The 57671-nt window shown below is 56.0% G+C and carries 47 protein-coding genes and 1 pseudogene (2 of these 48 only partly in view); 13 read left to right on the plus strand and 35 right to left on the minus strand.

What is annotated here, in order from left to right; all coding sequences use genetic code 11:
• The 23 genes from ACPUC7_RS14010 to ACPUC7_RS14120 form a co-directional block, all read right to left on the minus strand.
• Positions 1-713, minus strand: partial view of a serine/threonine protein kinase gene (locus ACPUC7_RS14010; RefSeq protein WP_494923369.1) — the 5' portion only. 682 nt of this gene lie to the left of the window's left edge; only the first 713 of its 1395 coding nucleotides appear in the window; the start codon lies at positions 711-713; its stop codon lies beyond the left edge, outside the window.
• Positions 706-3324: a type VI secretion system ATPase TssH gene (gene tssH, locus ACPUC7_RS14015; RefSeq protein ID WP_494923370.1), complete on the minus strand. Its 2619-nt coding sequence runs from the start codon at positions 3322-3324 to the stop codon at positions 706-708. The genes ACPUC7_RS14010 and tssH overlap by 8 nt, the downstream gene beginning before the upstream one ends.
• A 68-nt stretch (positions 3325-3392) precedes the next feature.
• Positions 3393-4424 carry a type VI secretion system baseplate subunit TssG gene (tssG, locus tag ACPUC7_RS14020; protein WP_494923371.1) on the minus strand — a complete coding sequence of 344 codons (1032 nt, stop codon included), beginning with the start codon at positions 4422-4424 and terminating at the stop codon, positions 3393-3395.
• Complete coding sequence (gene tssF, locus ACPUC7_RS14025) at positions 4421-6292, minus strand: type VI secretion system baseplate subunit TssF (protein WP_494923372.1); 1872 nt, start codon at positions 6290-6292, stop codon at positions 4421-4423. The genes tssG and tssF overlap by 4 nt, the downstream gene beginning before the upstream one ends.
• A 1-nt stretch (position 6293) precedes the next feature.
• Positions 6294-6842, minus strand: coding sequence for a type VI secretion system baseplate subunit TssE (gene tssE / locus ACPUC7_RS14030; RefSeq protein ID WP_494923373.1), 549 nt, complete (start codon positions 6840-6842; stop codon positions 6294-6296).
• Between the two features lie 62 nt (positions 6843-6904).
• Positions 6905-7795 carry a hypothetical protein gene (locus tag ACPUC7_RS14035; RefSeq protein WP_494923374.1) on the minus strand — a complete coding sequence of 297 codons (891 nt, stop codon included), beginning with the start codon at positions 7793-7795 and terminating at the stop codon, positions 6905-6907.
• A 5-nt stretch (positions 7796-7800) separates the two neighbouring features.
• Positions 7801-8574 carry a PP2C family protein-serine/threonine phosphatase gene (locus tag ACPUC7_RS14040; protein WP_494923424.1) on the minus strand — a complete coding sequence of 258 codons (774 nt, stop codon included), beginning with the start codon at positions 8572-8574 and terminating at the stop codon, positions 7801-7803.
• Positions 8574-10184, minus strand: a complete 1611-nt coding sequence (gene tagH / locus ACPUC7_RS14045; protein ID WP_494923375.1) for a type VI secretion system-associated FHA domain protein TagH — start codon at positions 10182-10184, stop codon at positions 8574-8576. Before tagH ends, ACPUC7_RS14040 begins: the two co-directional genes overlap by 1 nt.
• Before the next feature lie 90 nt (positions 10185-10274).
• Positions 10275-10757: an Hcp family type VI secretion system effector gene (locus ACPUC7_RS14050; RefSeq protein ID WP_343552766.1), complete on the minus strand. Its 483-nt coding sequence runs from the start codon at positions 10755-10757 to the stop codon at positions 10275-10277.
• A gap of 59 nt (positions 10758-10816) precedes the next feature.
• On the minus strand, positions 10817-12316 hold the full coding sequence (tssC, locus tag ACPUC7_RS14055) for a type VI secretion system contractile sheath large subunit (protein WP_494923425.1): 1500 nt from the start codon (positions 12314-12316) through the stop codon (positions 10817-10819).
• Positions 12309-12860 (minus strand): type VI secretion system contractile sheath small subunit, encoded by a 552-nt coding sequence (gene tssB, locus ACPUC7_RS14060; protein WP_494923376.1) that lies wholly within the window; start codon positions 12858-12860, stop codon positions 12309-12311. The genes tssC and tssB overlap by 8 nt, the downstream gene beginning before the upstream one ends.
• Before the next feature lie 38 nt (positions 12861-12898).
• Positions 12899-13906, minus strand: coding sequence for a type VI secretion system protein TssA (gene tssA, locus ACPUC7_RS14065; protein ID WP_494923377.1), 1008 nt, complete (start codon positions 13904-13906; stop codon positions 12899-12901).
• Positions 13907-13916: 10 nt separating this feature from the next.
• Positions 13917-14588: a type VI secretion system-associated protein TagF gene (tagF, locus tag ACPUC7_RS14070; RefSeq protein ID WP_494923378.1), complete on the minus strand. Its 672-nt coding sequence runs from the start codon at positions 14586-14588 to the stop codon at positions 13917-13919.
• Positions 14585-18157: a type VI secretion system membrane subunit TssM gene (gene tssM / locus ACPUC7_RS14075; protein ID WP_494923379.1), complete on the minus strand. Its 3573-nt coding sequence runs from the start codon at positions 18155-18157 to the stop codon at positions 14585-14587. Before tssM ends, tagF begins: the two co-directional genes overlap by 4 nt.
• Before the next feature lie 22 nt (positions 18158-18179).
• Complete coding sequence (locus ACPUC7_RS14080; RefSeq protein WP_494923426.1) at positions 18180-19403, minus strand: DotU family type VI secretion system protein; 1224 nt, start codon at positions 19401-19403, stop codon at positions 18180-18182.
• A 21-nt stretch (positions 19404-19424) separates the two neighbouring features.
• A complete protein-coding gene (gene tssK, locus ACPUC7_RS14085; RefSeq protein WP_494923380.1) occupies positions 19425-20768 on the minus strand; it encodes a type VI secretion system baseplate subunit TssK in 1344 nt (447 codons plus the stop codon).
• Between the two features lie 18 nt (positions 20769-20786).
• Positions 20787-21272 (minus strand): type VI secretion system lipoprotein TssJ, encoded by a 486-nt coding sequence (tssJ, locus tag ACPUC7_RS14090; RefSeq protein WP_494923427.1) that lies wholly within the window; start codon positions 21270-21272, stop codon positions 20787-20789.
• The gene (locus ACPUC7_RS14095) at positions 21272-21769 is read right to left on the minus strand and encodes an SH3 domain-containing protein (protein ID WP_494923381.1); all 498 of its coding nucleotides are present in this window, start codon (positions 21767-21769) and stop codon (positions 21272-21274) included. The genes tssJ and ACPUC7_RS14095 overlap by 1 nt, the downstream gene beginning before the upstream one ends.
• A gap of 23 nt (positions 21770-21792) precedes the next feature.
• Entirely contained in the window at positions 21793-22173 is a 381-nt protein-coding gene (locus ACPUC7_RS14100; RefSeq protein WP_494923382.1) for a DUF4150 domain-containing protein, read from the minus strand.
• A gap of 11 nt (positions 22174-22184) precedes the next feature.
• Positions 22185-22793: a DUF3540 domain-containing protein gene (locus ACPUC7_RS14105; RefSeq protein ID WP_494923383.1), complete on the minus strand. Its 609-nt coding sequence runs from the start codon at positions 22791-22793 to the stop codon at positions 22185-22187.
• Positions 22780-23865: a pentapeptide repeat-containing protein gene (locus ACPUC7_RS14110; protein ID WP_494923384.1), complete on the minus strand. Its 1086-nt coding sequence runs from the start codon at positions 23863-23865 to the stop codon at positions 22780-22782. The genes ACPUC7_RS14105 and ACPUC7_RS14110 overlap by 14 nt, the downstream gene beginning before the upstream one ends.
• On the minus strand, positions 23862-26201 hold the full coding sequence (locus ACPUC7_RS14115; protein WP_494923385.1) for a DUF2169 family type VI secretion system accessory protein: 2340 nt from the start codon (positions 26199-26201) through the stop codon (positions 23862-23864). The genes ACPUC7_RS14110 and ACPUC7_RS14115 overlap by 4 nt, the downstream gene beginning before the upstream one ends.
• Positions 26201-28510, minus strand: coding sequence for a type VI secretion system Vgr family protein (locus tag ACPUC7_RS14120; RefSeq protein ID WP_494923386.1), 2310 nt, complete (start codon positions 28508-28510; stop codon positions 26201-26203). The genes ACPUC7_RS14115 and ACPUC7_RS14120 overlap by 1 nt, the downstream gene beginning before the upstream one ends.
• A gap of 767 nt (positions 28511-29277) precedes the next feature.
• Between ACPUC7_RS14120 and ACPUC7_RS14125 the strand changes: the two genes are divergently transcribed.
• Together ACPUC7_RS14125 and ACPUC7_RS14130 are read left to right on the plus strand one after the other, a co-directional pair.
• Entirely contained in the window at positions 29278-29964 is a 687-nt protein-coding gene (locus ACPUC7_RS14125; protein WP_494923387.1) for a pirin family protein, read from the plus strand.
• A 78-nt stretch (positions 29965-30042) separates the two neighbouring features.
• Positions 30043-30759 carry a GntR family transcriptional regulator gene (locus ACPUC7_RS14130; RefSeq protein WP_494923388.1) on the plus strand — a complete coding sequence of 239 codons (717 nt, stop codon included), beginning with the start codon at positions 30043-30045 and terminating at the stop codon, positions 30757-30759.
• 1 nt (position 30760) lies between these two features.
• Here ACPUC7_RS14130 and ACPUC7_RS14135 read toward each other — a convergent pair whose 3' ends face one another.
• Positions 30761-31960 carry an enolase C-terminal domain-like protein gene (locus tag ACPUC7_RS14135; protein WP_494923389.1) on the minus strand — a complete coding sequence of 400 codons (1200 nt, stop codon included), beginning with the start codon at positions 31958-31960 and terminating at the stop codon, positions 30761-30763.
• 303 nt (positions 31961-32263) lie between these two features.
• Here ACPUC7_RS14135 and ACPUC7_RS14140 point away from each other — a divergent pair, with 303 nt between their 5' ends.
• Entirely contained in the window at positions 32264-33631 is a 1368-nt protein-coding gene (locus tag ACPUC7_RS14140; RefSeq protein ID WP_494923390.1) for a PTS transporter subunit EIIC, read from the plus strand.
• A gap of 40 nt (positions 33632-33671) precedes the next feature.
• Here the strand turns inward: ACPUC7_RS14140 and lplA are convergent, their stop codons facing one another.
• The 3 genes from lplA to ACPUC7_RS14155 form a co-directional block, all read right to left on the minus strand.
• On the minus strand, positions 33672-34688 hold the full coding sequence (gene lplA / locus ACPUC7_RS14145) for a lipoate--protein ligase (RefSeq protein ID WP_494923391.1): 1017 nt from the start codon (positions 34686-34688) through the stop codon (positions 33672-33674).
• 165 nt (positions 34689-34853) lie between these two features.
• Positions 34854-36845: a transketolase gene (gene tkt / locus ACPUC7_RS14150; RefSeq protein WP_494923392.1), complete on the minus strand. Its 1992-nt coding sequence runs from the start codon at positions 36843-36845 to the stop codon at positions 34854-34856.
• 30 nt (positions 36846-36875) lie between these two features.
• The gene (locus ACPUC7_RS14155; protein ID WP_494923393.1) at positions 36876-37334 is read right to left on the minus strand and encodes an RpiB/LacA/LacB family sugar-phosphate isomerase; all 459 of its coding nucleotides are present in this window, start codon (positions 37332-37334) and stop codon (positions 36876-36878) included.
• Positions 37335-37780: 446 nt separating this feature from the next.
• Between ACPUC7_RS14155 and ACPUC7_RS14160 the strand changes: the two genes are divergently transcribed.
• The 6 genes from ACPUC7_RS14160 to ACPUC7_RS14185 all read left to right on the plus strand — a co-directional run bounded on the left by ACPUC7_RS14160 (position 37781) and on the right by ACPUC7_RS14185 (position 44439).
• Positions 37781-39115 carry an MFS transporter gene (locus ACPUC7_RS14160; RefSeq protein ID WP_494923394.1) on the plus strand — a complete coding sequence of 445 codons (1335 nt, stop codon included), beginning with the start codon at positions 37781-37783 and terminating at the stop codon, positions 39113-39115.
• A 1-nt stretch (position 39116) separates the two neighbouring features.
• Positions 39117-40862, plus strand: a complete 1746-nt coding sequence (locus tag ACPUC7_RS14165) for a dihydroxyacetone kinase family protein (protein ID WP_494923395.1) — start codon at positions 39117-39119, stop codon at positions 40860-40862.
• Between the two features lie 3 nt (positions 40863-40865).
• Entirely contained in the window at positions 40866-41642 is a 777-nt protein-coding gene (locus ACPUC7_RS14170; protein WP_494923396.1) for a triose-phosphate isomerase family protein, read from the plus strand.
• Positions 41639-42448 carry a sugar phosphate isomerase/epimerase family protein gene (locus ACPUC7_RS14175; protein WP_494923397.1) on the plus strand — a complete coding sequence of 270 codons (810 nt, stop codon included), beginning with the start codon at positions 41639-41641 and terminating at the stop codon, positions 42446-42448. The genes ACPUC7_RS14170 and ACPUC7_RS14175 overlap by 4 nt, the downstream gene beginning before the upstream one ends.
• Before the next feature lie 4 nt (positions 42449-42452).
• On the plus strand, positions 42453-43310 hold the full coding sequence (locus ACPUC7_RS14180) for a phosphogluconate dehydrogenase C-terminal domain-containing protein (protein ID WP_343554205.1): 858 nt from the start codon (positions 42453-42455) through the stop codon (positions 43308-43310).
• 163 nt (positions 43311-43473) lie between these two features.
• Entirely contained in the window at positions 43474-44439 is a 966-nt protein-coding gene (locus ACPUC7_RS14185) for a sugar-binding transcriptional regulator (protein WP_343554206.1), read from the plus strand.
• Positions 44440-44491: 52 nt separating this feature from the next.
• On the opposite strand, the gene thiM is transcribed toward ACPUC7_RS14185, so the two are convergent.
• Positions 44492-45277 carry a hydroxyethylthiazole kinase gene (thiM, locus tag ACPUC7_RS14190; RefSeq protein WP_494923398.1) on the minus strand — a complete coding sequence of 262 codons (786 nt, stop codon included), beginning with the start codon at positions 45275-45277 and terminating at the stop codon, positions 44492-44494.
• A gap of 130 nt (positions 45278-45407) precedes the next feature.
• Between thiM and ACPUC7_RS14195 the strand changes: the two genes are divergently transcribed.
• Positions 45408-47015 (plus strand): dipeptide ABC transporter ATP-binding protein, encoded by a 1608-nt coding sequence (locus tag ACPUC7_RS14195; RefSeq protein ID WP_494923399.1) that lies wholly within the window; start codon positions 45408-45410, stop codon positions 47013-47015.
• Here ACPUC7_RS14195 and ACPUC7_RS14200 read toward each other — a convergent pair.
• From ACPUC7_RS14200 to ACPUC7_RS14230, 7 genes and pseudogenes are all read right to left on the minus strand, one after another.
• On the minus strand, positions 47001-47819 hold the full coding sequence (locus ACPUC7_RS14200) for a sulfurtransferase (protein ID WP_494923400.1): 819 nt from the start codon (positions 47817-47819) through the stop codon (positions 47001-47003). The two genes, ACPUC7_RS14195 and ACPUC7_RS14200, sit on opposite strands and share 15 nt — an antisense overlap.
• The gene (locus tag ACPUC7_RS14205; protein ID WP_494923401.1) at positions 47809-48792 is read right to left on the minus strand and encodes an ornithine cyclodeaminase; all 984 of its coding nucleotides are present in this window, start codon (positions 48790-48792) and stop codon (positions 47809-47811) included. Before ACPUC7_RS14205 ends, ACPUC7_RS14200 begins: the two co-directional genes overlap by 11 nt.
• On the minus strand, positions 48792-49790 hold the full coding sequence (locus tag ACPUC7_RS14210) for a 1-aminocyclopropane-1-carboxylate deaminase/D-cysteine desulfhydrase (RefSeq protein ID WP_494923402.1): 999 nt from the start codon (positions 49788-49790) through the stop codon (positions 48792-48794). Before ACPUC7_RS14210 ends, ACPUC7_RS14205 begins: the two co-directional genes overlap by 1 nt.
• Positions 49777-51322, minus strand: a pseudogene (locus tag ACPUC7_RS14215) (M20 family metallopeptidase); the annotation flags it as partial. The gene ACPUC7_RS14210 and the pseudogene ACPUC7_RS14215, both read right to left, overlap by 14 nt.
• Before the next feature lie 5 nt (positions 51323-51327).
• Positions 51328-52242 (minus strand): ABC transporter permease, encoded by a 915-nt coding sequence (locus ACPUC7_RS14220; RefSeq protein WP_343554213.1) that lies wholly within the window; start codon positions 52240-52242, stop codon positions 51328-51330.
• 1 nt (position 52243) lies between these two features.
• The gene (locus tag ACPUC7_RS14225) at positions 52244-53104 is read right to left on the minus strand and encodes an ABC transporter permease (protein ID WP_343554214.1); all 861 of its coding nucleotides are present in this window, start codon (positions 53102-53104) and stop codon (positions 52244-52246) included.
• A complete protein-coding gene (locus ACPUC7_RS14230; RefSeq protein ID WP_494923403.1) occupies positions 53101-54591 on the minus strand; it encodes an ABC transporter substrate-binding protein in 1491 nt (496 codons plus the stop codon). The genes ACPUC7_RS14225 and ACPUC7_RS14230 overlap by 4 nt, the downstream gene beginning before the upstream one ends.
• Positions 54592-54759: 168 nt before the next feature.
• Between ACPUC7_RS14230 and ACPUC7_RS14235 the strand changes: the two genes are divergently transcribed.
• The 3 genes from ACPUC7_RS14235 to ACPUC7_RS14245 all read left to right on the plus strand — a co-directional run.
• A complete protein-coding gene (locus ACPUC7_RS14235; protein WP_494923404.1) occupies positions 54760-55422 on the plus strand; it encodes a GntR family transcriptional regulator in 663 nt (220 codons plus the stop codon).
• Between the two features lie 164 nt (positions 55423-55586).
• The gene (locus ACPUC7_RS14240) at positions 55587-56687 is read left to right on the plus strand and encodes an ABC transporter ATP-binding protein (RefSeq protein ID WP_494923405.1); all 1101 of its coding nucleotides are present in this window, start codon (positions 55587-55589) and stop codon (positions 56685-56687) included.
• Positions 56688-56714: 27 nt separating this feature from the next.
• Positions 56715-57671: the 5' portion of an ABC transporter substrate-binding protein gene (locus tag ACPUC7_RS14245; RefSeq protein ID WP_494923406.1), read on the plus strand. It continues 321 nt past the right edge of the window; the window shows 957 of its 1278 coding nt (coding positions 1-957); it begins with the start codon at positions 56715-56717; its stop codon lies beyond the right edge, outside the window.

A 57671-nucleotide genomic window follows, 5' to 3' on the forward strand; every position in this document is an offset into this window, starting at 1 on the left:
CCGCAGATCAAGGTGTGCAGCACCGCGCCGAGCGCATAAATATCCGTCCACGGCCCTTGATCGCCATCGCGGCCTTCGCTGTACTGCTCAATCGGCGCGTAGCCGGGTTTGAGCATGATTTCGGTTTTATCGGTGAGATGACCAATGGTTTTGCAGGCCGAACCAAAATCCAACAACACTGGCGCATCATCCTGTTGCAGCAAAATGTTGTCGGGGGCGATATCGCGATGCAAATACTGATGATCGTGCAGCGTTTTCAGCGCACTGAGCAGCGGCGGCAACATGGCACGCAGCGCGCTTTCACCGCACGGCGTGAAATCACGCAGATAGCGATTTTTCAGCGTCTCGCCATGATAAAACTGCGTCACCATATACGCCGTATCATTGGCCTGCCAAAAGCGCAGCACGTGCAGCAGATGGGGATGATTAAAGCGCGCCAGCGTTTTCGCTTCCTGAATAAAGCTATTTAATCCAGCCTGATACAAACGCATAAAGCGCTCGCTGCGCAGCAGCAGATGCTGTTGTTCATCACGCAGCGCAATCGAGGCGGGCATAAACTCTTTAATCGCCACGGTGCGTTCCAGCTCGTTATCCCAGGCGCGATAAACAATGCCAAAGCCGCCTTCGCCAATCACCTGCTGGATTTCATACTCGTTAAAGCAGTAGCCAATCGGCAGCGCCTGCGAGGTGGTTTTCTGCGTGACCTCACTCATGATTGGCCTCCGCCAACGGGCTGAAGTGCAGTTGGAAGCTTTGCTGGTAATCGACCCGCAATTGACGCGGCGCGTCATGCAAAGTTTCACTCAACAACTGACAGCTGAGTTGCGGCAGCAGCGTCTGCGACAGCACCGCATCGACCATACGACCGCCGGATTCGCCTTCGGTGCAGCGGCGCATAATTTGCTCGGCCACTGCGGGTGCAAATTCGGCATGAATGGCATGACGTTCCAGCAAGCGCTGGCGGATTTTATCCAGGCGCAAATCGATGATGCGAATCAGCATCGCATCGCTGAGCGACACATACGGAATCACTGCCAGACGGCCCAGCAGCGCGGCGGGGAATACCTCGCGCAGCGGCTGACGCAGCAGGGCGCTCAGCGCCTGGTGATCAGGACGATCCGCCGCCGTGCCGCAAACCTGCGCAATCTCATCGCTGCCGATATTCGAGGTGAGAATGATCACCGTGTTGCGGAAGTCGATGCGGCGGCCTTCACCATCCTCCATCCAGCCTTTGTCGAACACCTGGAAGAAGATTTCATGCACGTCAGGATGGGCTTTTTCAATTTCATCCAGCAGCACCACGCTATACGGACGACGGCGCACCGCTTCGGTCAGCACGCCACCTTCGCCGTAGCCAACGTAGCCCGGCGGCGCACCTTTCAGCGTCGAAACGCTGTGCGCTTCCTGAAATTCGCTCATGTTAATGGTGATCAGATTTTGCTCGCCGCCGTACAGCGTCTCGGCCAGTGCCAGCGCGGTTTCGGTTTTACCGGTGCCGGACGGGCCGCACAGCATAAACACGCCAACCGGTTTGCTGGGATCGTCGAGTCCGGCGCGTGAAGTTTGGATGCGCTGCGCGATGGCATCGAGTGCCGGTTGCTGGCCGATGACCCGCTGCGCCAGCGTGCTGGCCAGATTGAGCACCGCATCGCGCTCACTTTGTAACATGCGACCGAGTGGAATGCCGGTCCAGTCGGCGACCACGCTGGCGATCACGTTGCTATCGACTGCCGGGAACGTCAGCGGTTTGTCGCCTTGCAGTTCGTCCAGTTGCTGTTGCAGCGCCAGATAACGTTCGGTGTGTTGCGTGCTGTGATCGACCAGCAAGGTGGCGCGCAAGGTGGTCAGTTGCTGCGTCAAAACCAGCGCTTGCTGCCAGCGCGCGTTGAGTTGATGTTCTTCCTGCTGGCGCTCGGCCAATGCCAGTTTGGCACTGGCAATCCGCGTTGCTGCGTTGGCCATACCCAAATGCAATTCGCGCTCGGCGATATCGATTTCCAGCTGTAACGCCGCCAGTTGCTGACGGCAATAGGCCAGCTCCGGCGGCTGATGGTGCAGACTCACCGCCACGCGCGCACAGGCGGTATCCAGCAGCGCAATGGCTTTGTCCGGCAACTGACGTGCCGGAATATAGCGTTGCGACAAACGTACTGCGCTGGTTAACGCCTCATCCAGCAGCAGAACATTGTGATGGCGCGACAGCGGCTGCGATAAATGGCGCAGCATCAAAATCGCCGTGGCTTCATCGGGTTCTGCCACTTGCACGGGTTGGAAACGGCGAGTCAGCGCCGGATCTTTCTCGATGTATTTCTTGTATTCCGCCCAGGTGGTAGCGCCAACGGTGCGTAACTGTCCGCGCGCCAGCGCCGGTTTCAGCAGATTGGCGGCATCGCCGGTGCCTTGCTGGCCGCCCGCGCCAACCAGCGTATGGATTTCATCAATAAACAAAATGATTGGCTGGGCGCTGGATTGCACCTGATTGATCACCGCTTGCAGGCGCGCTTCAAATTCACCTTTCATCGCCGCACCGGCTTGTAACAACCCAATATCCAGCAGCCACAGTTGCACGCCTTGTAACGGCGGTGGCACGTTGCCGCTGGCAATGCATTGCGCCAGGCCTTCTGCCAGCGCTGTTTTGCCGACGCCCGCTTCACCGGTCAGCAGCGGATTGTTTTGCCGCCGACGCAGCAGAATATCGACCATTTGACGGATTTCGTCATCGCGTCCGACCACCGGGTCGCTTTTACCGGCGCGCGCTTCGGCGGTGAGATCGCGACCATATTTCGCCAACACCGACTCTTCGCTGGCAGCCGGTGCCGGGGCGGTTTCATGGGTTGCCGTCGCCTGTTCATCGCTGCCCTGGATAAAGTTTGGCAATTCATCCAGCAGGCGGTCGGCGCTGATGCGGCCAAATTCGCCAGAGATCGCCAGCAGCACATGACGCAACGCCACGGTTTTTAGCAGCGCCAGCAGCAGATGTGCGCCGCGAATCTGGTTTTCACCGACGCTGAGCGAGCAGTAAATCCATGCGCGTTCGACCGCGTTATCGATATGTTCCGCCAGATCGGCGACGGCGCTGGCACCGCGCGGCAGGCGATCCAGCGCCGCCAGCAAATCCTGATTGAGTTGCGCTTCATCCAGTTCGCAGCGGCGCACGATCAGTTGCAAATCACCATTCGGTTGCTGCCACAGCTGGTGCAGCCAATGCACTAATTCAACGTAGGGATTGCCACGCAATTTACAGAAAGTGGTGGCGCTTTCCAGCGTGGTAAACAGTGAGCGATTCATTTTGCTAAACAACACGTTGCGACGAATATCTGACATGGTTTTCCCTTGAGGATGTTTAATCGCTTTTTGGTCACCCTAAATGGCGACCCTACGAGAACCTGACGTTAAGGCTGATAAATCAAATCATCACGATGTTGCGGTTGTGGCTGCTGGCCCAACCAACTGCTCAATCCCAGCGGCTGATCGCTGCCGAGTGCCACGCCGTGCACATCGCGTTGATCCAGCACCAGTTGCACTTCCCATTGATACGCAATGCCAAGGTAATGCCGCACCCAATCCACCACTTGCTGCGCATTGCGGCGGCGAGGCAGCAGCGGTTGATAATCGTTGAGGCGTAGCGGGCCGAGGCGCAGCCGGAATTTGTGCTGAATATCGCGGATCGCACCCCCCAAAAAGGCGGTTTCACCGAGGCGCGGCGCGTGTTTTCCGGCACGTAACTGCGCCTGTTCGCGCGGACCGATGCGCATCCATTGTGGGATATTGCTGATCAGTTCTACCGGCACCTGCAAATACCAACTCAGGCTGCGCGTCAGTCCTTCCGCATCGTGCGTTTGACGGGTGAAGTGTCCGGCCAATGCATAGCGCGCATGTTCATTGAGGCTGCCGCGCTGCTGCTCCAGCGCCGGTTGGCCGACGCCAGTTAGGCAGGAAAGGTAATGGTTGAAGCGTTGGCGATCGGGGCGATCCAGTGAAATCGCCGGTTGTGCATCGGCCCACGCGCGGTAAAACAGCAAAATCAGCCGGTGATGAAACAGGTTACAAAACGCCACCATGCTGCGATCGCCGTGATGCGTAACGCGTTCGTGCGCGTACTCGGTCAAATGCAGCGGCAGCGGACCGTTGGGGCCGAACAGACCAAAACTCCAGATATCCACTTCATTGAGTTGATCGTTGGCGCGCTGACGAATCCCTGCCACGGTGGCGGGTGCAAACGCCAGCGACGGCGATTGTCCTAGCCGCAACGGTTCTTCACGCGGCAGCGGCGCACGGCCCAGTTGCCAGGCGTGCCCGGCTTGCGCATCGAGACGGCGCAGCAGTTGAAACAGGTCGTGTTTGAACGGTGCGGCACGCCGTTGCGGCCAAAAGTCCGCTGGCAAGCGACAGTGAATGCGCCAGCGGCGATTGAGCGCCGTCACAGCAGTGGCCTCTTGCCCATTTGCGGCGGCCAATAACCAATCTCGCCGCGCTGTTCGCTGTTAATCGTCAGTTCGGTAAAGGTATTGATCGCCACCATGCGGCTGAACAAAATCGCTAACACGCTGCCCAGCAGCCACGGGCTGGCACCGCCAAACGCCTGCTCATCCAGCGTTAAGGTGATGGCAATCCCGCGCGCGAAGACAATCGGACCTGGCTCTGGCACGCGGCGAAATACCGGGCGCATTTCGCAGTGGCGCACGCCTTCAATCTGACGCGCGGTGGCGGCTTCAGCGGTATTGGCATACAACGCCAACAGTTGCCGCAGCGATGCCGCGCCCTGATCGCCCTCGCTCTCCATCAAGCTGAGATAGTTGAGTTGCAGTTGGCTCACTAAGCGCCACGCCATCGCTCCCGCCGCCAGCGCCGGACGCGGTGCGGTGGGGCCTTTGCGCAGGTGAATGCCGAGCACCGGCGCGGAAGTGGGTAAGGTGAAAGATTCCATACCGTGCTGCATCAACATCAGCGGCAGATCGCGATTAGTACACAGCACATCGGCCATCACATACTTCACCGCCTCTGACCATGGTGATTGCTGTTCATCGACCAGCGTGACGAACAATTCGGAACCAGCATAACCGGTGCGCGTGCCATACACCTTGGCTTGATCGGACAGCGCGCGCGGCTCACGACGCTGGGAAAAATAGGCTCCGTAGTTGCCGTTGTCGCGGCCAAAGCTGTGCCAGAACGGGCGGAAAATTTGCTCTTCGCTCAGCGTTTGCCCGCTGCCATACAGGCGGTTAATGCTGAACACTTCGTAATCCAGAGGATGGGTATTATCCACCACCAGATGATAATCGTTGCGCGCTTCGGTTAACTGGATACGCTCCGCCACGCGCGGAAACAGGTTGATGGCGGGCGTGCAGTGCAGCGCCAAATGCGACACATCCACCCGATTTTCCAGATCGTCATCGGCTTTATCCAGCAACAGCACAATCTCCATCTCAGTCGCGCCGCGCAGCTGTTTAACCAGCGGTTGCAGACCAGAGGTGCGCATAAACAGAAAGCGGGCCGGAAAGGCGAAATACTCCTGCAATAGCCGATAACCGCTAAAACCGCGCAGGTCATCCGGCAGCAGCGCTTCCTCGGCGGCAAAGCCTTGCGCTTGCAAGGCTTCGGCTTCCAGCAACTGATGGTGCTGGTTATCTGTGCTGCGATACAACACGCCGACACAGTGCGCCATCAGCAGTTCCATCAGACGACTGGCCGGCAGATCGCCCGCGCTTAAGTGGAAACGCAGATCATCCATCGCCAGCTGATGCAGCGGAATATTGCCGGTGGTTTTCAGCCGAATACGCAGTGCGCGCATTGCGCCACGCTGAGCCAGATTGGCAGCGGAAAGCGGCAGGTTGGCCGGTAAGCCGCCGAGAGTCACTTCACTCAGTTGCAGCGGCAGTAAATTGACATCATGCGCGGTACGGTATTTGCAGCTAATGCCTTTACTTTTCAGCGCCTGATTCTCAATCAGCGATCCACGCGGCACGCTAAAACCGCTGCTGATCTTGCCTTTCATATGATCGGGCTGAAACTCGACAATCGCCATCGACGGCGTTGGCGCGAGGTAATTGGGGTAGATCATCTCCAGCAGCTGTTCGGTGAAACGCGGGAATTCGGCATCCATCTTCAGCTGCACGCGCGAGGTGAGGAAGGCAAATCCCTCCATCAAGCGTTCGGTATAAGGATCGGCGACTTCGATGCCTTGCATACCCAAACGGCCCGCCACTTTGGGATAACGATCGGCAAATTCCGCGCCCATTTCACGCAGATAATTCAGTTCACGATTGTAGTAGTCGAGCAGTTGCGGATTCATATTAGTTCGACTCCTTCAGATCAAAACGGCTGTGCTCAAGATCGAGTTCGGTACGAAACACAAAAGCCAGCGGCCACGGGATGCACCACAAATTGCCGCTGATTTCGATGGAAAGGGTGTTGTGATGGTTGTGCGCGTTAACATCGCTCAAGCAGCGAATCTGCAAATCCTGTGGGATGATACGCGGTTCAAACTGCAACATGGCGCGCTGCAACGAACCACGCACATCGTCCCACTCAATCTCCGACATGCGCTTACCGGCCAGCGGCGTGAGGCCAAAATTGATCACCGATAAGCGCGCGTCAGGACGCGGTTTGAGGTTGTGCTGGCTTTCGTTGTTGATGCAGTTGAACAGCCACTGCAAATCACGCAGCACCTGAGTGCGCAGTTGTTGATGGCTGAGCGCCTGACGACCAGTTTCGATTTTTTGTTGATCGGGCTGATCGTCGGTCAGGCGATCGAGCAGGCTGGGGCGCATCTCATCCTGCGGCATCACGCGCTGGTGGTTGCGCGCCTGCCAACCGTTGAAGCTGTCGGGATGGTTTTTCATCGCTGCTCCTAAGCAAGGTCACCATAAATGGCGACCCTACGAATACACGGTAAGGTCGCCATTTATGGTGACCTGGGATCACGCTGCTGCGGATTCAACTCGGCGATCGCATGCCAATGCAACTGACTGGCGCTGTCGCCGATTTGCCACGCATGCAACGCATCCGCCATCTGTAGCGCACGCGCGTTGTCGTCGTTTTTGTCGCTGTCGGTTTTAAGCAACACATCGCCGTCAAAACGCCATGCCAAATGCTGCTTATCCCACGGCAGTAACAGCCAACTGCGCGCATCACTGTCGCTTGCCAGAATCAGCCGTTGATTATTGGCGGCAATCACCTGCGCATCGCGCGCGCCAACGGGTAAATTGATCAGCGGATAACCGTGGACAAACCACAGCACGGTGGGAGCGTTGTTGGCTTGATGCAGCGTCGCGTCGCCTGTTACCCAGCCTTCGCTGTCGCAGTCTGGCGACGACGTGGCGAGGGCAAACCGCGCATCATTATCCGTGCCGGTTGGCCAGTAGGTGCGCAGCGCGCAGTTGGGCATGATGTTGAAACGTTGCCACGGCGTGGTGTCTGCCAGTTCGATTTTGGGCTTCACCGGCGGCGCGGGAATGCGCCAGTTTTCAGCGGCCTGCGCACTCCCTTCGCGCAACGCTTTACCGCTGTGATCGATCAGCGTCCAGTGCAACGTCGTCAGCGGGCGACACTGGCGTTTTAACAGCGCGCCAACCTGTGGCAAGAAGCTCTCCAGCGCGTCGTCTTTCAGTTCGCCCTGCGGTTCGATATGCAGCGCCACGCTGTCGTCGCACCAGCTTTTTACGCGTCCATCCACCACGTTATCCAGCCAGGCGCTGAGGCGCAGCGTGGGCGACCAAACGATACGCACGCTTTTCGCTTCGCTGTAGATCGGCAACAGCAGCAGCGACAGTAACAATGCCAGTGGGGTTCTCATGGCGATTACCTCTGCGACAGCAAAATTCGCTGCGTGTCGCTGAGCGAACTCAGCAAGGTGGACTCTTGCGGATCGCCCATCCACACCGCCATGGCGCTAAAGTTATCGCCGTTATCCTCGGGCATCATGCGTTGCAGCAGCGCCAGCCACTCTTGCGGATTGCTGACCATGCGCAGGGTTTGCTCCAGATTGTTGACGTCCATCTCATGCCAGAAACCGTCGGTGCAGAGTAAAAACACATCGCCGTCTTCCAGCGCCAGCACATCGCTGTAGCTGGCTTCACGATCCTCTTCCATCCCCAGCGCGAAATAGAGCAGGTTGTGATTGATGGCATCGGTTTGATGCCCAGCGTCCTGCATGCGCTGCGCCAGGCTGTGATCGCGCGTCATCTCCAGCAAATAGCCGCGACGAAAGTGGTACAGACGGCTGTCGCCGGCATGCGCCCAATAGGCCAGTTGGTAATCGCGATCGATAAATAAACTCACCAAGGTGGTGCCCATGTTTTTCAGCGCTTGGTCCTGATGCTGCTGCTGTTTTATCGCCTGATTGGCGGCGGCGATGTAGCCGCGAATACGCTGTGCATCCAGATGATGTGCGCCATCGAAATGGGTGACGATGGTGTCGCACGCCAGACGGGCTGCAGTGTCGCCACCTTGCTCGCCAGCGATGCCGTCACACATCACGAAACAGGCGGCGCGCGCGCCCAGCGCATTGGCGAGGCGATCCTGATTACTGCTGCGTTTGCCCTGATGGCTAATGGATGCGAACGTAATATTCATCATGATTCCGTTTTTTGCGTTTGCAGGTCTTTGTAATGGTTCACTTCCACGTCGTAGGCGTGCAGGAACGCCTCACCAAACAGCGTGTGAAAATCGTCGTCAATTTCACTGGCAATCGCCTGATAACGCTTCACGAAATAGTCCCAATGCGCCGCTTTGCGCGTGGCCGAGAACAGATGACGGCCGCTGTCGCCTTCCTGCTGCGCTTGGGCATGTAAGGTGTCGGGATTAAACGACTGCAACATGGCGGTGATGATGGCGCGGATTCCGGCGATCATGCCGAGCTGATGCGCCTGCAAATCCACCAAGGCATCACGCACTGCTTTTTCCGGCTCCATAAAGCCCGGCATCTGGCTGCCCAGCATCTGCACCAGCACACTTTTGCCCGACGGCAACAGCTTGAACGGATTGTTGGCCTGCTCGAGGATCATGGTCATTTCCGCATTCACCCCGCGTTTCAGCATGGTGCGCGACGACAACAGCGCCACCGTGCCTTGCGAGAACATGCTGAGTAACTGACCGAGCAAGTGCATTTGCGACTGATCGAGATGCGGTTTCACATCGATATCCGCCAGATCGGCACCGTCGAGAAACGCTTGCAGCAACTCGGCATCCACGCCTGGCGTGTTGGCAGCACGGCGCTGTGCGGCGGATTTATAGCTCACCGGATCGATGCTCATGCGTCCGCTGGCGCGATGCTGATTGGCCGGTTCCGGGCGGCTCGGCTGCACGCGCGGCGTTGGCAGCGGCGTTTCTGGCGGCGGAGGCGGAGTGACTTGCGGCGCGGGCTGTGGCACCGCGGCTTCGGGTTGGAACACATCCGGCGGCGTCAACGGTTGAGCGCTGGACGAGAGCAGGCCAAACGGATCGTCTTGTTGCTCCTGCGGCGTGCCATTGGTGGCAAACAGCGCCAGCGGATCGAGCTCGGTGGCCGGTGCCGCCTGCACCGCGTGCGGCTGTTCACGCAGCGTGGTTGGCGTGGTGTCCTGCAAAATGGTCGGCTGTTGGAACAGATCTTTGTCGTCAAACAAGCGTGTAGGATCGCTCTCGCGTTGACTTAACTGCTCCAGCGGCGCGTGTTGTTCCAGCGCCAGTGGATCAATTGGATTCAACGGTTTCTCATCGGGCAGCGTCAGCGGATGTTGCGCATCGGGCTGAGTGGGAGCCACTTGCGGCGCGACGAAATCACGCGACAGGCTTTCCCAGATTTCGCCGGGAATCGCTGAACCCGCCGGTTTTGGCGCGGCCTGGCTCTGCACCACCGGCTGGCGCGGCGTTTCAAGTGGCTGTTGCCCATCAATCTCGCTGACCACCAGCGTGTAATCGCCGATGCCGAGCAGATCGCCATTCTGCAACTCGACCTGGCGACCGTGTTCCAGCGGAATGCCATTGAATTCGACGTTGATTACGTTACCGCGATTGGTAATGCGGCAGTCGCCTTCCGCCGAGGTGTGCACCAGCAGTTGCAGACGCGAAATGGTGCGGCTGTCGTCGGGCAAAATGAAGTTGTTGTCTTCGCTACGGCCAATCGTGCCGCCGGGCGGATAGAAATCGACGCGCGTCAGCGGCGGCTGTACGCCGTTTTTACTTTCAACCAGAGTGAATCGCATAAGCTTTACCTGCCAGGATTGCGCGTTGCTGCGGAAACAGAGGCGGCCAGGCGGCCGCCCCAAGGAAACTGGCTTGTCTTCGCTGTGGGATCAGGAAGCCGTGTTGGTTTTGATGTTCCAGCCAAAGGTGCTGTCGGCACCGGCAGCACCGTCGTCGGACTGCTGGGTGTAGATCTCTTCCACCTGCGCCGCCTGGAACGAATACTCGATGCCCACGGTGTCATCATCGCGTGAACCAGTGAACTGCACGCTGGTCACCAGCACTTCGGTCAGATTGATTTTGTTATAGATAATCTGCGATCCACCGGCTTTGCAGACGTGGAATTCCAGCGTCGGAATGTGTTTACCGTTGGAGCAGAACAACATCAGCGTTGGGGTGGCTTTGTCGATGCGGGCATGGACGTGTAAGTCCTGATAATTGACTTTACCAGCACCGCCGCCGCCGCCCACGCTCATGTTGTTCGGCTGATTAGCGCCCCAGTTAAAGGAGAGAATGTCGATCCAGCCGGTATGCGCCGAATCTTTGGATTCACCTTCAACACCTTCAGGCTTCAAATACATTGCAATAGTCATGCGGGTAACGCTCCTTTCATCATTTAAAAAATGGGCGCAAATCAACGCCCAGAGGTGACTTACCCTTGCTGCTGTTTCAGCGAAGGCAATTTCGAGACCAGACGCAGCGACACCGTCAGGCCTTCAAGCTGGTAGTGCGGACGCAGGAAGAATTTGGCGGCGTAATAGCCCGGATTGTCTTCCTGTTCTTCCACCGTGACGCGCGCATCGGCCAGCGGTTTGCGCGCTTTGGTCTCTTGTGTGGAGTTAACCGGATCGCCATCGACGTAGCGGATGATCCACGAGTTGAGCCAGCGCTCCATGTCGGCGCGCTCCTGGAAGGAGCCGATTTTGTCGCGCACGATGCACTTCAGGTAATGGGCAAAACGGCAGCAGGCGAACAGATAGGGCAGACGCGCCGCCAGCTGCGCGTTGGCGGCCGCATCGGCATCGTAATAATCTTCGGGTTTTTGCAGCGATTGCGCGCCGATGAAGGCGGCAAAGTCGGAGTTCTTGCGGTGCACCAGCGGAATAAAGCCGTTTTTCGCCAGCTCGGCTTCACGACGATCGCTGATGGCGATCTCGGTTGGGCATTTCATATCAACGCCGCCGTCATCGGTCGGGAACACGTGGCACGGCAGATTCTCTACCGAACCGCCAGATTCCACGCCGCGAATCGAGGTGCTCCAGCCAAACTGCTTAAAGGAGCGGTTGATGTTGGCGGCCATCGCGTAGGCGGCGTTGGCCCAGGTGTAATTCTTGTGGGTTGCGCCTTCGGTGTCTTCGGTGAAATCGAAACTATCGACGGGATTAGTGCGCACGCCATACGGCAAGCGGGCGAGGAAACGCGGCATCACCAAACCGAGATAGCGGGTATCTTCGCTTTCACGCAGCGTGCGCCAGGCGGCGTATTCGGTGTTGGTGAAGATTTTGGTGATATCGCGCGGATTAGCCAGTTCCTGCCACGATTCCATTTGCAACGCGCTCGGTGCTGCACCGGTGATCATCGGACAGTGCGCGGCGGCACCGATTTTTGCCAGCTCGCCCAGTAGCTCGACATCCGGCGGGCTGTGATCAAAATAGTAATCGCCAACCAGGCAACCGTACGGTTCGCCACCAAACTGGCCGTACTCTTCTTCGTAGATCTTCTTGAACAGCGGGCTTTGATCCCAGCCCACGCCTTTGTAGCGTTTCAGCGTGCGGCTCAGCTCTTTTTTGCTGATATTGAGCACGCGGATCTTCAGCATCTCGTCGGTTTCGGTGTTGTTCACCAGATAATGCAGGCCGCGCCACGCGCCTTCTAACTGCTGAAAACTGTCGTGGTGCATGATGGCGTTGACCTGCTGCGACAGCTTGCTGTCGATTTCTGCGATCAGTGCCTGAATGGTGCGATAGGCGTCGTCGGACACCGGCAAGGTGTTCTCCAGCGCCTGCGCGGCGAGGGTTTGCACTGCTTGTGAAATCGCGTCACGCGCCTGATCGTTGTTCGGGCGAAACTCTTTGTTCAGCAGCGCGCTAAAGTCGCTGTGCGTGACGGATTCCGCCACTAAGCGCTCGGTCTGGGAAGCAGCATTACTCATCATGATTCTCCGTTTCACGGTCAGCGTTGGCAGGTTTGGCGCTAGCGGCCAGCGATTGCAGCAGAGTTGGGTTTTTCAGGATTTCGGCGATCAACGCTTCCGCGCCGTTTTTACCGTCCATGTAAGAGAGCAGGTTGGAAAGTTGGGTGCGCGCTTCCAGCAGCTCATTCAGCGGCTCTACGCGGCGCACAATCGCGTCCGGCAGGAAGTCATCCATGCTGTTAAAGGTCAGATCGACGCCGACTTTGCCTTCGCCGGTTAAGGTGTTATCGACGTGATAGGCGAGGTGTGGCTTCAACGCTTTCATGCGCTCATCAAAGTTATCGATATCCACTTCAAGGAATTTGCGCTCGGCGATTTCCGGCTGATCTTCCACCGGCTGACCAACCAAATCGGCCATCACGCCCATTACGAAGGGCAACTGCACTTTGCGATCGGCACCGTAGACTTCAACGTCATATTCAATCTGCACGCGCGGCGCACGGTTACGCGAAATGAACTTCTGTCCGCTACGGGCGCGTTTGATGGTGGGATAATTAGCCATAGTGTTCTCCGTCAGTTATGGGCCTGAGTTCAGGCGTTTTATTCGCCCGCACGGCCAAACAGGCCCTGCAGCTGCGTGACGGCGTCGGGCGCCAGATCACGAATAATGTCGAGAAAATCGAGTTGAATCAGGCGCTGCACCCGCTCCAGCATGATTGGGGCCGGATGACTCGGTTCATGCTGCTGAAAATAGAGCCGCACCTTCTCCAGCATCAGTTCGGCGTCGGCGCGGGACTGCAACGACACACGCTGCCAGTCCGGCACCGCGGGCGCAGCGGGGCTCGCGCTGGTTTCGACCGCGGGAAGTTCGTCGGCCACGCTGGTGGGCGCTGATTCCTGCTGTTGCGGCAGCAACGCCACCAGCATCAGCAGCGGTTTCTCGCTGGCGGCGAGATCCGGCATGTCGGCGCTATCGAGATGCTGCGTCAGACATAGGCGCAGCGCGGTTAACTGTTCAGCCAGCGAGCGCAACGCCTGCGCGGCGGGCAGATCGGGCTGCTGCAACGCTTCACGTAAGCGCGCCACGCCGCCGGGAAAATCCGCCACTTCGCTTTTGCTGCCATCCAACAGCGCCAGCGCATCACGCAGGTTGATTTCACCCAGCGCGCTTTTCAGTAACCAGCTTTGGCGTAGGGCGCGCATCAAGCCGGATTGCGGGCCGAGCGCCGCCAGCGCGCTGACGCGCATCAACAGATCCGGTTCGCCATCAAACTCCAGCGCCGGATGCAGCGTTGACCAGTAGCGGGTCAGTGATTCGCTCAGCAAGGTCAAACCGGCGGCGCAGCCGGTTAATCCCTGGGTGTGCGTCCAGGCTTCACTGAGAATCAGCAGCAAGCGGATGTCACGCGTACGGCTCAGCAATTGCTGCGCCTGCTGCGCCACCTGCTGCCAATCTGGCGGCTCGGCGGGAATGATGGTGTTGCCAAACTGCTGCTCGGCTTTACCGCCGCGCGCCTGTTCCAGCGCCATAAATGCCGCGTCATACTCCAGATCGTCGCCGCACGGCGCGTCCTCGCGCAGCGGTTCGAGTAAGCTCTCAAGATTCATCGATTCACCATCAAGGCTGACCAAACAACGGCGGTTCGCCGCGGCTGGCGTGGGGCGGATTAAACAAACGCAGGAACAACTGCGTGGTGAAGTTGCCGCTGTGCGAATGGCTGTAGAAGGCGCTGCCGTCGCTCTGGTTGCTCCACCAGAAACTGCTGTATTGCGCGGGGTCGAAGTAGTTCACCACCTGCGGCCAGTTGAGATTGCACGGCGTGTCCTGATAGCCAATCACATCAAACACATCCGATTGCGGCGGGCGCGCCGCCTGCGCCGGCAAGGCGTTAAGCGCGTGATCAAACTGATCGCCGCTATAACGGTTTTGCACCGCCAGCGTCAGCGTTTTACCCAGTTGGTAATACCAATCGCCCGCGGTGTGCAGCTGCATGGCGTGCCATTGCGCTGTGGCAAACAGTTGCATGGCGCACAACGGATATTGACGACCGACGCGATCGCGGGTTGGCAACAAGCAGCCCATCTGAATCTGCGGCACGCCGAGCGTGGCGGGAATGATGAAATTCCACACCGGCGCGCGTCCGGCAGGCGTTTGTTGCGCCAGGCGTGGCAAGCTGTGTTGAAACCAGCGCGCCCAGTTATCCACCACCAGCGTCGGTAAACGACGCCGCATGAAATCGCCGCTGCCGGGCAATTTTCCGTACCAGCCCAATGGCGCGTGATTATTCATGGGCAACTCACATTCGGCAGTTGTAACGGGTTGCGCACGCTGTTCGGTGTGTACGCCAGCACCACCTGATGACCGCCGAGCGAGAAGGTGGCGCGCTGGCTTTGGCCGCTACCTGGACTCAAACGGGCTTTGTCGAACAGACGATTCAGCGCCCACGGGCCGCTGGTGTTCAGCGTGTTGCTGGTGCCGTCGGTCAAACCAATTTGCATGCGCACTTGCTGGGTATTGCCGCTGCCCGGCCAGTTCACCACCTGCGGAGTTTGCGGGCCGTGGCTGTAACGCAGCAGCTGCCCATCGACATCCAGCGTCAGCGTCAGAATGCTGTTATCCATGCTGACTGGCGTCAGCGTCAGGCGGTAAGCGGGGGTTGACGATCCGTTGGCAAACAGCGCTTCACGGATGCTTTGCGCCTGCTGAAACGGGCGCAGCAGTTGTGTGCCGCCGGGCAAGGTTTTGCCATCGACGCCCGGCGCATAGCGCCAACTGCTGTGCGTGGTATCGACTTTGCTGGCGAGATTGTCGCGGAAGAAGCTGTCCATCAGGCCGCTGCCCGGCGCATACATGCGCGCCAGATCGTCGGGCGTGATGTCGGTGCCAGAGGCGCGATTCAGCGGATAACGCCCGGCAATCGCGCTGCGACAAAAGCTGCCGACTTCGACGCTGGCGCGTTTTTGCATGTTGCTCATATCGCGCTTTTGCGTGTCGCTGCTGGCACCGACCGCCAGCTCCTGCAACAGGGTACGGAACGGCTCCGGCTGGCGTCCGGCATCGGCCTGCATGCGTGAAATGATGCTGGCATCCGGCGGCTGCATGCCGCTGTTGCTGGCATCTTGTACCGCGGTCAAATAGCTGTAGAGATCGTCGATATCTTTCAACTGCGCATCGAACGGAATGCCGTTGTCGTTCTTATCAGTGGTTTGCGACTGCTCAATGATGTTGGCGAATTCGGCCATCACGCGCTGCTCTGGCGCTTCAATGTTGCCGCTTTCCGCCGCTTTGCGCGCACGGAACAGCGCCTGCAAAGTGGCGGTGGCATTGTTATTGACGTAATGGGTGCTGCGCTCGAGCAGGGAAGGTTGATCCTTTTTCTTCTCCTCTTCCGGCGGCGTCAGCGTCAGATTGCGGCCGAGATTGATCATCAACTGGCGCAGCGGTGAAGTGCGACCCGACAGCAGGCGCGCGGTGCTGATGCGCGCATCCAGACTGCCAATTGGCACCAGCTGAATGTCCTGCAACAAGCCATTCCATTGACGGATGTAGTCGTCGAGATACAGGCGGCGCACGGTATCGACCAGCGTATTTTGCTCGTCGGCGCTTTCACGGCGCGTCAGCACCCAGCGGTCTTCCTGCAACAAGCTGTCGGCGACATTTTTGATGTTGTGATTGAACGGCCCCCAATATCCGGCGGGGGTAAAGAAGCCGGGAATGGCGGTGGTGAGCGGTACGCCACTTTTGCGGCTAAACACCAACTCGGTTTGCGGGCCACTGAGCGAGATCAAACTGACGCCAGGATTAACGCGCGGGATCAGCAGACGTTTCAGGCGACCGTACACACGCGTTGATAGCGGCGAGCGGTTGACCATCTCAATCTGGCGCACTACCAACGGTTCATCACGTTCAAATGGCGATGCATTGATTTTGTTATCCAGCAACTGGCCAAGGTGATAATCCAGCGCTTTCAGCTGTGCCTGCGGGGCGTTGGCACCTTGGGTGCGCTGCACATTCAGCATCACCCAGGCATGCAAGAATTTGCCGTCGTAGTGCTGCGGCAGGTAGAGCATTTGATAGGCTTTCAGCGCTTCATAGCTGTAATCGACGTCGCTGCCGTTGTCGCTGCGCAGCCAATCAGTAATGTTGCGCGCAATCACCGGCAACAGCATTTGCTCTAACGCCCGCTGATAAAGGGAATCTGAGGCGGTAGAAACCTCTTCACCGCGATACATGCCCGCGCGCCAGCTCAGCGGCGGGTGCTGTAAATCCGGTAATGCATCGCTATTGGGCAAACCGGCTAAATTGTTGAGGAACGGCAGTTGGGCAAACAGGTTTTCGCCATTAAGCGGCGACAGCGCTTTACTCTGTTTTTCCACCGCGGGCACGCGCTGCTGCACTTCAGCCAGATAGTCGCGATTGTGGTAATAGCTGGTGAACGCGGCGATCAGCGCTACCAGCAGCAGCAAGGCCAGCACGCCATAGGCAACCAGATGCACCAGACGATTGCGATAGGCCCACCAGCGATTGATGCCAGCTAAGCCCGCTTCTTTAAACACCACCTCGGTGAGCATTTGCTGCAAGAAGAAACTCTGTCCTTTACCGGCGGCGTCCTGATTGGCGCTGAGCGCCGGTAAACCTAAAGCACGGCTCATCTGGCCCATCACGCGGTCAAACGGTAGACCTTCCTGGGTGCCGCTGGTGAAGTAGACGCCGCGCGGAATCAGCTTCTCTTCATAGCCGGAGGTGGCAAACAGCACATCCAGATAGTGTTGCAGCAGCGGCTTGATGGCCTGGAACTCTTGCGGAAACAGATACATTTCCGCGCGCTTGACGCTGTCATGCTCGTTGATCATCAAATCAGCCAAACCGGCATCGAGGCGCTGATGCAGGCGATCAAACTGGCGATCAAACTCGCTGTTGACCGCCAACTGCTGATCGCTCCACGGCCAGGTAAAGCCCCAGATTTGATCGCGCTCCGCCTTACTCATCGCGCCAAAGCTGGTGGTGAAGCCTTTAAGCAGGTCGGCTTTGGTGACTAACACGTAGACCGGAAACGGGATCGCCAGTTGATCGCGCAACTCTAATAAACGTTTACGCAGCGCGCTGGCTTGCTGGTGGCGCGCTTGTTCAGATTCGCTGAGCAGATCGCCAATGCTGATGGTAATGATCGCGCCATTTACCGGCTGACGCGGGCGAAACTTTTTCAGCAGCGCCATAAAGCTGCGCCACTCTTGCGCGTCCTGCTGACGATCGCTCTCTTGCGTGGTGTAGCGCCCGGCGGTATCCAACAGAATCGCCTCATCGGTAAACCACCAATCGCAGTGACGCGTGCCGCCAATGCCGCGCAGCGCGGTTTGACCAAACTGCGCCGCCAGCGGGAAGTGCAGACCAGAATTCGCCAGTGCGGTGGTTTTGCCGGCACCCGGCGCGCCAATCAGCATGTACCACGGCAGTTGATAGAGATATTGGCGGCTAAAACGCTGCATCCAGCGCGGCCAGCGGCGGCTTTCCGGGCGGTTGAAACGCGCCTGGCGCAGCAGGTGAACCGCTTCGTTGAAGCGTTCAGCCAGCGGATGTTCCTGCGGCATCTCCTGATCGGGTTCTGGCTGCGGCGCCAGTTTCTGCACCATGCGCCGATTTTGCCAGCGCCGCCACAGGCGCGGCACCAGGCGATAACTGATCCACAGCGCATACAGCACGCCGATGGCGATGTAGCGATACAGCGCCGATTCCAGCGGGCGATAATCACCAATCGCCACTAACGGGCCAACGGTCCAAATCAACAAACACAACGCGGTGATGCCGAGGCCGCTCCACATCAGGCGGCTGGTCGCGAACGAGAAAACGGTGCGATTCATGGCGGTTCCTTTTGCTTACGGCTTAATGCACGCTGTTGAGTTCGGCTTGCGTCTGTTTCGGCGCCACCAGCAGGGTGATCTCCACCCGACGATTGCGCGCACGATTGGCGTCTGAATCGTTCGGGACCAGCGGATTACTCTCGCCGCGACCTTCCACTAAAATGCGTTGCGGCTGTTGCAGATCCTGCGCCAGCATCGCCTGCACCGATTGCGCGCGCGCCAGCGACAGGGCGTAGTTGGAGCTAAAGCGCGCGCTGCGAATTGGCAGGTTGTCGGTGTAGCCGCTGACGCGAATCTGGCCGTTAACGTTGTCCATCGCCTGCGCAATGCGCCGCATCACCGGTCGATAGCGCTGATGAATGGTGGTGGCGGCGGAATCAAACAAACCGTCGCCGCGCAGCAACACCACGCTGCGGGTGGCTTCATCGCGCACCGTTACCAACCCTTCGGCGATTTCAGGTGCGAGGAAGTGACGCAGATCGAGCGCCGGTGCGGCGGGTGCCGCCGGGCGTGCGATATCAACTTTCGGCACCTCGGTTTGATAGATGGCGGAGAGCACCGGCGCGGTGAAATGATTGAGTCGCCAATTGAGCGCGATAAACACCGCGCAGCCCAGCAGCGCCAGCAATGCGGCAAAACTCCACAGCGGAATCAGCGGTCGCCACAATGTTTGTTGCACCGGCTCATCCAGCGGTTGCGGCGACAGCGGGGCGGGATAGGCACCGCGCACCGAGCGGATCATCTGCAACAGGCGTAACTTCAGCGTCTCCAATTGGCTACGCCCGTTTTCCATGATGCGATAGCGGCCTTCAAAACCCAGCAGCAGACAGGCGTTCATCAACTCCAGCAACAGGATGTTTTGTTGCGGATGCTGCGACAGTCGCGCCAGCAGCTGAAAGAACTTCTCGCCGCCCCAGGTTTCGTTATGAAAGGTCACCAGCAAGCCGCTGCGCGGCCAGACATGGCGGTTGCCCCACGGCGTTAACGCCGCCGCTTCATCCAGCGAGGTGCACAGGCAATAACGTGCGCCGACGATGGTTTCATACGGCAACTGCGCTTGCTGGCACGCCACTTCAAAACGGCGCACCAGATCGATCAACTGCTGGCGTAGGCCTTCGGGATTGTCATGCGCTACCGAATGGCGCAGTTGCGCGATGGCGTTGATCAGCGGATTGGCGCGTGCCACCAATGGATTTTCATATTCGGTGGTGGCGATCAGTTCGGCAGGTAGCGATTGCGGCTGCATCATGGTGGACGCTCTCCGTGATTAGCTGCGCGCGTGGCGCAGTGCCCAAAGTTGCAGATCGAGCCCCGGAAATTCTCCGGCCAGATGCAGCGCAAAGGCTTCGGCTTTCGCCATCTGCTGCCACAACTCGCCGCTGCGCTCCAGCTCGAAGTAGACATAGTTGGCGTGCCACGGAATCTGGCGCGGCGTGGCGGGCATCACGCGTAAACCGATGCCGGGCAGTTGCAGTTGCACCAAATCGCGGATGCGCGTCACCGGCGCGATTTTCATCTGCGCCGGGAAGTGGGTCAGCAACACTTCGCTCGGCAGATCGGCGCGCACCGCCAGCACAAAGCCGTAATCGCGGATTAAACTGACATCCGACACCGTGGCGACATACAGCCCGTGCGAACGTTCGGTTAAGGTCAGTTGCAGCGCGTTTTCTTCCATCACCAGCGACAGGCTTTGGCGCAGTTGAATCATCAAACGGCTGAAACTGAGATAGAGATTGTCGTGGTCGTACACCGGCAGTTGATCGTTGGGGCGTCGCGACGGCGACCAGCTCGCCAGTTCGGTGGCGAACTGCAACCATTCGCTGAACAAGCGCTCGGGATGCAGTTGCGGCAAACGGCGGCTGTGCGCCACCTGGCCGATGTGGCGGTTAATCAGCGTCAGCAGCATGAAATCGATCATCTCGCTATTGCCGCCGCGTCCGGCCTGTTGCAGACGCGCGCCCATTTGCTCGCTGCGCTGTTGCAGCAAACCGTGCATGTCGTTGAGAAAGGCGCTGATCAGCGGAGAAACGTGACCGTTTAGCAGCGGCGGAATGTAATCGCTGTCGAGTTGCAGCGCGCGGTCGTTGCCGCTGCCTTTGATGCGCGCCACGCCGACCGCGGTCCATTCGGCATTCAATTCTGACTGTGGCATCAGGCATAAACGCAGGCGACCAAACTGCATCGGCGCGCGGCCCACTGAAGAGGCGTTGAGATCGTCCACTTCGCGATCTTCACTAAGGTAGCGTGCCAGCGAATCGTTGCTGTCGCTAAAAATCACTTCGGTTTGTCCCTGGCGCTGTTCCGGCAACGCCAGCACCACGGTGATCGGCTCTTGCACATCGTGCAATTCCAGCGGCGGCGGGGCATTGCTGGCACCGCTGATGGTGAACGGCGTACCGTCGGGGAACATACCGCTGGCGCTGGCAATCGCCAGTTTGCCCTGACGCAGTAAGCCCTGATCAAACGCCAGCGACATAAATCCCCAGTGCCACGCACATTGCAACTTGCCCCAGCTGCGGCTGTAGGCTTCCAGCCAACGTTCCGATTGTTGGAAATGGTGCGGACGCAAAAACATCCCTTCGCTCCAAATCACTTTGTCTGCGGTGTGCATAGCGCCTTCCTCAACTGTTTAATCGTTATTCGCTGCGGGATGCAGCCCGGTGGCCGTGACGCTGACGCGGCCATTTAGCGCATCGGGCCCCGACCGCCAGAACTGATAGAAATGCGGCGCGCTCGGCGCAGGGAGCGGCACGGAAACGCGCCAGCTTTTGCCATTGATGGCGGCGTATTCCGCCACCACGCCGAGGTAGCGGGCTTCAGGATTAGGCGAACCATTCAGCATTTGCTGCGGCTGCTGCGGCGTGAGAAAGCGTTGCTGGCTGTCGATCACATCGCTGCCCAATACCGCAGAAGCGTTGTTTTGCAGCGAGTAGAAATCCGACGACATGAAATTGGCATCCGAGCGCAGCACAAACACCCGCACCTTGAGCGGCGCGCCGTTGTTGGCATCTGGCGTGCTGTTCAACGCCAGTTGCCAACTGGCCGGTTGCGGCGGCGAGGATGCGCAACCCGCGAGCATCAACGCCAACCCGGCGCACAGCAGCTGGCGGCGCATCACTGAATAATCCACGTTGAGGAGCGGCCTTTGCGGCAGGCTTTGTCGCCTGCGCCGAGGCCAATGCATTGCTGCTGGGCGCGGCGTGGTTGCGCGGCTTGCGCTTTCAACGTCGCGTCGTAACGATCTTCCGGCACGGCGGAACTTAACGGGATATAACCGCTGAGTTTGCCGTCATCTTCGGTCGCCACCGCCAGCCAGTTATTTTCGACTCCGCCCAGCACCTGCAACGGTTGACCGGCGGTTAAGATGCCCATACGCATGCCGCCGTAATCAGGACGGTTAATCAACGAAACCGGGTAGAGCGCGCGATAGGATTGGTTGACGGCGGTGAAACTTTGCGGCGGCTGAATGATGTGCATATGCACCAGCTTCACACCGTTGACTTCACTGGTTTCCAGCGTGTCGGCGGTGATAATCGGTGCCTGATGGCAACCGGCGGTGATCCCTAATGCCAACAACATGGCGAGAGAAATCAGTTTGTTAGTGTTTGTCATTTTTTCTCAATCATTCCAGAAAGTTAGATTGCCAGCAGTGAAATCAGGGTTTGACTTGGTGTGATGCGCACGCCCGGCGCATTTGCCACATTTTGTTGCGTCACACTGCTCATGCGCGTGGCGGGCATGCCTTGCAATAACAGCGAGTTGCAACCGGTGAGATGACGCGACATGCCCATAAAAGTGTTGGAAATCACGCCGCCCAGCACGCCCGCTTCATCGCCCTGAGTGATCGGCGTGATGGTGGCGAGGTTGTGCGCTGGCATACCGGCAAACAGAATGGTGCTGGCGGTGGGCACAGCGGTACTACCGAGCGCCAGATTGACGAACGTCACCGGAGCCGGGGTTTTGCACACATCGGCAAGCGCCTGATCGCTGCCGCCACACTGACAATTTGCAAACATGCTGCTGCTCCTTAACCCATGTGAATCTGTTTGCCGTCGATGCGCGTCAGCGTTTTGCTGCTGATAAAGGTGTTCGGCGCATGCAAACGGGTAAGCTGGCTGGTTTTGATATCTAACTGCCCGGCGCGCACCTGCTCGATATCGTGCGTACGGCGCAACAGGCGTTGGCTGATTTGGCTGACGCTCTCCCATACGCTTTCGCAGCGTTTGCCAAACAGGCGGCTTAGCGAGATCCATACCGAGGCGGATTCACCGCGATAGTTCAGCTGTTTGATGTCGCAGTCACCGCGTTCGGCGTTGAGTTGCAAAACCGGGCTGCTCAAATTGAGGGTTTGACTGGCGCTGATGGTGAGATCGCCTTCGCAATGCAATTGCGCTGCCTGCTGCGGTTCGGCGCGCACCAATATCGCCAGCAGCCACATTTGATCGGCGGCGCGACACAGCAAAACCTGGTCGTGTAGCTGCGGCGTCAGTAAACAGCTGGCGGCGCGCGGGCAGTGCCAGCGGCGACCGTGACTGACCACCTGCACCGAGCCATCCGGCTCCAGCCCAACCACCTGACCTTCGGCCTGAAGCGGCAATTCCAGCGGCAGCGCCACGGTTTTTTCAGCGTGATTCATGGTGATCCTCTTGCGGTGTTGAGCAGGGTTGCGGCTGCCAGGCTTCGGCGGCAAACAGCGCATCATCCTGTTCGATGAGGCCATCGCGCTGGCTGAACTGCGTATGGTGCTGACTGGCGCGATGCAGGCGGGTGGCGCAAAACTGTGCGTCGCGTAAATCGGCGTCATCTAGCACCGCCCAGGAAAAATCGGCGTAATGCAACGCCGCCTGCTGGAAAATCGCGCCACGCGCGCTGGCGTGATGCAGCACGCTGCGCTGCAATTGGCACTGAGTGAAATCCACCTGATCCAGCGTGGCGTGAGGGAACATCGCCTGATTACATTGCGCCTGCTGGCAACGACAATCGCTGAGATCGCTGCCGCTAAATAGCGCCTGATTGAGCCGCGCGCCGCGGAAATCCACGCCGCGCAGACTGAGCTGGCTAAAGTTGCTCTGTTGCAGATTGGCGCGCTGGAAGCTGGCTTCCTCCAGCTGGCTTTCAGTGAACTGGCAGCGCTCAAAACACTGTTCGCGATAATCGCCACCGCGCAGATCGCACTGGTAAAACGTGCTGAGCGAAAAGCGGCTGCTGTGCAGATCGCAGCGGCGCAGATCAACATTCATCCATGTGCATTGCTCGGCGCTGATATGGCGCAGTAACGCCTGATCGAGCGTCACTGCCAGAAAGCCGCATTGATGGAGTGAGGCCAGCAGAAACGCGCTATCGCTGAGATCGCCCTGATTGAATTGGCTGTTAATCTGCACCGTTTCGCTGAAATCGCTTTCCGCCAGTTGGCAGGCGTTAAACAGGCAATCGGTGAGGGTGCAGCCGTGAAACTGCGCGCCGGTCAGGTTCGATTGGTTGAACAGCGTTTCCTGCAACTGCGCGTCGGCAAACTGTGCGCCGCTCAGCAGGCATTCATTGAACTGGGTTTCATGCAGGTTGCAGCCACGAAAATCCGCGCCGACCAAATCCATGGCGATAAAGCTGCCGCCGGACAGATCCAGGCCGCTGAAGTCGCGATCTTCCGCGACCAATCCCTGCAAAATCTCGCCATGTTTGATGGCGTGCTGCATTTGTTGCGGCGTCATACACGCGCCTCCTGACGCTGCGGCAAAGTTTTCATGCCGTCGGTGAGCGCGCCATCAAAGCAAGTGCTGCTATCGTGCAGGGTTTGCGACATATCGGCGCGGAACAGATTGCAGTCGCTGAGATCGCAGCCAATCAGCTGGCTCTTTTGCAGGTCGGCACCCAGCAGCAAGCTGCCATTGAGTTGCGCGCCGTCAAAGCGGGTGCGTACAAAGCGGCTGTCGCGAGTGCGCATGCCTTGCAGGCTGGCGCGGCGGCAATCGGCGGCGCTGAAATCGCTGTTTTCCAGCTGTGCCTGGTCGAAGCAGGCGTGTTGCAGCTGCGCATCACGAAAATTGCATTCAGTCAGCGTGGCGCGGCGGAAGCGGGCGTGCGCCAGCAGTGTGTCGGAAACGAACATGCACTGCTTAAGCTGGGCATCGTCAAAATTGATTGCTGCCGCTGCGCAGGTCACCAACGACAACCCTTGCGCGCGAATCTGGCTGAAATTGATCTGTTTGAGTTGGCAGCGAATCAGGTTGCAGTTGGCGATGTGCGCTTGGGTGAAATCCAGCGCCGAGAGCGCGATATCCATCCAGTCACAGCGTTCAAGCTGCGCGTGGCTGAAGTCGCAATGTTGAATGCTCGCCTGCTGGATAAACAGATTGCTCAACAGCGCGCGCTGAAAGCGACAATGCTCCAGTTGGATGTTTTCGCATTCCACTTCATCGAAGCTGCTGTCGCTGAAATCGCTGTGCCAGCCTTGCGCCAGCGCTAAATTCGCGCCATCGAACAGGCAATGCGTCAGGCTGCTGTGGTGGAATTCGGCCCGCACCAGCACCGCGCCGCGCAGATCGGCACCATCCAACTGGCAATGGCTGAAATCGGTGCTGTCGAGCAGGGCATTTTCAAAGTCGATGCCGCGCAAATCGAGGCCCGACAAATCAGCGGCGGTGAAGTCCAACCCGCGCGCATCTTTGTCGCCAGCCATGCAGGCCAACAGCTGCTGACGCTGGGGCGCGGATTCCTCGAGACTGAGGCGACGCGGCGCGTGCTGGTGCTGGGCCGTGTGGCGATAACCGTCCAGCAGCGCCTGCTCACTGCGCGCCAAGCTGGCATCGTTCGTGGCATGCAGATGCGGATTAGCCTGTAACTCGGCGCGCTGTTGCTGGTAATGCGTCGCGCCGTCAGTGCGATCCAGGTCGTCTGTGGCATTGCGTTGTTGCTCCTGACGATAACGCGCCATCATCTGCTGATAACGCTTTTCTGCCGCCACTTCGTGACGGGCAAACTGCGCGGCTACATCGTGTTCAACCTCGAAATCATCGAGGCCGTTAGCAGCGGGCAGCGGGGCGCCTTTTTGCAACGACGGGCGATCAAACTGTTGGCGCTGCTGCTGTTCCCAGCGCGCGAGGTTCTCGACCAGCGGCTGGCGTGCGGCGGGCGAGTTGTTTTTCGGTGCATGTGCAAGGATCGTTGCGGCAATCAAATCGTCGTCGCGCAGCGCACGCAAACTGGCGTCTGGCCCTTCAGTGCGCAATTGCTGGATGTGCTGATAATGCGCCAGCGTCTGTGGCTGGCCCGCGACTTCCAGCGCCGCCATCAGCGACAGTACATCGCTGGCGTCATCCTCATTGATGGCGATATTGCCGTGCCAAATCAGCAGCATCTGCTGGCAATGCGGCAAAAAATGCACGGTGGTGGCGCGCATCGCTATCTCTTCAAATAGCGTTTCATGGTGGCGCAGGCGAGTGATAAAGGCGCGCGCTTGCCAAGTGGGTAATTGGCCTTGCAGCACAGCGTGATCTGGATGCATATGTTCAATGCGCCACATCGCGCCCGCAGGCAGCGCATCGCGTTGCTGCCACCATTGATCGGCGGAAGCCTGGTTGAACACGCGCCAGTCGGTGTCACGGGCAAAGCCGGGATAATCATTTTTCAGCCAGTTGTCGTCGTAGTTTTTGCCCATCAACGCCTGGCGATCGGCATGATTAAAATCCAGCGCATGGAACGCGGCAGGCTGCGCGTTGTTCTGTGGCGCAATGTCCAGACGCTGTTGTTTGCGTAACTCGCCAACCTGAATCGATAGCGCGCAGCCATGTTCATCGGTTTGATATTTTTGGTAGCCATAACCGCTGGCGAGAAACTCGGCGCAGGCTTTCGGCAACGCCAGATCAAAGATGCCGTCCGGCGATTGCACTTCTTCGCGTACGCGCTTCCAAAGCAACTGCTCATCATGCAGCACGGGCGTGTCGGACATATCCAGCAGCGTCATCGCCGCTACGCCCAATTGGTTTTGCTGCTGCCAACGGTAAGGGCGCGACAGCAGGCTGAGCCGGGTCGGTTTGATAACCTGCATTACGCGTCCGCCCACGGGTTGAAGGTGGGATCGTCGTTATCAGCGGGTGGATTGTCGTTCTGGTTCTGGTTCTGATTCGGTGGATCTTGCTGCTGGTTCTGGTTATTGGCCGGGTTTTGATCTTGCTGATTGTTTTCGTTATTGCGCGCGTCGCGTTTGGCGGTGTTTTTCTCGCCTTGCTTCTCTTCCCACTCGGTTTTCTTCTTGGCATCGGCTTCGTCTTTGATTTCCTTGCGGGTGTTCATCTCATCTTTGAGATCCTGAATCTTCTGTTTGATGCCGCTGTTATCGCCGGTCACACCGGTCGCGCCACTCTGAATCGACATCAAACCGATGCGCAGGTTGTAAAACGGCACCTGCTCGAAGCGTTGCAAATCGGCTTTGTACTCCACCTGCGTTTTACTGCGCTTGAGGTAGGTGTAATCCATGCTGATGCCTTTAACGGCAAAGTCGGTGCTGCTGGCGGCGACGTTACTGACCGCATTGACCGTGCCGTTGACGCCGTTGATGGTTAAACCGATGCCGGTGGTGGTGAAGTTGGCGCCCGTCACGGTGTAATAGCTGCCGCGCGAGGTGTGATAAGTGGTGGGCGCGCTGGTGGAAACGGTGTCGTTGCTGTGCAACGTCACTTTGCCCGGCGCCCAGATTTTTAGTGCGCCATCGCCATCTTTACCGGCATAAATTTTGATGGCGTTGTTAGCGGAAATATTGAGATCTTTCTGCGCGTGAATATCCAGCGACTCCTCGTCGGCCAAATCTTCAAACGAGATAAAGTTGCCGTTGCTGGCATCGCTGTTGCCGACCGAACGTGACCAGAAACCACTTTTCGACCACGACCATGCTTCGGCCACTTCCGCGGTGATGGTGTCGCTGTCGGCCACATCGCTTTCGCTGCCAATGGTCAGCAAGCTCTCGCCAACCGGCTGGGTTTGCAGGTTATTGAATACGCGTCCGGTGATCACCGGCATGTGCGGATCGCCGTTGATAAAATCGACTACCACTTCTTCGCCAACGCGCGGGATTTGGTAATAACCTTGCTGGCTGCCGGCCCAACCGCTGGCGACGCGCAGCCAGCAAGAGTAGAGATCCTGTTCGTTATCGGGCTTGAACCACAGGAATTTGACGCGCACGCGGCCATGATCGTCGGTCGCCACCACGCTTTTGTCGCCTTTGCTGGCGTCGGGTGCGTTAATCACCACGGCGGTTTGCGGTCCGCTGGTGCGCGGCCAACGGGTAGCGCGCGGTGGACGCCAGTTGACGGTGGCGGGGATCACCTGGAAGCAGAAGCGGTGGCGGGTGAAATCTTCGTCGTTACTGACGTAGCTGTTTTCCACCAACTGATAATCGACCGCGGTAACCAGAAATGACTGGCCTTCATCGGCGTCGCGTGGCGCTTTATTCAGTGTGAATTGGTAGCCTGGCGCTAATCCAAACGCATCACCCACGCCGTCAGAGGCTAACTGGCGGGCGGCTAATTCTTGCTGGCGTACCGTGACGTAGCTTTGGCCGTCGCCTTGTTGTTGATATTGTCCCGGCCATTCGCGTTGCGTGGCGGTTTTTTCGGCGTGAGATTCGGCAACTTGACCATTTGCGGAAAGATCAGCGTTGCTTTCCAGATAATTGTAATCGTCATGTTGATAAAGACTGGGGGAAATGGCGGCTGTCGATTGCCAGATATTAATGCTCTCGTCATTGACATATCCGCCTGCGGCCGCCTGATGATATTCAATGCAATCATAACCGGGGAAGGGCTGATGGGCAGAAGGGGCGTCAGCTAAAATCAGCGTCTGTTTATCCATATCATGAGTGAAATAAAAATAGATGCCTTCATGTTCCATCATGCGCTGAATGAAATCGTAACTGCTCTCCTGATATTGGACGCAATATTCCCAATTACGATATGTGCCGGTGAGTTTGTTTTCGAAAAGAATGCCATTCTCATTCAGGACCGTTTCTATGATCTGAGTAACAGTTTTATTTTGCCAAATACGAAAGCCGTGGTTTTGCGTCAGATACCATAATTCAGGTCTGACCTCCGCACGATAAGTATAATATTTTTCACGGTGTTTCTCATGGCCGAGAAACGCCATGCGAGTGATGATGCCGCTCAGGTAGCGAATGACGCCGGGACGGGGTTGCAGCACCAATGTTAAGGGTTTTCCCAGTAGGTCAGGTAACGCTATGCTGTTGTCTTTGCTGGTTAATTCTATGTTGAATTGATAGCAACATGACAACGCCTCATGACCGGTCATGCTCTTGAAAAATAGCGTTTCAGTCAGAGGTGAATGCGCAACGACGACACGATCCATAATTGACCTTTGTTTTTATTTCGGCATAGCTACCGCACGGGCAGCAAATTTTTTAATTTTTGCTGCCAATATTCATTCGGCAATAAAAAGCCGTGGCGCGCGAATATCAGCGGATATTGGCGAACCTGATGTGGGATAAATTTTTATAACGTGAGCATTTTTATAATATTTACTGGACCCTGTGAAGATAAGAAACATCCTAAACGAATCCTTAACGATATTATGACATTTTTGTGAAAGGGGAAGGGTTTGAGGTGTTTTGCGCAGATGCCGCGGATTAATTGGGTTGGCGTAAAGTGGAATTGAATATATTTCTTTCTCTTTACGGGAATAATAAATTTTAAATATAGGGAATCGTTATGGCTGGAATAAGATGTCGCGCAGGAATATAGCTGGCGGTGATGATCAATGGCAGGGAAAATACCTCGGGTAATCTTTCCAATAGGTTATTTATTGAAAATCATCTTTCCCAAAGTTTTCAGAATTGATTGTAGGGTTAAATGGGTGAATAACACAAATTGGAATTTATTAATGTTGTGATTTCAGGCTAAGGCAACGATATCTGCGGTAAAAATGTAACCTGATGATCTTTCATTCTCTACATTAATAAATTTCATGTTTCCAAATTGGGTCCAACAGGAGGGGAGAGCCAGTTTTTTATAGGTTGCTCATTCAAAAAAACTGATTTGAGGGAACAATTTATCCCCCTGTTCTTGCTGGCGCTTGGCTCTATGATGGTTGCTAACGAAACATTATTGAGGACTTGCATGATGAACATTCTGCGCGCCGATCGTGACCAGGTGTTTGAATATGGTCCCTTTAGCATCCGTCGTCAGCGTCCGGGTGAAGCGTTTGGTCCACTGGCGATTATCGACCAAATGTCATTACAAGTGGATGCCAGCATTCCGCAGCAGACGCGGCAAAATAGTGAAATTTTCAACTACGTTTGGCGAGGATCGCTGCTACATACGCGCGAAAATGGTGAGCAGCAGGCACTCAATGCGCGGCGCGTGATGAGCATCAGCGCGGGTGAAGGGTTACGCTATGCGGAATCTGCGCCTTTTGTCGCCACTGAGATGCTGCAAGCTCACATTCAGCCTACTGAGTTAGGCGGTGAACCGCGGGTCAATAGCTTTACGCGCGATGCAGAGAGTGCGGTCAATAGCTGGATATTACTGGCAGGGCCAGCAGAAAGTGATGCGCCGTTAACGCTGCGCCAGGCGGTGTATGTCTATGATCTTAAACTGCAACGCGGTGCGCAGGTAGCTACGCCGCAGCTCACCGGATTTTCGACCTGGATCAGCGTGTTGGATGGCATTGTGCGTATCGATAATGAGCGGCTGCAACAGGGCGATTCTGTCAGTGATGCGGCGCCGCTACCGGCGATGAGCGGTGAACGCGATGCGCTCTTGGTAGCATTTCTGGTAAAGGACGGGATAAATCGGTCACCATAAATGGCGACCCTACGGCAGCTGTGCGGTTTTGTAGGTGTGATATCATCGCCGGATATCGCACCTAAGGAGGGTAATTCAATGAAAAAGAAAGAGTTCATTACCCAGGATTTGTTAAGCAAAATCTATCAGGAAGACACTACGGCGCCGCGCAAATTACCGCCCGAGCGCCAGTTGGCCGAAGAGTATGGCGTTTCGCGTTTTACCATTAGACAGGCACTGGAAAAGCTGGTGAGCATCGGCGCGGTGAATGTGGTGCAAGGTTCCGGTATCTGGATTAACCCGACGGTACGCAACAATCCGCTGGTGTATAACTCGATCACCGAAAAGCGTTTTGATCAGATGCACTATCGTTCAATTAACTTACGTAAAAGACGCCCGGATGGCGATGAACAACAAATTTTCGCCATCAGCGATGACGCATTTATTTGGCAATTTTCTCGCTTACGTTATGTCGATAATGTAGCGGTGCAGATCGAAACCTCACGCATGCCAGCAACGTTATTTTCCGACTTAAACGGTGACATCATTGAACGTTCGATTCAACAATATGTGTTGACGAAGGGCTATCAAATTTCGCATTTATTAACCAGTTATCGTGCGGTTAACATTAATCGTGAACAAGCCACTCTTCTAGGCTGCAAAAAAGGTAGCCCGGCCATGCATATTATCAATCGTGGTATTTTGCAGGGCGGGCAGGTGTATGAAATCAGCGACATCGTCGATATCAATTATACCTGCACCTATTTAATTCCGCATAATGAAGACAATTTACGCTTTCGCCAGCAGCAACGTTAAATTACGGCGTATGCATCGTGCCGTCAGGTAAGCGGCTTTGCGTCCATTCATGTGGACGATAAACCACTGGATATTGCTCCGCCAATGTTTGATCAAAGCCAACGCCAATACCGGAAGCCTGCGGTGGATAAATATATCCTTTGTTGATTTCTGGCGCGCCGGGAAAAACCGCATCGGTTAGCACTGAACGCGGAATAAATTCCTGAATCGCCGCATTGTGCAAGTGAATATTCAGATGGGTATTCACCGCTACGCCAATGGGTGTCATATCACCTGGGCCATGCCACGCCAATCGCACACCAAATGCCTGGCATAATGCTGCGAGCTTCAATGCTGGCGTAATGCCGCCGATCTGAGAAACGTGGCAGCGAATAAAATCGATGCGGCGATTGACAATTAAATCATGCCATTCGGTCGGATTATTAAATAATTCCCCCAAAGCCAGCGGCACGGCGCTTTGCTGTCGCAGTTGTTCCAGCCAGGCGGTTTGCGCAGGGGGCAACACATCTTCGATAAAATAGGGCATGAACGGTTCCAGCTGTTTGACCAGCTGAATGGCTTGTTGTGGGAAAAGACGTTCATGCACATCATGCAAAATTTCGAATTGATAGCCGTATTTTTCGCGCAAGGCGCGGAACATTTCTACCGTATTCGCCATGTATTGTTGCTGCGAGTAATAAGCCCCCGCGGTGCAATTCTCTGGCGCATGAAGATCTTGCGCAGTGCCACCGTAAAAGCCTAATTGGCAGCGAATATGGCGATAACCTTGGGCTAACTTGTCATCGACGGCGTTATACAGTTCATCCAGTGTCTCGCCACTGGCATGGGTATAAGCGGCAATCGCATCACGCGCTTTTCCTCCCCACAGTTGATATAACGGCATATCCGCTAGCTGCGCTTTAATATCCCACAGCGCCATATCAATGCCAGATATCGCATTATTAGTGACCGGCCCATTACGCCAATAGGCATTAACGTTCATCATCTGCCACAAATCTTCGATGTTGTTGGCATCGCGCCCGAGTAACAGCGGCACCAAATATTCATCCACCATGGTTTTTACCGCGAGTGGACGTTGCTGAAACGTCGCGCAGCCGTGGCCGGTAATACCTTTATTAGTGGCGACGCGTACAGTAATTAAATTATGGCGGTCGGGGCGGGTGATGAAACATTCAATACGTTCAATTAGCGTTGGGGTCACGAAAATACTCCTGTTGTGCATTGTCTGCACTGGGCATTAAAGCATCAGAGGAAAACGATTTTTGCGTATGATTACTGCGTTTTTATTGCGACGCAAATGCTTTTTAAAACAAAATATATTGGTTGGTAAATCAGTGGTTTTTCCATTAAAAACCAGACCAATTGTGTCGTTTACGAGTTATTAGGCCAGTTATAGCGGGGTTTTGTGATCGTCATCATGATTTATTGGTTTGTTTAAGTCGTTATCATTCATTACCATCCAGTGCAGATTGAATCAGGCTCATTTTCTAAGTCCGGAGTAAGTATGGCAACGCAGGACGTTATAAAAAATATCATTCAGTTAGTGGGTGGTAAGAACAATATAAATAAAGTCTGGCACTGTATGACGCGTCTGCGTTTTGATCTTATTGATGACAATAAAGTGCAGCAGAGTGAAATTAAAATGTTGCCTGGCGTGCTTGGCGCGCAAATGCAGAGTGAACAATTTCAAATCATTATTGGACCGAAAGTAAATAGCTGGTACGAGCAAATCGTTCCGGCATTGAATCATGACAGCGTTGCGTCTACGGCGAGTGAAAAATCACGCAAAAGTCTGGTGTCGATGTTTATGGATACCGTGTCAGGCGTATTTGGTCCGATTGTACCGGCAATTGCCGGTGCGGGAATGATTAAAGGCCTGCTGGCTGGATTAGTGGCGTTAAAAGTGGTCTCGGCGCAAAGTGATACGGTGATGGTGATTGATTTAATCGCCAGCGGCGTATTCTATTTCTTGCCGTTCTTTTTGGCGGTTTCCGCCGCGAAAATATTTAAAACCAACGAATATCTCGCCGCCGCCGTCGCAGCCTGCTTGATGTATCCGTCATTAATTGACGCGGCAAAATCGTTGGCTGCGCATCAGGAAGGGGCGGTGAGCGCTTTCTGGTTGATTGGCGTGATTCCTGTTTCGGTATTTAATTATGCCTCCAGCGTTATTCCGGTTATTTTCTCCATTCTGGCATTGAGTTACCTCCATCGCTGGGTGGACCGCATTATGCCGGATGTATTAAAAACGGTGTTTACACCAACCTTAACCTTATTTCTCGCCGCGCTGACTGCGCTGGTGGTGATTGGCCCAATGGGCATTTGGCTAGGCAAGGGATTGGCGCTGTTTATTGAGGGCTTATTTACCATCTCTTCCAGTTTCGCCGGTTTAGTGGTTGGCGCTATACGTCCGGTTGCGGTACTGACCGGCATGCACCATGCCATGACGCCAATAGCGCTGCAAAACTTCAGCGATCGCGGTTATGACATGCTCATGCCGATGATGTTTATGGCGAATATGTCGATTGCGGGCGCGACTTTTGCTATCTGGAAATTAAGTAAAAACCGCCAGGATAAAGTGGTGACGCTTTCTGCTGCTATCTCGGCATTATTGGGTATCACCGAACCGGCATTATTTGGTGTGCTGACGCGCTATAAGAAAGCCTTTATTGCAGCAACCGTTTCCAGCGCACTAGCCTCTGCATTTATTGGCTTCTTTGGTGTGCGTATCTACGGTTATATTCTTTCCAGTATCTTCAGTTTACCGGCCTATATTGGACCGTACTTTATCTGGGCGATTTCCGGCGTATTGATTGCTTTGATCTTGTCATTTAGTTTGACATTGCTGTTGGTCGGCAAGGAATCTGAATAAGCATCCCGTTGGGTCGCCATTAATGGCGACCCAATTGTCATTAACTGACACTTTTCACCAGCCAGTTTTCAAGCTGATTTAACTCATTCATCTGCTCAGGGAATTCCACTTTCAACTGCTGCAATTGCGTTGTGATAGTTTCCGGTCGATACACCGTGCCTTGCAGGCGCATCGCCAGCGTCTCTAACGGTGATGGATTCAGGCTATCGGTGAAAATCTGGCAGCGTGAAATCACGCCACGTTCCACATCAAAGTGAATCTCTACACCGCCCCAAACAAAGCGCTCATTTAACAGATGTGAGAAATCAGGCGCATTGCCAAAATTCCATTCCCAACTACTTTGACGTGCAAACTGTTCTTTAAAACCGGGCAAATCAGGCAGCGCGGCAGGGGAGATATGTTCCGGTTCGCACTGCTCCTGATAATAAGCAAAGTAAGCGGCGATCACTTCACGGCAAATAGTATCGAAACTCACGTTGGGCACTAAATCGGCAATATTGGCTACGCGTGAGCGCACCGAGCTAATGCCTTTTGCCTGAAGTTTCTTGATATCAGGATTGAGGTAATCCGCCAGACGCGACAAATCGGCATTCATCAAGAAAGTGCCGTGATGGAAGCCGCGATCGGGCGTTTCTTTATAAGCAGAACCGGAAATTTTACGCATTTCAACGCCCACGTTGACTACGATATCGTTGCGGCCAGAGGCTTCAGCGCTCAATCCAAGCTGCTCAAGCGCCCGGAGGATAATCGCCGTGGACACGGTTTTGTCATATTCCGGTTTACCGGCCATAAAAGTGAAGCAGCAATTTCCCAGATCATGGAACACCGCGCCACCACCGCTGCTACGACGCGCCAGTTTGATGCCATCTTCCGCCATGCGACGCGTATTGCACTCTTTCCATGGGTTTTGCGCGCGGCCAATCACCACGGTTTCTGCATTTTGCCAAAGAAAAAGCACCCGCTGGGTAGTGGGCATTTGGCGGAAAATACACTCCTCAACAGCGAGGTTAAACCAGGGATCGTGCGAGTCAGAAATGAGCAAACGTAAGGTGGACATTATTCCTCCAGTTCCGTGAGAAAAGGGCAAGCGGAAGTAAGGATACGCGTAACGTGATGGAAAGGTAATATAGGTTTGAGGATGAATATAACAAGGGCGACCCAATCGGGCCGCCCCTTCGCATTGATCGTAGTGGCGCCCCTGCCAGGCACCAGCTAACCAAATTTACAAAATCGATTTCGCGGTTTTAACCACGTTCGCAACCGTAAAGCCGAACTCTTTGAACAGCTGGTCCGCTGGCGCAGACTCACCAAAGGTGGTCATGCCGACGATTGCGCCGTTCAGGCCGGTGTATTTGAACCAGTAATCGGCGATACCGGCTTCAATCGCTACGCGCGCAGCAACTGCTTTCGGCAGCACGGATTCACGATAGGCGGCATCCTGCTTATCAAACGCATCGGTCGATGGCATAGACACCACGCGCACCTTGCGACCTTCTGCCGTCAGTTGCTCGTACGCACCTACCGCCAGTTCCACTTCTGAACCGGTGGCGATCAGGATCAGTTCCGGCGTGCCGTTGCTGTCTTTCAGCACGTAACCGCCGCGCGCCACGTTTGCCAGCTGCTCAGCCGTACGATCCTGCTGCGCCAGGTTCTGACGCGAGAAGATCAGCGCCGATGGGCCGTCAACGCGTTCGATAGCGTATTTCCACGCTACCGCGGATTCAACCTGGTCGCATGGACGCCACAGGCTCATGTTTGGCGTCACGCGCAGGCTGGCCATCTGCTCAACCGGCTGATGCGTCGGGCCATCTTCGCCCAGACCAATCGAATCGTGGGTGTAAACCATTACCTGACGGATTTTCATCAGCGCGGCCATACGCGCCGCGTTACGCGCGTATTCCACGAACATCAGGAAGGTGGCGGTGTACGGCAGGAAGCCGCCGTGCAGCGCGATACCGTTGGCAATCGCGGTCATGCCGAATTCACGCACGCCGTAATGGATGTAGTTACCGGCCGCATCTTCGTTGATCGGCTTAGAGCCTGACCACATGGTGAGGTTGCTTGGCGCCAGGTCAGCGGAGCCGCCGAGGTATTCCGGCAGGATTTTACCGAAGGCTTCAATGGCGTTCTGCGAGGCTTTGCGGCTGGCGATTTTCGCCGGATTGGCCTGCAACTGCTCAATGAATTTCTGCGATTCGGTTGCCCAGTTAGCTGGCAGCGCGTTGTTGACGCGACGCTTGAACTCAGCAGCCAGTTCCGGATGGGCAGCGGCGTAAGCCGCGAATTTCTTATCCCACGCCGACTCTTTCGCCTGGCCGGCTTCTTTGGCATCCCACTGCGCATAGATGTCAGACGGGATTTCAAACGGAGCGTGGTTCCAGCCCAGTTGCTTGCGGGTCAGGGCGATTTCATCCGCGCCCAGCGGTGCGCCGTGCGAATCGTGCGTGCCAGCTTTGTTCGGTGAACCGAAACCAATTACGGTTTTGCACATCAGCAGTGAAGGCTTGTCGGAAACCGCTTTGGCTTCTTCCACGGCTTTCTTAATCGCGTCGGCATCGTGACCGTCCACGCCGCGCACCACGTGCCAGCCGTAAGCTTCGAAGCGTTTTGCGGTGTCATCGGTGAACCAGCCATCCACGTGACCGTCGATAGAGATGCCGTTGTCATCATAGAAGGCAACCAGTTTGCCCAGTTTCAGGGTACCGGCGATGGAGCAGACTTCGTGTGAGATACCTTCCATCATGCAGCCGTCGCCCATGAACACGTAAGTGTTGTGGTCTACAATGTCATGGTCTGGACGGTTGAACTGCGCCGCCAGCGTGCGTTCAGCAATCGCAAAGCCTACCGCGTTAGCGATGCCCTGACCCAGCGGGCCGGTGGTGGTTTCGACGCCCGGCGTGTAACCAAACTCCGGATGACCAGGCGTTTTGGAGTGCATCTGGCGGAAATTTTTTAATTCGCTGAGCGGCAGATCGTAGCCGGTAAGGTGCAACAGGCTATAAATCAGCATTGAGCCGTGACCGTTCGATAACACGAAACGGTCACGGTTGGCCCAGTTAGGATTGCGTGGATTGTGTTGCAAAAAGTCGAGCCACAAGACTTCAGCAATGTCCGCCATGCCCATCGGGGCACCCGGATGACCTGAATTGGCTTGTTGCACGCCATCCATGCTCAAAGCGCGGATGGCGTTGGCTCTTTCCCGGCGTGATGACATAAAAAATTCTCCAGAGGTAAGCAGTCGCGATTATTTAGCGTGTGAGACTTGCTCGTAGTAACCGATCTTTTCCACTTTGGCGGTTGAACCGCCGCCTTCAAACTCGGATGCCAGCCAGGCGTTGACAATATTCTTCGCCAGTTCAGGACCGATGACGCGCGCGCCCATGGTCATGATCTGCGCATTATTACTCTTACGCGCACGTTCAGCGGAGAAGGTGTCGTGGCATTGTGCCGCGCGCACGCCTTCCACTTTGTTGGCAACAATCGCCACGCCGATACCGGTGCCGCACAGCAAAATACCGCGCTCAAATTCGTTTTTCTGGATGGCGGTGGCCAGTGCAAATGCCACATCCGGATACATCGGACGTTCGTTTTGCGCGTCGTTGGTGTAATCGGTCACCACATACTCTTTCTCTTCCAGCAGTTTTTTAATGATGTTTTTCAATTCAATAGCCGCATCATCGGCGCCAATTGCGATGGTTTTCATTGTAGGACTCCTGCAGGGTTTGCATTGACGCCTGCACATTTGTTTCGCAGGCGAGAAGATGTTCATCCACAGCCTGCCATAAAAACAATCATATGTTCAATAGTCGTTCATATGAGCAAAGTCAGGATTGAGGCGGAAACTTAACTCAAATGCCCGCTTCAGGGCTTGTTGCGCCTCACATCACGGTAAAACTCCGATAAATTAGCTGAAATCAAATCTCATGAAGCTGCTCACACTTTCGAGAGTTGCAGTTGAGTGATGAGCATTTATCCGTGTAGTGTTCATTTGTTCGCATGACTATACCAATGTACAAGAAGACCCATCGAGGACTCGAACATGTGTCATTTACGCCGTCCCTCTCAGTACACCTGCAACCAGCGCCTCCTTTGCGTTTGGTCAACACCAATCAATGAAATGAACACTCACGCACGTCGTGGAGGTGCGTTATGAATCAACAAACAATGACGGCGGTGGAAAAATCCACCATCAAAAAAATCTCCTGGCGTTTAGTGCCGTTCGTGGCGCTGATGTTCTTTATCAACTTCCTCGATCGTACGGCGATCTCCTTTGCTGGACCCAATGGCATGACGCAGGATCTCGGTCTGACCGCGCTACAATTCGGTCTGGCGTCCGGCATCTTCTTTATTGGCTACATCCTGTTAGAAGTGCCCAGCAACCTGGCGCTGCACAAGTTCGGCGCGCGTCGCTGGCTGGCGCGCATCATGATCAGTTGGGGGATTGTTTCTCTGCTGTTCACTTGGGTGAGCAGTGTCGAAGGGCTGTATACGCTGCGTCTGTTGCTGGGGATCGCCGAAGCGGGCTTCTTCCCGGGCGCGATTCTCTATCTCAGCATGTGGGTACCGGCGCGCCATCGCAGTAAGATCCTGTCGCTGTTCTATCTGGCACAGCCGCTGACGGTGGTATTTGGTGCGCCGCTGGCCGCATCGCTGATTGAACAACATGGTTTGTTTGGCATGGAAGGCTGGCGCGTGATGTTTATGGGCGTGTCGATTCCTGCGATTCTGATCGGTTTTGCGGCGCTGTTCTGGCTGGTTGATTCGCCGCGTCAAGCCAAATGGCTGACCAGCGAAGAGAAAACCTGGCTGACCAATGAGTTGGAAACCGAACATCAGCAGAAGCAGGGCCATCAGAAACACAGCCTGCGCTCGGTGATGGGTAACGGTCGCGTGTGGATGCTGTGCCTGATCTATTTCGGCTTCATCTACGGCCTGTATGCGCTGGCGTTCTTCCTGCCAACCATTATCGCTGGCTTCCAGCAGCAGTTTGGCACCACCTTTAACGTGATGCAGAAAGGGCTGATCACCGGCGTGCCGTATCTGATTGCTGCTGTGGTGATGTTCTTCTGGTCGAAAGATGCCACCCGTCGCGGTTGCAAAACCTGGCACATCGCCATTCCGGCACTGGCCGGCGGTATTAGCGTTCCGTTGGCGCTGTATATGGATTCGCCGTTCACCACCATCATGGTGATCGCGATTACCGCCAGCTCGATCTTTGCAGCGTTACCCAACTTCTGGACTCTGCCAACGCAATTCCTGACCGGCGCGTCTGCCGCCGCAGCCATTGCCTTGATCAACACCTTAGGAAACGTGGCAGGCTTCTCCGCGGGCTACATCACCGGTGCATTGCATGACGCCACCAACAGCTACGCCTTGCCGATGTTTGTGGTCGGTGGATTCATGCTGTTGTCCGCTTTCCTCATGCTGTTACTTAACCGTAGTCGCTCGTCGTCTCAGCCGACCTCTTTAGCTCAGGAGCAATAAAATGACTTACCTGTTTAACCAACCTTCAGCCTTTGCCGCTGAGCTCATTGAAGGCTTTGTCGCCGCGAACGCCGATAAAGTCCGTCAGGTTCCAGGTGGCGTGGTGCGCAGCACCCGCAGCCAGCCGAATACGGTGGCGGTGATTGTCGGTGGCGGTTCCGGCCACTATCCGGCGTTCGCCGGGTTGGTTGGACAAGGTCTGGCGCACGGCGCGGCGATGGGCAACTTATTCGCTTCGCCGTCTGCCCAGCAGATCTACAACGTGGCGCGGGCGGCGCACAACGGCGCAGGCGTGCTACTGATGTTCGGTAACTACGCGGGTGACGTGCTGCATTTCGGCCAGGCGTGCGAACGTCTGCGGGCGGAAGGCATTGCCTGTGAAGTGCTGGCGGTGACCGACGACATCTCCAGCGCGAGCAAAGAGGAAATTGAAAAACGTCGCGGTGTAGCCGGTGATTTGTGCGTGTTCAAAGCTGCCAGCGCCGCCGCCGAAGCCGGTCACGACTTAGCGCAGGTGCTGCAACTGGCGCAACACGCCAATGCACGCACTCGCACCTTCGGGGTGGCATTCTCCGGTTGCAGCTTGCCGGGCGCATCCCATCCGTTGTTCGAAGTGGAAAAAGGGCGCATGGCGCTGGGTCTGGGGATTCACGGCGAACCTGGCATTAAAGAAACTGATATGCCGACTGCCGATGAACTGGCGGAAATCTTTGTTGAACGCTTACTGAGCGACGTGCCTGCCGACATCACACAAACCGAAGGTAAACGTGTAGCGGTGATCCTCAACGGTTTGGGTTCGGTGAAGTATGAAGAGTTATTTGTCGTCTATCGTCGCGTGGCGCAACTGCTCGACGCGGCAAAATTGCAGGTAGTTGAGCCGGATGTCGGCGAGTTTGTCACCAGCTTCAATATGGCTGGCGCTTCGCTGACGCTGATGTGGTTGGATGACGAGTTGGAAACCTTATGGCGCGCACCAACCAATGCGCCCGCTTATCGCAAGGGCAGCGTGTTGGTGGCTGAACCACTGAGCGCCGCAGAACTGGAAGAGAGCAGCGAAGAAGCCTTGCCCGCCGCAACGCCAGAAGCGCGAGAGAGCGCGAAACGTGTGCTGCATCTGCTGGAAGCCGTGGCCGAAATGTTACAGCGTAACGCAGAAAGATTAGGTGATATTGATGCGGTAGCCGGTGACGGCGACCACGGTATTGGTATGGAGCGTGGCGTTTTAGGTGCGGTGGAAAAAGCGAGTGAAGTGGCGGCGCTGGGTGCTGGCGCGGGCAGTTTGCTGTGCCGCGCTGCGGATGCGTGGGCAGATAAAGCCGGTGGGACTTCGGGCGCATTGTGGGGCGTGGCGCTGACTGCCCTCGGCACCGCCATTGGCGACCGCGAGACGCCGAATGCGCAGCGTGTAGCAACCGGCGTACGCGAAGCCAAAGAAGGCATCATGCACTTCGGTAAAGCGCGCGTTGGCGATAAAACCATGGTCGATGTGCTGGTGCCGTTCAGCGACAGCTTAAGTAGCGCAGTTGCCGAAGGCGCATCATTAACCGATGCCTGGCTGACGGCGGCACAGGTGGCGGATAAAGCCGCGCAGGATACCGCGCAGTTAGTGCCGAAAATGGGGCGTGCGCGTCCGTTGGCAGAAAAAAGCGTCGGCACGCCGGATGCGGGTGCAATTTCTCTCGCTTTAATCGTGAATACCGTCGGCGATCTGCTAAAAGAACACAGTGCCTCTGAACAAGGAGCTTGAAGCATGTCTCAGCCAAAAATCTGGCTCGGCGTCAGTTTAAAAATGTATTTCGGTTATCAGCAAACGTTGCAGTGGTGTCGTGAGGTGGCGACGCTGGCCGAACGTCCAGCAGTGAAAAACGGCGACGTTGGCCTGTTTATTCTGCCCGCGTATCCGGCGATCCCGGCGATTGCCGACATCTTTGCCAATACGCCGGTGCGCTTTGGCGGGCAGGATGTGTGTCAGGCGGAGAAGGGTGCGTGGACCGGGGAAGTCAGCGCCAGCATGTTGCAAGAATTAGGCTGTTCGCTGGCGGAAATTGGTCACGCGGAACGCCGTCGCCATTTCCATGAAGATAAAGCGCAGATTGCCGCCAAAGTGGCGATGTCACTGCGTCACGGGTTAACGCCGGTGCTGTGCATTGGTGAAGAGCAGCAGGCAGAACCGCAGCAGGCGATTGCGCTGTGCGAACAACAGTTAGCGGAAGCGCTGGCCGATGCGGTGGCGCAAGGATTAACCGGCGAGGTGTTCTTCGCCTATGAACCGCAATGGGCAATTGGCGCGCCGCAACCGGCCCCCGACAGCTACATTCGCGAAGTGTGTGCCGGATTGCAGCAACTGGCGACACCTGCGGGCATCACGTTAAAAATCATTTACGGTGGCAGTGCCGGTCCGGGACTGATTCAGCGCCTTGGCGCGGACGTCAATGGCCTGTTCCTTGGTCGATTTGCCCATGATCCACAAGCGTTGGCACAAATTATTGATGAAGCCAGTGAGCTGGCTCAGGAGCTCGGTTCATGAGCCGTATCGGACTCAGCACTTACGCCTTCTTCTGGCGCATGTCGTCGAAAGTAGACAACCCACTGTCGCTGCCACAGATGCTGCAACAGACTGCCGATCTTGATGTGTCGGTATTCCAGATTTGCGATTACCCGGCGATTGAAAGCTGGTCTGACGAACAGTTGCAAGCCTTGCGTCAGCAGGCGGATGCACTCGGCATCACACTGGAACTTGGCACCCGCGGGTTGGGTACGGCGCACCTGCGTCGCTATTTGCATATGGCGAATATTCTGGATGCGCGAGTGGTGCGTTCAATGTTCTACACCGCCGAACATCGCCCGTCGCTGGATGAAGCCGCTGAACTGATTGCAGCAGTGTTGCCTGATTTTGCACGCCAGCAGGTGCGTCTTTGTCTGGAGACATACGAACAGGTCAACAGCGGCGCGATGATGTCGGTGATCAACAAGTTTCTGTCGCCGTGGTTGGGCGTGTGTCTCGACCCTGCCAACTGTGTCGCTGGATTGGAACTGCCTGAACAGGTGATCGCCAACACCGCCGCACGCGTCGGCAATCTGCATATCAAAGACTTTGCCTTTACACGTCGTGATGGCTGGGTCGGCTTTACCTTTGCCGGTTGCCCCATGGGCGAAGGCTTGCTGGATTATGACCGCATGATTGCTGCGGTTCGTCCGGCAGAACGCGAAATTAACCAAATCGTCGAACACTGGTTGCCGTGGCAGGACGATGCCGCGTTGACCTGCGAGCGAGAAGCCGAATGGACTCGTCGCACCGTTGAATTCTTACGTAGTAAACAAGATCAGGAGTAATAACATGAGCGTGCAACTGAAAACTATCACCGTGATTGGCGCGGGCGGCAAAATGGGTATGCGCATTTCTGCCAACTTCCAGAAAAGCGATTACCAGGTATTTTACTGTGAGAATTCGCCGAAGGCGCAAGAGCAGGTAAGCGCACAAGGTCGTGAGCTTTCTGACGCGGCATCAGTGGTGCCATTGAGTGATGTGGTGATTTTAGCGGTACCGGATATCGTGTTGGGCAAAGTATCGGAAGGCGTGGTGCCGCAGATGAAGCCAGGCGCGATTTTGCTGACGCTGGATCCGGCGGCGGCCTATGCGAATCTGATTGCCCATCGTGATGGCATCGAATACGCGGTGGCACATCCATGCCATCCATCAGTATTCCTCGAGCGTTACACCAAAGAAGAACACGCTGATGCGTTCGGTGGTATCGCGGCAGTGCAGCACGTGGCAGCTTCCTATGAAACCGGTTCTGATGCGCAAAAAGCCGAGCTGAGCAAAGTAATCAGCGTGATGTACGGCCCGGTGGAAGAAGTGCATTGGGTGACCGTAACACAACTGGCTTATCTCGAACCTACGCTGGTAGAAACCGTGGCCTGCATGGTCGGTGCATTTATGAAAGAAGCGCTGGATGAAACAGTCAAACACAGCGGCGTACCGGAAGAAGCAGCGAAAGCGATGTTGTACGGCCATATTCAGATAGCTTTGGCTGTAGCGTTCCGCGCCACCAACCCGTTCTCGGATGCTTGCATGATCGCTATGGAATACGGGCGCGAGAAGATCGTTAAGCCTGACTGGAAACAGATTTTCGATCAGAAAGAGCTGGATATCGTGATTGCCCGCATGCTGAAAATCGACGCAATCAAGCGCTAAGCGTGATGCACCTTGCGACTCGCCTCGCTGCCGTCTGGCGAAGCGAGTCGTATCAATGATATAACTCCTTCCCTAAGCGTTTTGGTCACCATAAATGGCGACCCTACAACGATACGGTACGATTTTGTACGGTTTGCACGATCTTAAACAAGACAGGTTACGGATGGAAAAAAACACGCTTTCTCAGGACTCCGAGCTGCTGACGGAAATTGCTGTCGCCTATTATCAGGACGAAATCACCCAGGAGGAGATTGCGCGTAAGTTTGGTATTTCCCGAATCAAAGTTGGCCGCTTGCTCAAGCGTGCGCGCGAAGAGGGCATCGTTGAGATCAACGTGCGTTATCATCCAGTATTCAGCACCCGCCTCGAACAACAGCTACAAAACCGTTTTCCACAACTGCAACGGGCGCTGATTGCACTGGATCAGCCGGATGCAGAAGAGCAGCGTCGTCAGGTAGCGGCATTAGTGTCGTCTCATTTGGCACAGTCGCTTAAAGACGACGCGATTGTCGCGGTTGGGCAAGGACGCAATGTCGCCGCTGTCGCCGATTATCCTGGTCAGGTGCCCACGCGCAATTGCCTGTTTATCAGCGGCATTGGCGGTACGCATCGTCCCGGCGATGCCATCAACGCCGATCACATCAGTCGTCGTTTGGCGAAGAAGTTTGGTGGTATCAGTGAAACGCTGTATGCACCGGCCTATGTTGAGAACCGTGCGCTGCGTGATGCCTTCATGCAAAACGGCACCATCAAAGAAACGCTGGATCGTGCGCGCAAAGCCGATGTGGCGTTGGTGGGAATTGGCGACATGAACGAAAACAGCTATATGGTCAAACTCGGCTGGTTCACGCCGCATGAAATCATTGATGCCAGCGTCAATCAGGGCGTGACCGGCGATGTCGCGGGCTATGACTTCTTCAATTCGCAGGGCCAGCACGTTGACACGGTGATGAACGATCGGGTGATTGGTTTGAGTATCGAAGAATTACGCAAAATCCCGTGCGTGATTGCTATCGCCTCGGAAAACACCAAAGCGATGGCGATTCTCGGCGCGCTACGCACCGGTGCCATCGATATCATTGCCACCACCGCGCAAAACATCCGCACTATTTTGAGTTTGTCGCAGTAAAAACGGCACTTTCACCTTAGGGTCGCCATTTTTGGCGACCGATCAACGAATACTAAACCCCATCAGAATCCAGCAGCGATAATGCATCCAGAAATGCCACGGCAAAACTGCCGGTGCCTTGTGCGCCGGACGCGCGTTGGCTGGCTTCGGCATAAAACGCGTGCGCGGCGGCAACGGCGGTTAATGGATCTGTGGGCGACGAGAGCGCTGCGGCAATCAATGCGCCCAAACTGCATCCCGCGCCGGTGACTTGCGTGAGACGGGCATCGCCACCCGTGACAGATACCGTGCGTGTGCCATCGGTGATGTAATCCACCGGACCGCTTACCGCCATAATGCAACCCTGGCGACGGGCGAATTCTTCGATATACGGCAAGGCATCTTGTGAGGTTAAGGTGGTTTCCACGCCTTTACCGCCACCTTGGCCGCCGGTGAGCGCAATCAATTCTGACGCATTGCCGCGAATGGCGGTGGGCTTAAACGCCAGCAATCCCAGCACCACCTGATCGTATTCGCTGGCTCCGGCACCGAGCGCCACTGGATCCAGTACCCAAGGCACACCCGCTGCATGAGCTGCTTGCGCGGTTTGGCTTACCTGATGCGGCGAATCGCTCATCAAACAGGCGGAATTGATCCATACCGCATTGGCATTGGCACCAAACACCGTTGGCCAATCCATCGCACCGCCAATCGCTGGTGCTGCGCCGACCGCTAATAACACATTGGCGGAGAGGTTAGTGGCAATGTAATTGGTCATGCCGTAGCAAAACGGCTTGGCGAGTTTGATGTGGCGGCGTACGTCACGGACGGCACTATCTTGCCAGGTGAGCTGCTGCATGCAAATTCCTTGGATGAATGGGTAACTAATGCCGCTATGGTAAGGCCGTTCTAACTCATAACCTAATGCTCTTGTTGAGGTTAAGCGCAGGATATATCCTATCTTTTTCCCCTAAGAGAACGCCTGCCTCATGACAACGTCCCGCTTGCTCTCGGTTGAAAATCTCACTCTTCATACTCACGATCAGCGGGTGCTGGTGGATGACATTTCGTTTCATCTCGATCGGCGGGAGATTCTGGCGCTGGTGGGCGAGTCGGGATCGGGCAAAACCTTGACCTCTTTAGCATTGATGAACCTGCTGCCAGATGGCGTTCATCAGGCTGCTGGACGTGTGATGTTTAACGGCGAAACGCTGGATGCGCGCAAAACTCAGTCGCTGCGCGGTTGCCGCATTGCCTCGGTGTTTCAGGAACCGATGACCAGCATGAATCCGACATTGCGCATTGGCGAGCAGATTGCCGAAGTGTTGGTGCGGCATCGTCAATTCAGTTGGAAACAAGCGCAGCATGAGGCGATTGCGTTACTGAATCGCGTTGGCATCGTTAATCCGGCGCAACGCGCGCGTCAGTATATTCATCAATTGTCCGGCGGCATGCGCCAGCGCGTGATGATTGCCAGCGCCATCAGTGGGCAACCGGAATTGCTGATTGCCGATGAACCGACAACCGCATTGGATGTGACGATTCAGGCGCAGATTTTGGCGCTACTGCAAGAGTTGCAGCAAGAGATGGGTATGGGGATCTTGTTGATCACCCACGATCTGTCGGTGGTGGCGCGCTACGCCGATCGCGTGTGTGTGATGCAGCAAGGACAACTTATTGAACAGGGAAATGTGCTCGATACGCTCGGTGCGCCCAATCATCCTTATACGCGCAAATTGGTTGCGGCCTCGGCGGTGCATGTTCCTGCCGCTGTCGCTCCCGTCGAACAGTCACCCTTGTTAGAACTGCGCAATATCAGCAAGAGTTATCCTGTACCGCGTCGTTTGCCACTGTGGCCTGCTAAACGCCAAACCGTACTGCATCCCGCCAATTTGAGCATTGCCCAAGGCGAGATTGTTGGTTTGATTGGCGAATCGGGTTCCGGTAAAACCACGTTGGGCAGCGCAGCGATAGGGCTGATTGCGGCTGATGGCGGTGAAGTGCATTTTCAAGGGCAGCATTTGCAAGGCCAGCAATTGAAAACGTTACGTCGTCACGCGCAGATCATCTTTCAGGATCCCTATGCCAGCCTCAATCCGAAGATTTCGGTTGGTGAGCAGATCGCCGAACCGCTGCGCGTTTGGCAACTGCGTAAAGGTGCTGCGATTGAAGAACGGGTAAAAGAGCTGCTGGCTTTGGTCGGATTGAAAGCCGAACACGCTGGACGTTTACCTGGCGCGTTCTCGGGTGGTCAGCGCCAGCGTATTGCGATTGCGCGCGCGCTGGCGATGGAACCCAAATTGCTGGTGGCGGATGAAGCGGTGGCGGCGCTGGATTTGTCGGTGCGTGGGCAGATTCTCGATCTGTTTAATTCATTGCGGCATAAATTGGGATTGTCGGTGCTGTTTATCAGCCACGATCTCAGCGCGGTGCGCCAGTTGTGCGATCGGGTGGTGGTGATGTATCACGGCAAGATTGTGGAATCGGGTAGCACGGAAAACGTCATCAACCAACCGCAAGACAACTACACGCGGCAATTACTCGCGGCAGCGCCTGACATTCAGCAGGCATTGGCGCAACGTTCAACTGCCGCGTAACAGCGGCAGTTCGTCATGTTCGGCCCATTCATGCCACGAGCCAACATAGATCGAGACATGTTGATAACCTGCCAGCCTTAATGCCGCCCACACCGTAGCAGCGCGCGCGCCGCGATGGCAATAAACCTGCAATTGGGCGTCTTGAGGTAATCCCGCTGCCTGCGCATCGGCGGCAATCTCTTCAGCTGAATGGAAATGCCCGTCGGCGATAACGTCTTCCCAGTACAGCAGTTTGGCGTGCGGAATACGTCCGGCGCGTTGGCAACAGGCGTGCGCAAAGCTGCCGTCAAATTCACTGGGACGACGCGCATCAACGTTAATCACGTTAACACCATCGGCCGCGAGCACCTGCTGGCGGCTACAGGCTAATTCGGCATTCCACGCAGTTTCAGGTCCGGTAGCACAGTGCGCCACGCTGCGGCTTAAACCCAAGCCCGGACGCAGCTCAAATCCTGCCGCTGTCCAGGCTTCGACGCCCCCATCAAGAATCAGCGCATCTGCACGCTTGATCAGCCACGCAAACCACGCGCCACGCGGCGAACGCATGCCCACCTGTTGTTCGAAAAATACCGGCGTTGCGCCCGGATAGGCGCTGAACATCGGTTGCAAGGCAGTAGCGGCTTCGGCGGCCATTAGCGCTAAGCCGGGTTCATCGCAATTTTCGATAAAATAGTCGTACACATTGCAATGCTGCGCGCCGGGTAAGGTGGCGCGTTGCCAATCGGCAAATTCACGCACATCGATCAGCAAAAAGGCTTCGCCGCGCGCCTGGCGTTGATGTAAGGATTGCACATCAATAATCATGCATGCCTCCAGAAAACAGCGATTGCAGGTTGCCGAGATGGTGGTACTCGGCGGCCTGCAACACGCGGGCGGCGAGGGCGATATCAAATACGTTCAGGCCAAACGAGGAGAAAAAGACGCTGTCATCGGCATTGGCCCGCCAGCCATTCAGCAACAGCGTAGCCAGGTCGGCGGCAACATCCTGTGGATGAAACTCACCGGCGCGATACATCTGGAACAGGCTTTTAGCGCTGCGTTCGGCAAAATCGCCCCACGCATCCACCACCACCTGATTACTGGCCTTGATGGCGGCAAAACTGACTTCATGATAACCAACCTGCACGATGAGTCGACCAGGACGAACCGCCGAAGCGGCAATAATCGGCTGGGCGGCGCTGGTACAGGTGAGTACCGCGTCATAAGGCTGGTTTAACGCGTGGGCTAAATCAGGTTCAATATGAACATCTTTGAATACGCTAATTTTTTCAGGCGAGCGATTCCACACACCAATCTGATCCAGCTGCGGGAATAATTGCTGCAACATGCGCAGATGCGTTTGTGCATGTAAACCCGCGCCGAGCAGCAGAACACGCTTCACAGGACGCGGTGCCGCCAGTTGCAACGCTAACGCACTGACCGCAGCAGTTCGCGCCGCCGTTAATGCGCCGCTGGCCAGCAAGCCGCGCGGAATGCCGCTGTCGGCGTGGTTAATCAAGGTGAGGGCGAGTGCGGCAGGTAAAGCATCGGGACGTTGTGGACGATGAGCAGTCCACTTTACGCCCGCTGCGTTGTACTTGCCGCCGACGCGCGCCGGTAACGCATACGCTTTTCCCAGCGGTGTGCCGAGATCGATGTGATTTTCTGCTGGCATTTGCGCCTCGCCGAGACGCATCAGGCGAATGACGGCTTTCACATCATCCAGCGCCAAAGCCACATCATCGCCACCTAATTGCGCCACGGTGGCCTCGTCCAGCACCCGCATCAGCGCCTCCATTACGGCTCCAACAGGCGGTCAGCGAACGGATAGAGCGCCGGAGAACCGCCACAATGCACAAAAGTAACGCGCGATCCTTGCGGGATGCGACCTTGCTCAACTAACGAAAACAAACCGTGCATCGCTTTGCCGGTGTAGACCGGATCGAGCAGCACACCTTCCTGCTGCGCCAGTTGGTAAATGGCGTTGATGCCACCTTCTGACGGCACGCCGTACGCCTGACCGACGTAGCCATCTTCAATCCAGATATCATCGGCTTGCCACTGCTGCGGCCATTGCAGCAGATCGGCGCAATCCTGTGCCATGCCGGCGATACGTGGCTGGAACCACTCGGCTTTGGCGCTGACGCTGATGCCAATCACTTTAGTGTTCGGCCAATATTGCCGCGTACCAACATGCAATCCGGCCAGCGTACCGCCGGAGCCGGTTGGCGCGACGATAAAATCAGGCGCAGGTGTGTTATCAGGCGCAAGCTGTGCCGCCATCTCTTCCACCGCACGCACGTAACCCAATGCGCCGAGCGGCGTAGCACCGCCCAGCGGGATGATCATTGGCGTTTCACCTTTTGCGATGGCCGCATCAGCGTGCGCCTGCATCGCTCCTTCAATTTGTGTGAAATAACCGTCGGGATCGAGGAACTGCACCTCGGCCCCGAACAGCTTGTCGAGTAACAAATTGCCTTGCCAACTAGCGGGCGGGTTACCGCGCAACACCAGCACCGGTCGCATGCCAAACTTGCGCGCCGCGGCTGCCACCATGCGGGCATGGTTCGACTGATGCCCGCCGGTGGTGATCACCACATTGACGCCTGTTTTGCAGGCTTCTGCCATTAAATATTCCAGCTTGCGGACTTTATTGCCTCCGCCGCCGAACCCCGTGTAATCATCGCGTTTGATCGTCAGCGTAATCCCAAGTGCCTCACTGAGCCGCGGCAGCGGCTCGTGAGGAGTGGGGAAGAAGCCGAGCGGAACACGTTCAAACTCTTCAACTGATTTCATCTTTGTTACCTATTTTATTATGTACTGCGGTGTTTCCCTGGTGTGGCGCGACCCGGCCAATGGCCGAATCATTGAATGCGGTGAGCCATAAGCTCATGGATTGCTGAAAGCGTTCGAGTCCATTCAGTGTGACGAACTCATTAACGGCGTGCGCGTTGCCGCCGTGACCTAATCCGCCGATCAGAAAAGCTGGCGCGACTTGGGCGAAAGCGTAAGCCGGGGCACAACCTGGCGCCCACGGCCAAATTTGCGGTGCCGCACCCAGCGCCTGATAGCTGTTGATCAGCGCATCAACGCCGCTGGCGTTGCGGCTAAAGCGCACGCCGGGATAACGATCAAACAGTTCTAGCTCGCAACCGGTTAAATCGTCTTGCGCTAAACGCTGTTGCGCGCTGGCAATCATTGCGTCCTGATCGAAACCGGGTGGAATACGGAACGCCAACTCGGCGCTGGCGCGGTACGGGATTACGCCACGACCACCGGGCGGATCGCTGTGCAGTTCTGCCAGCGTTAATACTGCGCTGCCGAGCAGCGTTTGCAGGCAGCTCAGCGTGTCGCCTTCAATCATCAGACGTTGGCTACGGCGAAAACGCAATTCGTCATTGATGCTGAATTGCTCGGCTAAGCTAGCCAGCAGGGCGTTGGCCTCGTCATCTGGTGTCATGCGGGCTAACATGCCGCTGTGCGCGGCAGGGGCGATGGCTTGCAATGCATCAATCAAACGCCACGCCGGATTGGCAATCCATCCGGCGTTACTGGCATGAATAGCCGATGAAGGGCCGCCCCACGCGCCGCCGTTAACGCTTAAACGTCCGCTGGCCAAACCGGTAAAGCCGAGATAGACGCGCGGTGCACCGCCGCCATATTCACACAGCGAGGGAAACAGCACCGCTTCCGCAGGCGCTATTGGGCAAGGCTGCTGAGCCAGATAGCGACGCAATGCGCCGCTGCCCACTTCCTCTTCGCCTTCGAGCAGAATTTCGATGTTGAAATCCAACTGCTGTTGCTGCATATCGCGTAACAGGATCAGTAATGCCGCCACCGGCCCTTTGTTGTTTTCGGCACCGCGACCAATAAACACCGCACCGAGATCGTCCCATTCACGCACGCCGCCAACAAATGGCGACACCTGCCAACCCGCGTCATCGGCGGGCATCACGTCGTACATGTTGTACAGCACCACGGTTTTGTCGCTGTGGTTATCGATGCGCACATGCACCAACGGCGGAGCGTCGTCAGTTTGCGACGCCACTGTCGTGATAATTTTTGCCNTGCCAACCCGCGTCATCGGCGGGCATCACGTCGTACATGTTGTACAGCACCACGGTTTTGTCGCTGTGGTTATCGATGCGCACATGCACCAACGGCGGAGCGTCGTCAGTTTGCGACGCCACTGTCGTGATAATTTTTGCCTTGAGGTGCGTCACCAGCCACTTTTCCAGCCACGTCGCCAGCTCGCGCTGGACATCAAGCTGCCCAGCCACGCTCGGAAAGCGCGTCAGTTCACTCAGCAGTTCAAGCGTGGCATCAAGGCGACTCATAAACGAATCCTCGGGTTCAGCACCAAATAGAGCAGGTCGATCAGCAAATTGATCGCCACAAACACCACCGCTGCCAGTAGCACGATCGCCTGCACCAACGGGAAATCACGGTTCTGGATGGCCTGAATCGCCAGCCGACCAATGCCTGGCCAGGCAAAAATAATTTCGGTCACCAGCGCGCCGCCGAGTAGGGAGGCGAAGTACATGCCTTGCACGGTGATTACTGGAATCAACGCATTACGCAAGCCGTGACGTACCACGATGCGCCAGGCACTTAAACCTTTGGCACGTGCGGTACGGATATAATCTTGTTGCAGCACATCCAACAAACTGGCGCGGGTTAAACGTGCCACCGCGCTCATGTAAAACGCGCCTAAACTGATGGCCGGCATCACCAGCGCGGCGAAAGTGCCGTAGCCGCTGGAAGGCAGCCACTGCAAATGCAGGCTAAACAGCAAAATCAGCAGCAAACCGAGCCAAAACACCGGAATTGCCTGACCGGAAAAAGCCAGCAGACGACAGGCCAAATCCCAAAAACTGTGCGGGCGCAGAGCGCTGATAATCCCTAACAGCAAGCCAAGCAGCGAACTCCACGCCAGCGCACTGATTGCCAGCAGCGCCGTGGCGGGCAAACGCTCGGCTATCAGCGCTAACACCGGCTGGCTGTAACGCAGCGATTCGCCAAAATCACCGTGCAGTACACCGTTGAGGTAGTGGCCATACTGCCAAATCAACGGCTGATCAAAGCCCATGCTGTGACGGAACGTGTCGATCTCTTGCTGGCTGGAACCCGGCGGCATCATCAGCGCGGCGGGATCGCCCGTCATATGTAAGCTGAAGAAAATCAGCAGCGATACGCCAAGCAGCACCAAAACTGATTGGCCCAGGCGATTGAGCAGAATATTCAGCATCTCAATCCAACCTGGTATGCGTGCGACGCAGCAGCGCATCGCCAAGTAAATTGCAGCCGATCACCAGTGCGGCGATCACCAGGCCGGGATAGAGCACCAGCCACTGCGACAGCAGCATATAGGAGCGACCTTCGCCAATCAGATTACCAAGCGTTGGCGTCGGTGGCTGAATGCCCATGCCGAGAAAACCGACTGAGGCTTCCAACACAATCAAACGCGGAATATCCAGCGTCAGTAACACCACTAATGGCGTCAACAGATTGGGCAAGATGTGGCGTGCCAGAATGCGCAGCGGCGAAAAGCCCATCGCGCGCACCGCCTGAATGTATTCCAGCTCACGAATCTCTAAAGTTTTGGCGCGTGCCACGCGGGCATAAATCGCCCAGCTGGTGCAGCCCATGATCACAATGATGTTGGTGAGCGATGCGCCCATCAACGCAATCACCAACAGGATCAGCAGAATAAACGGCACCGCGAGTTGGATGTCGATCAAACGCATGATCAGCGCATCCACCCAGCCACCGGCATAACCAGCAATCATACCGAGCGCCACGCCAATCACCGCGCCAATGGCCGCCGCAACCAGCACCACCAACAGCGACAAACGCGTCCCCGCCAGAATGCGGGCTAACAAGTCACGGCCGAGTTGATCGGTTCCCAGCCAATGAGTGGCTTGTGCGCCGCTACTGCCGGGTGGCATGAACATTTCAGCTAGATTATTGGTTAACGCATCGGGCAACGGCAGCCACGGCGAAAGCAGCGCAGCCGCAATCACAGTGATCAGTAATACGGCACCAATCAGCGCGTCACCGTAAATCAGGCGACGCGGACGGCGCAGCAGCACGTTGCCCGGCGAAATCATTTCAGCCTCAGATCAAACAACGGGATACGGGCATCGACGCGGCCTTTGAAATTCAGCGCGTTGCTGTGCGCATACAAGGTATCTTCACGATAGAGCGGCAGCAGCGGTTGCTGCGCGGCGACACGTTGCTGAATCTCTTCCAACACCTTTTTACGCTGATCGGCATCGACGATTTGGCGGCTTTGATCGAGCAGTTTATCCAGTTCAGCATCGTGCACCGTGGAGTAAGGTTCACCGCTGCGTAGAATCGGGAACAGCGCGGCGTCGGCGTCCAACGTTTGCGTCGATCCCCATGCCAGCATGTACATCGGTGCTTGCTTTTGCGCGGCCACTTGCTGGGTATAAACCGACCATTCTGGCACTTCTAATTGCGCTTTCACGCCAACTGCGGCTAAATCCTGCACGATAGCTTGCGCCACATCGGCGCTGGCGATGTAACGGCGTGGCGCCTGGAAGCGCAGGGTGAAACCATTCGGATATCCAGCTTCAGCCAGCAGCGTTTTGGCTTTGGCCACATCTTGCGTGGTGGCAGGAACGGCTAAGTAACCGAAGTCATTGGCGCCAGCCATGGTGCCGGTCGGTGTACCGAAACCGTGTAGCAACTGTTGGGTATAAGCCTGACGATTCAATGCCAGCGATAACGCCTGACGTACGCGCACATCATTGAGCGGTTTCTCACTGTCTTTAAGGCCGAGATAAATCGTCAATCCGCCGCCTTTAACTTGTTCCAGCTCGACGTTAGGACGATTTTTTAGCGCAGGCACCAGATCGGCGGGCACGCTTTCAATGAGTTGCACTTCGCCGGTCAACAACGCGGTAAGGCGCGCGGTGGCTTCCGGAATCGGTCGCCAGGTGACGCGATCAATCGCTGGTTTGCCACGCCAATAAGTTTCGTTGGCAACCATCACTACTTTTTCATCGGGAATGAAACTCTCCAGCTTGTAAGCACCGCTGCCGACGGGCTTGCGTGCGAACTCGCTGGCACCGACTTTCTGCACGTAAGCGGGCGGTACGATGTAGGCCGGATAACGACTCATGCGCGTCGGCAGTAAAGGATCCGGCCCATTAGTGTGGATCTGCAACTGCGTGTCGTTGATCACTTCAACCGATTTGATGGTGCGGATATAGGAAATGGTCGGCGCATGGTTAGCCGGATCGAGAATACGATCGATGGAAAATTTGACCGCTTCAGCATTCACCGGTTCGCCATCGGTGAATTTCACTCCCGGACGCAAAGTAAATTGCCAGGTGGTTTCGTTGATCGCTTTCCATTCCGTGGCTAAACCTGGTTGCAGTGACATGTCATCCGCGCGGCGCACGAGGGTATCGAAAATGTTATCGACCAGAGTGGCAGATTCTTTGAGAAAGCCGGGATCCATTGCGGTGGCAGAGGTGGGCTGCGCAATGGTGAGTTCGGCGGCCTGCACGGCAGGCATCAGAGCAAATAGCAACGCGGTGGTAGCAAACTTCACTGCAGGTCGTCTCATAGCGTTTTCCAAAAAATTGCCAAGGCAAGGTAGTGAAAAGAGTGGCTGGTGCCAGAATCAAGACTGTGCTTATTTGTAATACATGATATATCCTATTCTTGGTGTTGATGGCAACGAAACATTAAAAATAACTTACCATTTGCGAATTTCAGTTAAGGACATCAGAGCATGATTGAAATGGATAAAGCGCAGCGACTGAGTTTGACCGCCCAGGTGGAATCGACGTTGCGTAGTGCGCTGATTGTTGGCAAGTTAAAACCCGGCGCGCGGCTGGTGACGCGTGATTTGGCGGCGCAGCTTGGTACCAGCATCACGCCGGTGCGCGAAGCATTGTTGCGTTTAGTGTCGGCTGGTGCGTTGGATGCCACGCCCGCAGCGGCCTTTTTGGTGCCGGAAATCTCACATCAACGCTTTGTAGAAATTACGCTAATCCGTAAGCAGCTTGAAGGTTTAGCTGTGCGCTCGGCCACGCCATTTGTCGGTAAAAAACAGATTTCAGAGCTGAAAAAACTGTGTGTGCGCTTTATGCAAGCTAAACAAAGTGGCGATGCTGAAGCGGCCTTAGCGGCCAATCGCGCGTTTCGTTTTACCCTGTATGGTTATGCGCAAATGCCCACGCTGGAAGCGCTAATTGAGCAGCTGTGGGTGCAGATTGGCCCGTGCTTCAATTATCTCTATCCGCAACCGACGGCGGTGACGCAAGGGCATCATAATTACGATCGTCTGCTGGAGGCGTTAGAAGCGGGGGATGCTGCTGCGAGCGAGAAGATCTTGCTGAAAGCGATAGATGATGGTGCGGAGATATTGAAGCAGCATTATTTTAAGCAGTGAAAATCAAAACAGCGCGATGAATCGCGCCGCTACAAAAGCGTGCAGATATTTGTCGCGGCGCAATTGATTGCGCACCCCCGTCACGGCGCAGTCACCGCAATGACATAAATCCTTCATTTCCTTTCGCTAGCTTACCGCCATTCTGATTACTGGATTGCGGATGCATGAGCCACCTGTCGCTTCATCACATCACTAAAGCCTGGGGCGAAAAAATCGCTCTCGATGACATCAGTTTTGACGCGGCAGAAGGAAGCTTTGTCGCGTTGCTGGGGCCATCGGGCTGTGGCAAATCAACGCTGTTACGTACCATTGCTGGATTAGAAACCGCCGATCGCGGCACCATCCATTTCAAACATGCCGACATCACCGATTTGCCACCTTCACAGCGCAAACTTTCCATGGTGTTTCAGTCCTACGCGCTGTTCCCACATTTAAATGTGCGCGAGAACCTGTTGTTTGGTTTAAAAGCGCGTGGCGAAGATAAGCAGCATTTTGCTGCGCGTTTGGCGGACGTCAGCAAATTAATGGAACTCGATAAACTGCTGGAGCGGCTGCCATCGCAGCTTTCGGGCGGCCAGCAACAACGTGTGGCGCTGGGCAGGGCGGTGATTGCCAATAACACGCTGTGTTTGATGGACGAACCGTTATCGAATCTCGATGCCAAGCTGCGCCAAAGCATGCGGCGTGAAATTCGCGCCTTACAGAAGAAACTCGGTTTGACCATGCTGTACGTCACTCACGATCAAACCGAAGCGATGAGCATGGCCGACAGCATTATTTTGCTTAACGATGGCCATATCGAACAGCACGGCACGCCAGACGATCTCTACAACAATCCTGCCAGCATCTTCGCCGCCCAATTTATTGGCGCGCCGCCAATGAACATCCTGCCGTTGCAACGCAAAGAGACGCAACATTACCTCAGTCATCTGACTGCGCCGGTTGTGGAATATCGCGATGCGACGTTGAGCCTGGGATTGCGCGCCGAAGATATCCAACTGATTGCGCTGGAACATGCTGCGCTCACCGCGCGCGTTATTAGCTCTGAATATATGGGCTCGGATACCTTGCTGGTGTGCGAATTGGCGGGCATGCCAGAGCCACTAACGGTGAAAGTGCCCGGCATGCAACACATCGCGGATGGCAGCGATGTCGGCTTGCAATGGTCAGCCGCGCGGCAATATCTGTTTTTTAGCGACAGTGGCAAACGCTGTGTCGCTGCCGAACAACACATGTTTGTCTCACAGAAAAAATACGCTGTTTAACCGTTGTCATTTGCCCAAGGGAATATCATGTCCGCGATTCGTTACTCACGTTTGGCTTCTGCTGTATTGCTGTGCGTTACCGCTTCGGCGTTTGCTGCCGATCCGGTGAAACTGCAAATGTATTATCCGATCGCGGTTGGCGGCAAAGTCAGCCACACCGTTGATGCGCTGGTGGCTGACTTCGAAAAAGAACATCCAGAAGTGAGCATTCAACCGGTGTATACCGGCGATTACGCTACCACCGTGACCAAAGCGCTGACCGCATTTCGTGGTGGCAATGCCCCGCAGCTGGCGGTAATCGGTGATATCGAAGCCTATTCGTTGATTGATGCTGGTGCGATTGTTGCCGCCAGCGATTTGGCGACCGGTGACGAAGGCAAAAAATGGATCGACGGTTTCTATCCGGCCTTCCTGCGTCACATTGGCGGCAAAGTGTGGGGCGTGCCGTTCCAGCGTTCAACCGTGGTGATGTACTGGAACAAACAGGCGTTTGAGAAAGCCGGTTTAAACGCGGATACGCCACCGGCTAACTGGCAGCAAGTGGTCGAATTTGGTAAGAAACTCACCATCAAAGATGCCAACGGTGTGAGTCAGTGGGGGATCGAAATTCCTTCTACGCCAAATGGCTACTGGAACTTCCAGGGCTTATCTGCCACCAATGGCGGTCGTTTGGATAACGGCAAAGGCACCGCGGTTAACTTCAATACGCCGGGTAACGTCGAAACCTTGCAATGGCTGACCGATCTGGGCCAGAAAGAAGAAGTGTCGCCAAAAGGCGCGATTGCCTGGGGCACCACGCCACAGGACTTCATCAGCGGCAAAACCGCCATGATGGTGACCACCACCGGTAACCTGACTAACGTACGTGATAACGCCAAGTTCCCGTTCGGCGTGGCGATGTTGCCAGAGAAAACGCAGCGCGGCAGCCCAACCGGCGGCGGCAACCTGTATGTATTCAAAAATGCCTCGCCTGAACAGCAGAAA

The organism is Pantoea sp. CFCC18179 (genome assembly GCF_059412405.1).

What these genes read in the sequence shown, in the direction of transcription:
- tssH (WP_494923370.1), bottom strand. Translation starts at nt 3,324, where the DNA reads ATGTCAGATATTCGTCGCAACGTGTTGTTTAGCAAAATGAATCGCTCA.
- tssF (WP_494923372.1), bottom strand. Translation starts at nt 6,292, where the DNA reads ATGAATCCGCAACTGCTCGACTACTACAATCGTGAACTGAATTATCTG.
- tssE (WP_494923373.1), bottom strand. Translation starts at nt 6,842, where the DNA reads ATGAAAAACCATCCCGACAGCTTCAACGGTTGGCAGGCGCGCAACCAC.
- ACPUC7_RS14035 (WP_494923374.1), bottom strand. Translation starts at nt 7,795, where the DNA reads ATGAGAACCCCACTGGCATTGTTACTGTCGCTGCTGCTGTTGCCGATC.
- ACPUC7_RS14040 (WP_494923424.1), bottom strand. Translation starts at nt 8,574, where the DNA reads ATGAATATTACGTTCGCATCCATTAGCCATCAGGGCAAACGCAGCAGT.
- tagH (WP_494923375.1), bottom strand. Translation starts at nt 10,184, where the DNA reads ATGCGATTCACTCTGGTTGAAAGTAAAAACGGCGTACAGCCGCCGCTG.
- ACPUC7_RS14050 (WP_343552766.1), bottom strand. Translation starts at nt 10,757, where the DNA reads ATGACTATTGCAATGTATTTGAAGCCTGAAGGTGTTGAAGGTGAATCC.
- tssC (WP_494923425.1), bottom strand. Translation starts at nt 12,316, where the DNA reads ATGAGTAATGCTGCTTCCCAGACCGAGCGCTTAGTGGCGGAATCCGTC.
- tssB (WP_494923376.1), bottom strand. Translation starts at nt 12,860, where the DNA reads ATGGCTAATTATCCCACCATCAAACGCGCCCGTAGCGGACAGAAGTTC.
- tssA (WP_494923377.1), bottom strand. Translation starts at nt 13,906, where the DNA reads ATGAATCTTGAGAGCTTACTCGAACCGCTGCGCGAGGACGCGCCGTGC.
- tagF (WP_494923378.1), bottom strand. Translation starts at nt 14,588, where the DNA reads ATGAATAATCACGCGCCATTGGGCTGGTACGGAAAATTGCCCGGCAGC.
- tssM (WP_494923379.1), bottom strand. Translation starts at nt 18,157, where the DNA reads ATGAATCGCACCGTTTTCTCGTTCGCGACCAGCCGCCTGATGTGGAGC.
- ACPUC7_RS14080 (WP_494923426.1), bottom strand. Translation starts at nt 19,403, where the DNA reads ATGCAGCCGCAATCGCTACCTGCCGAACTGATCGCCACCACCGAATAT.
- tssK (WP_494923380.1), bottom strand. Translation starts at nt 20,768, where the DNA reads ATGCACACCGCAGACAAAGTGATTTGGAGCGAAGGGATGTTTTTGCGT.
- tssJ (WP_494923427.1), bottom strand. Translation starts at nt 21,272, where the DNA reads ATGCGCCGCCAGCTGCTGTGCGCCGGGTTGGCGTTGATGCTCGCGGGT.
- ACPUC7_RS14095 (WP_494923381.1), bottom strand. Translation starts at nt 21,769, where the DNA reads ATGACAAACACTAACAAACTGATTTCTCTCGCCATGTTGTTGGCATTA.
- ACPUC7_RS14100 (WP_494923382.1), bottom strand. Translation starts at nt 22,173, where the DNA reads ATGTTTGCAAATTGTCAGTGTGGCGGCAGCGATCAGGCGCTTGCCGAT.
- ACPUC7_RS14105 (WP_494923383.1), bottom strand. Translation starts at nt 22,793, where the DNA reads ATGAATCACGCTGAAAAAACCGTGGCGCTGCCGCTGGAATTGCCGCTT.
- ACPUC7_RS14110 (WP_494923384.1), bottom strand. Translation starts at nt 23,865, where the DNA reads ATGACGCCGCAACAAATGCAGCACGCCATCAAACATGGCGAGATTTTG.
- ACPUC7_RS14115 (WP_494923385.1), bottom strand. Translation starts at nt 26,201, where the DNA reads ATGCAGGTTATCAAACCGACCCGGCTCAGCCTGCTGTCGCGCCCTTAC.
- ACPUC7_RS14120 (WP_494923386.1), bottom strand. Translation starts at nt 28,510, where the DNA reads ATGGATCGTGTCGTCGTTGCGCATTCACCTCTGACTGAAACGCTATTT.
- ACPUC7_RS14125 (WP_494923387.1), top strand. Translation starts at nt 29,278, where the DNA reads ATGATGAACATTCTGCGCGCCGATCGTGACCAGGTGTTTGAATATGGT.
- ACPUC7_RS14130 (WP_494923388.1), top strand. Translation starts at nt 30,043, where the DNA reads ATGAAAAAGAAAGAGTTCATTACCCAGGATTTGTTAAGCAAAATCTAT.
- ACPUC7_RS14140 (WP_494923390.1), top strand. Translation starts at nt 32,264, where the DNA reads ATGGCAACGCAGGACGTTATAAAAAATATCATTCAGTTAGTGGGTGGT.
- lplA (WP_494923391.1), bottom strand. Translation starts at nt 34,688, where the DNA reads ATGTCCACCTTACGTTTGCTCATTTCTGACTCGCACGATCCCTGGTTT.
- tkt (WP_494923392.1), bottom strand. Translation starts at nt 36,845, where the DNA reads ATGTCATCACGCCGGGAAAGAGCCAACGCCATCCGCGCTTTGAGCATG.
- ACPUC7_RS14155 (WP_494923393.1), bottom strand. Translation starts at nt 37,334, where the DNA reads ATGAAAACCATCGCAATTGGCGCCGATGATGCGGCTATTGAATTGAAA.
- ACPUC7_RS14160 (WP_494923394.1), top strand. Translation starts at nt 37,781, where the DNA reads ATGAATCAACAAACAATGACGGCGGTGGAAAAATCCACCATCAAAAAA.
- ACPUC7_RS14165 (WP_494923395.1), top strand. Translation starts at nt 39,117, where the DNA reads ATGACTTACCTGTTTAACCAACCTTCAGCCTTTGCCGCTGAGCTCATT.
- ACPUC7_RS14170 (WP_494923396.1), top strand. Translation starts at nt 40,866, where the DNA reads ATGTCTCAGCCAAAAATCTGGCTCGGCGTCAGTTTAAAAATGTATTTC.
- ACPUC7_RS14175 (WP_494923397.1), top strand. Translation starts at nt 41,639, where the DNA reads ATGAGCCGTATCGGACTCAGCACTTACGCCTTCTTCTGGCGCATGTCG.
- ACPUC7_RS14180 (WP_343554205.1), top strand. Translation starts at nt 42,453, where the DNA reads ATGAGCGTGCAACTGAAAACTATCACCGTGATTGGCGCGGGCGGCAAA.
- ACPUC7_RS14185 (WP_343554206.1), top strand. Translation starts at nt 43,474, where the DNA reads ATGGAAAAAAACACGCTTTCTCAGGACTCCGAGCTGCTGACGGAAATT.
- thiM (WP_494923398.1), bottom strand. Translation starts at nt 45,277, where the DNA reads ATGCAGCAGCTCACCTGGCAAGATAGTGCCGTCCGTGACGTACGCCGC.
- ACPUC7_RS14195 (WP_494923399.1), top strand. Translation starts at nt 45,408, where the DNA reads ATGACAACGTCCCGCTTGCTCTCGGTTGAAAATCTCACTCTTCATACT.
- ACPUC7_RS14200 (WP_494923400.1), bottom strand. Translation starts at nt 47,819, where the DNA reads ATGATTATTGATGTGCAATCCTTACATCAACGCCAGGCGCGCGGCGAA.
- ACPUC7_RS14205 (WP_494923401.1), bottom strand. Translation starts at nt 48,792, where the DNA reads ATGGAGGCGCTGATGCGGGTGCTGGACGAGGCCACCGTGGCGCAATTA.
- ACPUC7_RS14210 (WP_494923402.1), bottom strand. Translation starts at nt 49,790, where the DNA reads ATGAAATCAGTTGAAGAGTTTGAACGTGTTCCGCTCGGCTTCTTCCCC.
- ACPUC7_RS14220 (WP_343554213.1), bottom strand. Translation starts at nt 52,242, where the DNA reads ATGCTGAATATTCTGCTCAATCGCCTGGGCCAATCAGTTTTGGTGCTG.
- ACPUC7_RS14225 (WP_343554214.1), bottom strand. Translation starts at nt 53,104, where the DNA reads ATGATTTCGCCGGGCAACGTGCTGCTGCGCCGTCCGCGTCGCCTGATT.
- ACPUC7_RS14230 (WP_494923403.1), bottom strand. Translation starts at nt 54,591, where the DNA reads ATGAGACGACCTGCAGTGAAGTTTGCTACCACCGCGTTGCTATTTGCT.
- ACPUC7_RS14235 (WP_494923404.1), top strand. Translation starts at nt 54,760, where the DNA reads ATGATTGAAATGGATAAAGCGCAGCGACTGAGTTTGACCGCCCAGGTG.
- ACPUC7_RS14240 (WP_494923405.1), top strand. Translation starts at nt 55,587, where the DNA reads ATGAGCCACCTGTCGCTTCATCACATCACTAAAGCCTGGGGCGAAAAA.